A 56,061-nucleotide genomic window follows, 5' to 3' on the forward strand; every position below is an offset into this window, starting at 1 on the left:
AAGCTCGACGGAGTGATTCGTCAGCGATCGCACGATTTGTGGGGAATCCTGAACGGTATCGACACGGATGTTTACGATCCGATGAATGATCCGAATCTGGCGGTGCCGTACCGGAATTCCCCCGCTAAGAAGAGCATGAACAAATTAGCTCTTCAGCAAGAGCTGGGACTGCCGATAGACGCCTCTGTGCCGATGTTCGGCGTCGTCTCGCGATTAACTGGACAGAAGGGCTTCGACTTGATTGGAGCGGCATTGCCGGAAATGATGAAAGAAAATATTCAGCTGGTCGTTCTTGGATCAGGCGAGCCCGACATCGAGCAAATGCTCCGCGATGCGCTACACAAACACAAGGAGAAGATCGCACTTTGGTTTGGATTTAACGAAGGTTTGGCGCGGCGAGTGTATGCGGCATCCGACATGATCTTAATGCCATCCCGGTTCGAGCCGTGCGGCTTAAGCCAATTGATCGCTTTGAGATACCGAACCGTCCCGATCGTAAGAGAAACGGGAGGTTTACGTGACACTGTGGAATCGTATAACGAATATACCGGAACAGGGAACGGATTTACGTTCGGCCCTGCAACCGTGCACGATTTGCTATTTACGGTACGTCGAGCTTTGTCTTACTACGGCAAGGAAGAGCATTGGAATCGGATTGTGGCTAACGGTGCCAAGAAGGATTACGGCTGGGAATCTTCGGCACGATTATATTACAAACTATATCGCGAACTCGTCAGCTAAGAAGGAGAGGGATTGGCATGGCACGACATCTTGTCATTGGTAATGGGAAAATGCTAGTCAATTTGGACAGCAACTGTTTTGTTCGCGACGTTTATTTTCCGTTCGTAGGCCAGTTGAATCATGTGGGGGGTCACGCTTGCCGCTTCGGAGTATGGTGCAACGGAGCGTTCGCTTGGCTGGATGATCCGGAGTGGATGATCGAGCTCGGTTATATCGAAGACTCGCTGGTCACGAACGTGACCGCCCGGCATGAACGATTAGGACTGGAGCTACAGCTTAACGACGGCATTCATCAACGGGAGTGTATTTTCTTAAAACGCGTTGTGGTGCGGAATTTAGGCGATACCGATAAGGATGTCCGGGTGTTTTTCCATAATGACCTGATGATCGACGGCAATGAGGTCGGGGATACGGCGGCCTTCTATCCGGGAAATCGGACTTTGTTTCATTACAAGCGCTCATCCTACTTTATGTTCAACGGCAGATCCGAGCAGGGCGGCATCTACCAGTTCTCGACGGGCGTCAAACGTTTCCAATCCGCCGAAGGCACTTGGAGGGACGCGGAGGATGGCGAGCTAATGGGCAATGCGATTTCTCAAGGTTCCGTGGACAGTACGATCAGCTTCCGAACGAACGTTCAGCCGGGCAACGAGAAAACGATCTATTACTGGATGTCCGTCGGATCCGATATGGAGGAAGTGAAGCGGCTTGACCAATATGTGCAGGAGAGCCATCCGGAGAAACTGCTCAGCCGCATCGTCATCTACTGGAATCACTGGCTGGAGAAGGTGAACGACCGCTTCGGCGATTTGCCGGCTCACGTTAGCCGCCAATTCAAGCATAGCTTGCTTATCGTAAGGACGCAGATCGACGAACGAGGGGCTATATTGGCCGCGAACGATACGGATATTCTGCAATACAACCGGGACCATTACAGTTACATGTGGCCGCGGGATGGAGCGCTGATCGCCGACGCGATGTCGCTTGCCGGTTATCACGGAACGATTTCTCCTTTTTTCCATTTTTGCGGGCGCAACCTGTCTCCGGAAGGATATTTGCATCACAAGTATAATCCGGATGGGACGGTAGGCTCTAGCTGGCATCCCTATGTCGTTCAGGGAGTTCCTCGCCTGCCGATTCAAGAAGACGAGACGGCGCTCGTGCTGTACGCGCTTTGGAAGGATTATGCGAGGCACGGGGAGATCGAGCTGTCGCAATCGTTGCACAGCACATTGATCAGGAAAGCATCCGCGTTTCTATGCGAATATATGGAGCCCGACTTGGGCCTTCCTAAGCCTAGCTACGATCTATGGGAAGAACGGTACGGCATCTGGACGTATACGGTCGCTTCCGTATATGGCGGGTTGATGGCGGCGGCCTACTTCGCCGACTTATTCGGGGATTACGATCGCAGCGATCAATATCGCGTCGTGGCCGATCAGATCAAGCAAGGGATCGTAACGCATCTCTGGGACGAGGAGGCCGGCAGATATGCTCGCGGCTTGATCTTCCAAGATGGACAATGGGTAAAGGATATGACGGTCGAGAGCAGTTTGTTCGGATTGTTCGAGTTCGAGGTGTTCCCGGCGGAAGACGACAAAGTATCCCGCACGATGCACGCCATCTCGGAGAAGCTTCGCATCCAGACGGACGTGGGCGGAATCGCGAGGTATACGAACGATTATTACTTCCGTCAATCCGATGACATCGACAAAATACCGGGCAACCCGTGGATTATTTGTACGCTGTGGGTAGCCAACTTCCAGATCGAAACCGCCAAATCGGTTGAAGACTTGGAAGAGCCGCGCAGGACGCTCGAGAAAGTGACGACGTTCGCCCTTCCGGGAGGGAATTTGCCTGAGCAAGTCCATCCGGAAACGGGATCGCCGATCTCGGTTGCGCCATTGACTTGGTCGCATGCCACATATGTTTCTACGGTATGTAAGTACGTGCGGAAGTTGGAGCAGTTGAAGTCGTCTTCTTGAGTGGAATAAAGCCAAACAGCTGGAGTAAATGTGCTGTTTGGCTTTTCTTTTGGCATTCTGAATTGGTAGAATAGAGAAGTGCATATGAACACGCGTTCATAATCAACTTCATGTCAAAGGAGCAATCGGCCAATGAAATATCGTCCGCTTGGAAATACGGGTATGAACGTCAGCGAAATAAGCTTCGGAACATGGGCGATCGGAGGATCGTGGGGTCAGACGGACGAGAAGGAATCGTTGCGTTCGCTGGACAAAGCGATGGACGAAGGCGTCAACTTTTTCGATACCGCCGATGTCTATGGCGATGGCAGAAGCGAACGCTTACTATCGCAAGCGACGAAAGGGAAAGAAGAACGGATTCACATCGCGACTAAGTTTTGCAGAGCCGGGGATATTCACGACCGTGCGACATACTCGGAAGATCGGGTTCGTCAATGGTGCGAAGGCAGCTTGAAACGATTGAACCGCGAAACGATCGATCTCTATCAAATTCATTGCCCGCCGCTTGAAATTCTGAAAGAAGGATCCGTATTCGAAGTGTTGGACAAGCTGAAATCCGAGGGGAAAATCCGTTCATACGGCGTCAGCGTAGAGAGCGTGGAGGAAGGTCTGTTTTGCCTGAATCAGCCGGGAGTGCAAGCGTTGCAGATCATTTTCAATTTGCTGCGCCAGAAGCCTCTTGCACAATTGCTGCCTAAGGCGAAGCAAAGCGAAGTCGGATTGCTTGTCCGATTGCCGCTTGCGAGCGGTTTATTGACGGGCAAGTTCACGGAAGAGAGCCAATTCGAAGCCGAGGATCATAGAAACTTTAATCGGGATGGCCAGCAATTTAACGTAGGCGAGACTTTCGCGGGATTACCGTTCGCCAAAGGCGTAAGCCTGTCTCGAGAGCTAGCTTGGATTGCCGAAGATCGCCAAAGCATGAGCCGCGCGGCTCTTCGCTGGATTCTGGACCAACCGGAAATCTCTTGCGTCATACCCGGCTTCAAGAACGTTCAGCAAGTAGAGGATAATCTTGCCGCGCAAGCTGTTTCATCGTTTACGGAGTCGGAGTTGGAGCGGTTGAGTTCCTTTTACGTGGAACATGTCCATGAACATATTCGTGGTTCATACTAGGAACATTGCGGTTAAATAGTAGGAGTGCATACACTACCTCTAAGATGATACAACTTGGTAGATTGTTGAGATAATGATACAATATGTATAGCGAGGTGGAAAATCAATCGTTAAGGTAGGTGTTACAGGATATGGAGAAGTTTGACGTGCCGAAATTCTCGAAGCCGATTTTTGATCCCTTATTCTACGTTCTCATCGGGACGTCCATATTATGCGCTTTGCTCATTTTCGTCAGGGAACACCAGGAAGTCGATTACAATACGTATCGATTTTTGCTTTGGAATCTTTTCCTCGCCTGGCTTCCGTTACTCGTTTCGATAATGGCGCTGTTGCTAACCCGAGTTGCTAAAGGAATAGATCTATTGATCGGAATTCTATTACTAGGAGTAGGTTGGCTCCTGGTTTATCCTAATGCACCTTACTTGACGACTGATTTTATACATTTCGTATCTAACCCTAATTATGACAATCGTACATTGACCGATTTGCATTTGTGGTACGATTTGATTTTGTTTTTTCTGTTTTCGTGGTGCGGCTTGCTGTTAGGTTATCTCTCTATGCGTCATTTCCATTCCATCGTAAGTTATTATCTTAACGAATGGTTCGGGTGGATCTTTGTTCTGGCTGCATCGTTCTTGGGAGGATTCGGGATCTATCTGGGCCGTGTCATCCGATTGAATAGCTGGGACGTATTGTTTAATCCTTTCCGTTTAATCGAAGGGGTTTTGGAAGGGATAAGCAAAAATTCAGCTATTTTTACGATCTTGTTCGGCATGCTCAACGTAATCGTGTACGTTACGCTTTTCATTATACGAAACAAGCGGCTGCAACAATTCAAAGCTCTGGATTAGGTTGAATCAGGCTAAGGGCGAGGGGCCGTGAAGCCGTCGATATTTCTCCGGGGTCATGCCTTCCTTCTGGCGGAAAGTAGCGACGAAGTGGCTGGCATCCCTAAATCCGACAGCCTCTCCGATCTGGCGAACCGTCCAATCCGGGCGGGAGGGTAGCCATTCCTTCGCCTTGCGAAGCCGGAGTTGAATTAAATAAGCGTACGCGGTCTGGCCGAACAACTCCCTGAACCTCTCGTTCAATTGACGTTCGCCGATGCTTAATCGTTCCGCCATCTTTGCCAACCCCAGATCGGGGTTGGCATATTCGTTTTCCAGCCAGTCGAGCAATTGCTGGATACGTTCAAGTCGGCGCGATAAAGACGGGAGATGGTTTTTTCTTCCGTTTGTTTTCAGCAAGGTTAGGAAACGATACAATTCCGCGGAGCTTTTCCAGCCGGACGGATCCGTGCCGGATTCCGCTAATTGAAGAATTCGTTCCAGCTGCGGCGTAATCTCTTGATCGTCGCGGTCCCATTGTATTTTATCGGAAAATGCCCCATGCAAGTCGATCGCAAGGTTAGTCGCCATCGTACCGGTAAAGGTTACATAGTAAGTTTTCCAATTCGCGCTTCTGCCGAAATAGAAGTGCTGGATATGAGGGTGCAGCAGAACGCCGGAGCGTTCGGGAAGCTTGAAGACAGTTCCTTGAACGTTAATCTCCCCTTCGCCTTCGATCGTTTGCAGCCAGTGAAAGCAAGGGTATCCCTCGGGACGGTGAATATACTCTTGTTCGGGGTTAATGCCGATCGTTTCCATCTGTAAGGGCAACGACTCGGACGGAATAGGGTAGACGGCTCGGCGTAACATCGTTGAACCTCCATATTGTTATATGTGATTTCGCTTTTATTATATAGGATAGCGGATTAATTAAACTTATAATAGGGGTAGAAACGACATTTTACCACATTGTGAATATGAGGTGTCCGAATGATTAACGCTAAAAAACCGAAGATCTGGTACGGCGGAGATTACAATCCCGATCAATGGGAGAAGCCGGTCTGGGATGAAGATTTAAGAATGTTTAAGCTAGCGGGAATCGATGTAGCCACGTTAAACGTATTCGCATGGGCTAACAATCAACCCGATGAAAATACTTATGAATTCGGCTGGCTCGACGAAATGATGGACAAGCTGCATGCGGACGGAGTCGGCGTATGTTTGGCGACGAGCACGGCGGCTCACCCGGCTTGGATGGCGAAAAAATATCCGGACGTCCTTCGCGTCGATTTCGACGGCCGCAAGCGGAAATTCGGCGGTCGCCATAACTCTTGCCCGAACAGTCCGACCTATCGGAAGTATTCGGCGCGAATGGCGGAGAAGCTAGCGGAGCGTTATAAGGATCATCCCGCGCTGCTCATCTGGCATATTTCCAACGAGTATGGCGGCTATTGCTATTGCGAGAATTGCGCGGAAGCATTCCGCGTATGGCTGAAAGAGCGTTATGGCTCGATCGAGGCCGTTAATAAAGCTTGGAACGCCAGCTTCTGGGGACATACGTTCTATGATTGGGACGAGATCGTACCCCCGAATTCGCTGAGCGAGGAGTGGAGAAGCTGGAACGGACGCACGGCGACGAATTTCCAAGGCATCTCGCTCGATTACTGCCGTTTCCAATCCGACAGCCTGCTTGAAGCTTACAAGCTGGAATACGATGCGGTTAAGAAGATTACTCCTAACATTCCGGTGACGACGAATCTTATGGGCGCGTTCAAGGAACTGGACTACCATAAATGGGCGAAACACATGGACGTCGTATCGTGGGACAACTACCCGTCCTTGGATACACCTTACAGCTACACGGCCATGATGCACGATTTAATGCGCGGGCTTAAAGGCGGCCAACCCTTCATGCTGATGGAGCAGACCCCTAGCCAACAGAACTGGCAGCCCTATAACTCCTTGAAACGTCCGGGCGTCATGAGATTGTGGAGCTATCAGGCGGTTGCCCGCGGCGCGGATACGGTCATGTTCTTTCAATTGCGCCGTTCTATCGGTGCTTGCGAGAAGTACCACGGCGCGGTTATTGAGCATGTCGGCCACGAGAATACGCGAGTATTCCGGGAATGCGCGGAGCTAGGGTCGGAATTGGTTAAGCTGGGAGATTCGATTCTGGATGCTCGCGTCCAAGCGAAGGTCGCCATCTTATTCGATTGGGAAAACTGGTGGGCGGTGGAATTGTCCAGCGGCCCGACCATCGCATTGAAATACGTGGATGAGCTGCACAAATACTACGACGCGCTTTATCAGGCGAATATCGCCGTCGACGTTGTCGGCGTGGATGCGGATCTGAGCGGCTACGATCTCGTCATCGCGCCTGTGATGTACATGGTTAAGCCGGGCGTCGCCAACAAGCTTGAAGCTTACGTTCAAGGCGGCGGCACGTTCATTACGACTTATTTCAGCGGTATCGTTAACGAGAACGATATCGTTACGCTTGGCGGATATCCGGGAGAGCTTCGGAAATTGCTTGGCATCTGGTCGGAAGAAATCGATGCGTTGCTGCCTACGCAAAGCAATCGGTTTATTATGAAATCGCCTTCGCAAGGGCTGAAGGAATCTTACGGCTGCGGAATGCTCTGCGATCTGATTCATTCGGAAGGCGCTGCAGTAGTCGCCGAGTACGGGGAAGACTTCTACAAAGGGATGCCGGCGCTGACGGTGAATGCGTTCGGGGCAGGGGAAGCTTGGTACATGGCGACCAGCCCGGAAGCGGCATTCTTGCAAGATTGGCTGCCTAAGTTGTGCGCTTCTCGAGGTATAGAGCCGTTAGTTGCATCTTCTCCGGTGGGCATCGAAACATCGTTGCGAGAAAAGGGCGGCGTTAAGTATTTGTTCGTCTTGAACCATAACGCCGAAGCTTCCAAAGTTTCCTTGGGGCAACAAGCCGGAATCGATCTGCTCACCGAAATGCGCCTTACAGGCGATGTGGAGCTGGCGGGTCGGGACTTATGGATCATTAAATTAGACGCATAAGGTTAAGAAAGTCAATAACTCCTCCTGTTTGCCGATTCCGGCAGCGGAGGAGTTGTTTTCTGTCCGTCGTAATTTCAGACTTATGGAACCATGATTAATGGTGCGCCGTATGAGATAATAGGCAGTAGAGAGGAGTGATTAGGATGAGCTTTTTTAAGAAATTGACGGATACGGTTAGCAAAGGGGTATCGACGGCGACGGAGAAGGCGCAGCAAACGGTCGAGATCACCAGGTTAAACGCGCAAATATCCGGCAAACGCAAGGAAATCGATAAATTGTTCGCATCCATAGGCGAATCCGTATACGAAGGTTATCAAGCGCACGACTTGTCGTTGGCGCAATCGAAGGTCATTCCGAAGTGCGAGGAGATTACCGCGATCCATGTGGAAATCGCCGCGCTGAACGATCGGATCAAATCGATTCGCAACGAGAAGGATTGCGTATGCGGCAAACGGTTGCCCGAGGATACTCGTTTCTGTCCTGCATGCGGCAATCGGTTCCCCGATCCGATCCCAGTCGAGTTGGAGAAGACCCCCGTACAAGTCGATCCGTACGTACCAGACGAGCTGGATTCGGAGCAATCGGATGCGCCGAGCGTCGCGACCGACCAACGCCAAATATGCAACAGCTGCGGCACGCCTTTATACGCGGATAGTCACTTCTGCCCGGCATGCGGCGAACCGACTCGCTAAACCAACCAAGAAGAGCCCCGATGTTCAACGTTCGCATGAACGTAAACATCGGGGCTTTTATTATTCCTTGACCGCTCCAGCGGTAATTCCCGAAAAAACGTACCGTTGGAGGAACAAGTATAGCAGCAAAGTCGGAATCAATACGATAAGGATGGCTGCGGACAGTTGCTCGAAGCTAGAAGCTCTTTGCCCTACGAACGACATGAGGGAAGTCGATAACGTATGCAGCTCTTTGGAAGGCATGTACAAATACGGAATATACATATCGTTCATAATATCTACCGCTTTAATGATGCCAAGAGTTGCGGACGCCGGCAACAGCAATGGAAACAAGATGCGCGTGAAAATACTGATGTAGGACGCTCCGTCGATCATTGCGCTCTCATCCAGCTGCGAAGAAATTTTCTCGATGAATTGCAGGAAGATGAAAATTTGCAACAGATCGGTTCCGGCGTAAATGAGGAGCGGCGCGCCGAGCGAATCATACAAACCGAAGCTCTTGATGATCTGAAACCGCGCGACTTCCGTCGTGTAGAAGGGAACGACCATGGCGACGATGAACATGCCCATGATTACCTTCTTGAAGCGAAAATCGAAACGATTCAGAACATAGGCCGTCATCGCGCCGAGAATCGTGTTCAAGATGACGCTGACCAAGACGAGTATGCCCGTATTTTTGAATCCGATCAGCATGTTTCCTTTTTCGAACGCCGACTTCAAATTATCGAAGCTCCAAACTTTGGGCAAAGCGAGAGGGGAAGAGTTCATTAGATCCCCGGGCGACTTGAAAGCCGTGAAGACGTTGATCAGGATCGGAAAAAGAACGATCGCGGTGATGAATGCGAATAAGAGATACAGTAGAGGCAGGGAGCGGGTTTGATAGTTATGCTTCATGATTAGTCCCCTTTCCCTTTGAACAATTTGCCCTGGAAGTAACTGAACACGATGATCATCAACATAAGAATGATGGCGAGCGATGAAGCAAGTCCGTAGTTGTTGTATTTAAATGCCGTTTGGATGGTATATACCGTAAAGGTCGTACTCGCAAGCCCCGGACCGCCTTGGGTCATCAGGAACGGAATATCGAACACTTGCAAGGCGCCCCGGACGTTCAAGAACAGGACGATCTCCATCACCCGGGAAATGCCCGGAAGCGTGATGTGCACGAATTTTTTAAGCGGGCCGGCACCATCGATCGTAGCGGCTTCGTACAAGTCGTTCGGGATCGATTGCAGCCCGGCGAGAAACAAGATAACGTGCAAACCGCTGAATCTCCACAAGGAAACGACTATTAGCGAATAGTTCACGACACCTTTGTCGCTTAGCCAGTTTTGAATCCAGCTTTCTAATCCGATGGACTCGAGCAACGAGTTAATCGGGCCGTTGATCGGGTTGTAGAGGAAGCTGAACAAGTAGGCGACGGCAACGCCGTTCAAGATATAAGGCATAAAAACGATGGAGCGGAAGAAGTTGCTTGCCCGCATCTTGTTATTCAGGAATACGGCTATCATGACTTCTAGCGGAATGAAGATCGCATGGATCCCGAAATATAAGAAATTGTTCGTTAACGCCTTCCATACATCCGGATTTTTGAATGCGGCGATATAATTTTCTAGTCCAACGTAATGAAAGCTTTTGCTGATTCCGTTCCAATCCGTTAAGCTGAATTGCAGCAATCGAAGCGATGGATAGAGCAGGAATAGGAGAAGCAAGCTGACCGGTATGAACAGAAATGAGACGATAACCAGCTTCTTTTGCAAAGAATAACTCATTCCACATCCCCTTAATCATTGGGAGAAAGCCTCTTGCGAGACTTTCTCCCGTCGTAATGGTTTCTTATATGTGTATAGAGGCTAGCGGTTGAGCTTCATTATTTGGAAGCTTTGGCTTTCGCCCATTTAGCGTTCAGATCGGGCAGGATTACATCTACTTTTTTTCCTGCCATCATGTCTTGGCCGATCGCCTTAACGTCTAATTGAATGGCGTTCGTAATTCTTGTATACTCCGCGTCACCCGGAATGTAACTGAATGCTTCGTTCTTGTTGTTTGCGAAGAACGAGTTCAGGAACGGGACGTTAGATTCCACGCCTTCGAACGTGGATACGAGCTTCTGGGCGTCGATGTAAGTTTGATAAACGTCAGGGGAGAAGAACCAATTCAGGAACGCTTTAGCTTCTTCTTGTTTAGCCGAGCCGTTCGTAATGCCGTAGAAGTGATCGGTGAACATCATGAGCTTAAGCGGTTCGCTTTCCGAATCGCGGTAAGGCATCGGGAACGCGGCCAAGTCGTCGATATTGCCGACCTTGGACTCGTAAGTAGGCGCGAACCATGATCCGGCGGCAACGACTGCTGCCTGCTTGGAAGAGAATAAGTCGGTTGCTTGATCCCAACTGATGCCTAGCGGGTCTGGTCCCATGACGTTGATGGAGTACAGCTGCTCAATTTGTTTATAGGCTTTATGGAACGGCTTGCCTTCGGAGAAAGGTTGATCGTCTTTAGCGATATCGCTTAAATAGCTTTCGGAACCGGATACGATTTGCGGAAGAAATTCGTTGAACGGATAATCCGGCCAAGCGTCCTTGCCGCCCATTGCGTACGGGATATATTTGCTGTTTTCTTTGATCTTAGACAGAACGTCGAGGAACTGCGGCCAAGTCGTCGGCACTTGCAAATTCAACTCTTGGAAGATGCTCGGATGGTAATAGACGAGTTCGGGAAACGCCATCATCGGCACCGCGTATACTTTGCCGTCTATCGCGAATTTATCGGCGTATTTATTTTTGGCTAGATAAGCTTCTCCATCCAGCGGGAGCAACTGCTCTTGGAAATCGTGCAGCCAATTCGGCTTGAGTCCCATAATGTCGGGGAGCTCGTTACCCGTCGCGCGGACCTTCATCGCTTGAAGATAATCCCCGTCTGATTTGAAAGTTTCCAATTCCACTTTTACGTTCGGTGCGACCGCGCTGTATTCTTTGACTTTTTCATCGAGATAAGTAAGGAAATCATTGTTGACGTCCCAGATCGCCATCTTCAACGTTACTTTGTCTTTTTTGGCCGTTGTCGAAGCTGACGGCGATGCTACCGGAGATGAAGCGGATGATGCGCCTTGTTCATTGTTGCCGCCGCATGCCGTAAGGACGGTGAATGACGCCAGCATCGCCGTCAGCAACACTGTGATCTTTGACTTTCTTTTCATCTTTGTAAACCCTCCCATTTGGTGTATGTAATCGCTTTCGAAAGTGATTGTATCGAGAATGACGGCGCTTTCATATGAACATCCTTGTTCTTTTTTTCTCTCTTTTTATCCTCGATATTGGAGGGGGTTATTTGGATAATCGTTCTTCCCGATATTCCAGCGGCGTTTTTCCGGTTACTTTTTTGAAAATTTTGCTGAAATGACCCTGATTCGGATAACCGACCTTCTCGGCGATTTCATAGATTTTCATTCCGCTGCCCATGAACAGGATCGCCTGTTCTACTCTTTTTCGCGTCACGTATTCGACGAACGTTTCTCCGGTTTCCTTGGCGAAGATTTTACTGAGGTAGCTTTCGCTGATTCCAACCGCCTCGCTGGCGCTCAGTAAGGAAATCGGTTCCTGATAGTGGCGGTCGATCCACTTTTTAACCTTTTCCACTAACGGAGGCGAATTTTCCTGGATTCGTTTTTTGGGATCGATGTTGTCGAAGACGGATTGAATCAACGATCGGAATCCAATGTTCAACTGGCCAACATGCTCGTAATAAGCTAATCGTTCGACGGGTGATTCTTGCTCGCCTAGGCTATCCCAATTAAGTCCTTTGGAATAAAGCAAGGAGCTGATTTCCCACAACAGCGCTTGATAGACGTGTAACGTCTTCTCGACGGGAACGCCGCAAGCGTTGGCGAGAACGTCCATGCCATTATCCAGCTTCTTGCACCAATCCGGATTGCCGGTTTCCAAATCGCGCAAGAGCTCGGGTACGTTCCAGACTTTATTGGGCAAGGTATTGGGATAAACGGTAACGTCTTCTTCGAAATAAGCTCGTCCGGATCCGAGATAAAATTTGGCATCCGCCCACTGTCTGGCCAGCTTATGCTGTTCTCCCCAGGAGGAATAATGGGCGCAAACCCGAGAAATGCCTAGAGTAATCTCGACATTCATATAGTCGCGGATATGGCGAATGATTTTGTTCGCCATATCGGCCATCGTTTCCCGCGTTTGCAGTTGTCCGATTTGTCCGGGGATACGGAATAGCAGGGCGTACTCCCGCGCGTCGATGCGGGCGACTACGGAATCCAACCGGTAAACGTCCGCGACCTGGCGAATGGAGTGGGAAATCAGACGGCTTCGCTGCGTATCCAAATCTCTGTCCGTGGGAGGAGAGTGTCGATCGATAAGCAAGCAAAATAAGATGTGACGCGAACCCTCCAAGGACAGCAGCCATTCAGAAATCGCATTATCTTCCCGTGAAGGGGCGCTTGCGGATAGAATCAGGGAACGCAGCGTTTCTTTCTTCAGTTGGTCTATGCGTGCGAGGCTTTCTCTTTGCTGCCGTTCCTGAATGTCGTTAGCTTCGCTTATCTTTCGAACCGTCTTCAGAATGACTTCCCCTACATGCTCCGCGTTCAGATCCTCCTTGATGATGTAATCGTATGCTCCGTATACGAATGCCTGGCGAACGTACTCGTATTGGGAGTATGCGCTTAGTATAACTACGGCTACTTTCCGTCCTTCTTCCGAGTCCCTAAGTTTCTTTAGAAATTCGATGCCTGACAGTATGGGCATCTGAATATCGACGATGACCAAATCGATGCGCAGCGGTGCGATCATCCTTAACGCATCCTGCCCGTTGGAAGCCTCGCCGACGATTTCGCATTCGTAATCGTCCCAACGGATGAGTTCCCTTAAGGCGAGCCTGTATATCGGCTCGTCGTCTACGATCAATACTCTAAGCATGCCCGACATCCCCTCTAAGATTAGGCAACACGACCGTTACGGTCGTGCCCTCATTTTGTTCGCTTTCTATCGTGATCCCGTAAGCTGGCCCGTAGTTCAATCTCAACCTGTCATGGACGTTCTTCAATCCGATGCCGTTAAAGCTTTCCTGAACGTTGGATTCCTTGGAATCCAGCAGTTTTCGCATCAGCTCGGGGTTCATTCCTCTGCCGTTATCGCGAATGACGATTTGGCAATCCATTCGACGGGTTTCTCCCGACACTTGGATGAGGCCTCTCGTTTCTCTTTCGTGAAGCCCGTGAATAATGGCGTTTTCAACGATTGGCTGCAGCAACAGCTTCAGAATTCGGATCGAACTCGTCTCGGCATCGATATCGTATCGGATGTCGAACTGGTCGCCGTACCTAATTTTCATGATCTGCACGTAATAGTCGAGCAACTTGATTTCTTCCTCCAACGTTGTATACATCCCTCCGCGGTTAAAGGCGGAAGACAAAAGCTTGGTCAGAGCTTCGGTCATTTTCTGGATATTGACCGCGTTCGAAATGCTAGCCATCAGCTTAATCGTATTTAAAGTGTTCAGCAGGAAATGCGGGTTAATCTGCGATTGAAGGGAGGCGATTTCGGCTAATCTCTTCTGGGTTTCTTTGTCTTCGATTTCTTGGATCGACGACTTTAATTGCGATACCATCTCGTTAAACGTTACTCCAAGCACGTAGGTCTCGACGGGGCCGGATTCCTTGATCTTAGCCTTGAGGTTGCCGGCTTTAACGGAGGCCATTTGATTGACGAGCGATCCGATCGGTTTCACGATGCTTCGAACAAGTAAATAGGAGACAAGCAGGAACACGATCAGTCCGGCGGCGGACAATAATAAAATCCGTTTATACATGGTGTTGATCTGTTTAACCATATTGCTGTACGAGTACACCTGAATGTACTTAAAACCTTGGTCGGAGGATCGGTAGACGATGAACGATTGCTTGCCATCGATATTCTCTACGTAATTACCGCTCGTCCCTGTAAGCGCTTGCTTAAAATGCGGATTTTCGCTAATGCCATCTTTCATGGCTTCCTCATTCGTCGAAGCGACAATGGAGCCCGAAGCGTTCAGTACGAAGCTATCTCCGGCATCGGAAACTTCGGTTTTGAGGAGGTTGGTGATTTCGGCCGCGTTAAAAACGAAGTAGATCATTTCCACTTGGAAGAAAGCCATGCTGTAATTGGGTGCTACCGCGACGCTGATGTAGTTATCGTTATCGTTATCGTTGAACATGCCCGAATTCGTCTCGGCTCCCATGATATGTACTTTGTTTTTATTTTGAAGCACATCGCGATACCAGCTTTGAGCGCGCATCTTAGTCTCGTCGATCGATAAGTTTTGTTTGTAGCTCGCCGCTCCTTGTTCGTTAAAAGTGAACACGACGGAAAGAACGTCGGGAGTGTAGTGAAAGTAACTATGCAAATTGGATTCGAGTTTCCTGCTCAGTTCAAGCTGGTCCTGTTTAGATTCGGAGAAATGGGCGGAGGAAGCTGCAGTAATCATCCCGCGGTCGTTAGCGATCGTCGCGATCGTATTTTTCATGAGTCGCAGCTTATCGTCTACCGTATACGAGATTTGTTCCAGCGTCTGCATAGCTCGGGATGTCGCGTTATCCAATAAAATCGTATTGAACGATCTGACGGAATAGCTAGCAATCAACGTAATGGGAAGAGAAATCATGATGACGAAAGAGACGATTAAGAGTGTGGAAATTTTCCACCTTCTCCGATAAGGGGATGACGGCAATGGCAGCAACGGGATTCCTTCTTTCCGTTAGGTCAACTGTATTAATTGTTTACAATAGCACTCTCCCGTTGTTTTCGACAAGTGATAGGGAGCTGCTCGAAGGTTGACTTCGCGGAAAAGTAAGTTTTGTAACCCGTTATAATGTGTCATCTCAAGTCAAGTATTTCGAGTGATCCAACCATAGTAGGGAAAAACAACACAATTTACTCCATATTACTAGCGGAATACTATAAAGACTTTCACCTATTAATGTAATATTATATTACATAAGAATGCCAAATTACTGTTACCAATCAATCGCGTTATATAAAATGACTGATGGGCATAGAAGAAGGAGGCAGCCTTATGGCCATAATTCCGCGCACGGAAAAGCTCCAGGATAGCCATTCGGAAGACAGCGGGGGGGCCGTCCTAGGCATTCATAAGATCAGTCCTAAGGACGGAGTGCCGTCCGAGAATATTGCAGATGCGGAGAAGCAGGGTGTTCCCCTGTTGGAGATTCCGGGCGACACCTCGCTATCCTCAGCGGTAAAAATGGTCATGGAAAGGGTTCTGGCACAGGAAACGTCCCAGCTTGCGGACCTGCAAACCCGAATACAGAGCATGGCGCGTTTGCTCTTGGAGGGAAACGGGCTCTATGCTCTCTTGGATGCGATGGAGGATTTGCTGGACAATCCGGTAGCGGTCGTACGGGAGAACGAGAAGGCTTGGTTATCCAAAAGCTTAAGAAGCACGGAACCGACGGAGGTATGGCCGCTTCTTCAATCACTCACGTTCCGTCAAGTAGGGAGAGGCTCCAGTAACGGATTCATGCACTTGCAGAATGCTTATCGAACCTATGTGAATCAGATTCCGACAAGGAAGATGAAACAGGCTTGTTTGGTTCTGGTTGAGCGCAACCGGGATATCCAGCCGATCGATGCGCTCAGCGTGGATCGCCTTTCTTCGCTCGTGGGACTTGAACTCGCTAACGTGGAAGCGGTTCGAGAAGTAGAAGGCAAATACCTCGACCAATTTCTGCAGGATTGGCTCTCCGGCAAAATCGTCTCGCAGGCGGATTGGAAGCTGAGGGCGGACGTTTGCGGTTGCTTGATCGCGGAAGGAACTCCGATGTGCGCGATTCTAGTCGGCTGGCGGACACCCGAGACGCCCGAGAAGCTGAGAGAAGTCGCGCGGCGACTTCGGTCGGAGAGGCTTCGGTCCGTGGACGGCTTACTGGCTGCGCAGATCGGCGATGATCTTGCGCTGGTTGTTCCGATCGTCCCGACCCTGCCTGCGGGAGCCGAGAGGGACGAAGTAGCGTCGCAATTCATTCATAGATTGTTAATGGAGCTTCGTATATTGCTGGGAGATCGCGAACTGATCCTTTTTGCGGGCAGGGTTACCGAGCGTACGGACGGATTACAAGGAAGCTGGGCTCAGGCGAAGAGGTCACGACAGGTAGCGGAGGTGTGCAGGCTTCCTGGTGAAGTCGTCGCTTATGATCGGCTCGGAGTGTACTCCTTGCTCTATTTAATTCCGTCCGGAGAAGAGAGAGAGCAATTTCTAAGCCGTTTCGCCATTCCGCTTCAGCAAGCGGACCGTAAGGGGGGCGGACGGCTAGTGGAGACATTAGAGATGTTCTTCCAGTGCAACGGCAACATTAAGCTCACTTCGGAAAAATTGTACGCCCATTATAATACGATCGTGTACCGTCTGGAGAAAGTCCAATCGATTCTAGGCGTCACGTTGGACGATCCTGAAGACAGGCTTCAATTGCATTTAGCGTTGAAGCTCGGCCAGATTACGCCGGGGACATCCGGTTAGCTCCACATAAAAACACCTTGCCAGTTGGCAAGGTGTTTTTATGTGGAAAGATTAGTCGATTAGTAGCCAGCCCGAAGAATGATGACCAAGAGGACGAAGAGAACTAAAGCGAAAGCAGCTACACCCATGCCTCCGACGTGTGTAGGTCCGCATCCACAACCTGTTGCTGCACCTGCAACCGGATAACCCATTGTTGAAAACCTCCCGTGTTCTTATGTGATGTGATGGCGAATCACAATGTCAGCATATGGCGGGGGACACTCGGAATCCTGTACGTTTGTACCGGGAGGACAAATATTCCGTATTTTTCAGCCACTCGATAGTTTATTGAAGTTGCGTATGTGCTTGATTCTAGAAACGCCTTGCAGAGGACCGCCATTTCCTACTTGCAACAAGGAGGAGGCGGATACGCCAAGCGCTCTGACCGACCCGACGCGAATAGAAGGAAACGAAGACCAGCTTTGGAAATCCACTGTTCCGCACGGCAGCAACGTTAGCTTAGGGAGACCGAAAATCCGGTACGAGGCGAAGCGAAATTCGTCTTCTATGTTATTTGGAACCGCGCGCTGGATCGCCAACGCCTTGGAAGTGAGGTTGTTATTTTTGCCGTCTCCCAGATGCACGATGCCGGAAGAACTAACCGTATTTACGAAAAGCCAGCCTAATGTTGTGCTTCTGTATTCGATGCTCATTCGAGATCCTCCTCCGGTGGGGCAGGGAGAGGCGCTAGCGGACCGACGATGACGGACTCTGGCGGTGTATCGAAAAACGAATAGAGCGTGATCGATTCGGTGTCGCCGAGAAGGAGTGCCGATGAGCTCGAAACGCCCACTAGGCATATCGAACCTACGTTCACAGGTCCATTGTTAACGGTTAAGCGATAAGGGAGCGGCGCTTGCATGTTGGTGGGATTACCCATTCTGATCATCCTTTTTCAGTTGTTTGCCCAAATAAGCCGAGAATGCAGCTTGAATATCCCGGCGGGTTTTATCCTTGACCGACTCGTTCCAATTTTTCCGTTCTTCATCCGTCCCTTTGTCCGGATAGTCAATCGTCTTCGCATAGTAGCGCACCCGATCGTTCAACTGTTTGTTCACGTCATCCAGTATCGTTCGGCGATGCTCTTCATCCAGCGTAATCCCGAATTGCCGCTCCATTCCTATAAGAATCGCAGGAGCTTCTTTGATCATATATTCATTCATATCTTTCTGCAGCGCACGAATCGGGAGATTAGCCTCCTCGGTCTGCTCCGTATTTACGTTCCAGCAAACGGGATTAGGCGTTTCGAATGATTCGATCCCCTGGACGCCTTGCGGCGATATTCCAACGTTCAGCGTACCCTCCAGGCGATTCACTTTTAATTGGTCAAAGTGGTATTCGACGTGCAAGGGCTGTTTGTTTCTGACTTCATCTAGTTGCTTCTGCACGTTAGCTAGTTGTTCGGTCAGCTGTTGAAGCTTTACCTCGGTTTGATAAAGCCGCTGGCACCACTCCGTCCAGTTCAGTGCAACAGGAGCTTGCGGCTGCTGTTGATATACGCTGTTCCATAGATAGGGCTGTTGCATCGGCATCTGCATCGGAGACCCCTCTTTCAGGTTGGATTCGGAAGCGGCACGAGCGATAAAGCGCTGCTTACTTCGCCCAGCTCATTCAGCGAGGGGGCAGGTCCCGTGAAACCGCCAGTATTGTATAGCTGGGATAACGCTTGGATGCTGCCTGCGCTTCCGATTTGGAGCACCGAGGAATTGGTCACGCCGTCTACCCGAAGCTGACCGATCGTTATGGTCTGATTTATATTCCAATTCATTAGATGACCCCCGAGTTTCCAACGGTGTTTTCCGAGGAATCTTGAACATCCGGATCGTTCGTAATCGTCGCGCTAACCGCATTGTTGCTTCTAGATAGATCCCCCGTAATGAAGGAACCGGAGCCTGCATAGGTTTTGGAGGTGCTGGACGGAGAAATTTGGATCGTATCCCCGAATTGAACGACGCCGCTGCCGCCAACGCTAAGGATTTTGACATTGCCGATGATGCATGGCATGGGCATAACGACTCCTTCGCTTTAGGCTCTCTGAACAGTGTATGAAGGCGATAGCCCAGAGGTTCATCCGAAGCTCCCTAAAACCCAACCCTGCCGCGCACAGGAGGGATGGTCCAATCATATGCTGGTGAATAGAGTCTGGGCGATGGTACTCGAATCTGCTTGCATGACGCGTGCCATTTTGCCGTTGGAGGGAATAGGATCATGAGCTCGTTTTTCGACAGCGGACCGCTTCCGGATTGGAAGGACATTCGGAAGTGGCTGGGCAAAGACATTCCATGGAAACTAGCGGAAAATTGGGATCAAGATAACGATTCGAATTGGTTGAATCAATATATTAAAGAGATTATGCAAAACTCCAGATCGACTGCGCGGGTTCAAACCAAAACCACGATTCAGATGGAAACGAAGCAGAATGCCAAAGTCGTCGCCGTCACCTTGCGGATTTCCCCCGAGATCGATCTCAAGCAGGTCCAGATTTTCGCGACCTCCGATCGGCTTAAGCTTACGGGATTGCCAGGCGATAAAACCCGCGCGTTTCGGTTGCCTTGCTCAGTGTACGCTCGTTCCGGCAAAGCGGTCATGAAAAAAGATCGGGAGCTCGTTATCCGCTTTAAACGCAGACCCCCAGAAAAGTCGGAATATGAATTGTTTATCCAGTCGTAAATCGGTATAATGCTATTGGAAGCAAGAGTCGGCTTGATTAATTGTAGATGGTGCTCGTAGGGGGTATGGAAAATGGGTGAGGTCGATGTAACGGAGGTATCTCCCGAATTGTTCATTACGGGAATTATCTTCATTATGCTGATCGGTTCATTCTTAAGCTTGGGTGTGTTACGTTTCTTTCAGTTGAGAAAAAAACAAGGCGGCATGTTCATGGGACTGTCCGCGCTATCGTTCATCATGCTGATCGTCGTTACGAACGCTTGGTTCTAATGAAAAGTTAGCGCAAGGCTAAAAGCTGATCTTTGCGGTCGTCTGCGACCGAAGGGACAGCTTTTTTTGTCATGCGTGATATGTGATTGCCGAAGGTATTCCTTCTGTGTTACAACGAATGTAGAAAACGTTTTACAGATCAGAGGAGGATGACGCCTTTGCCGCATTTTAATAAGGGACCTCGTTATATCGCGGTATCGATCGGAATTTTACTTATCGCTATTATTGCCATGTTAATCTGGAGAGCTAGCGCGAACGTAAACGAGCAATCCGGACCGGAAACGGAAAGCCGAATAGTGGCAGCGTCTTCAGCGACTGTGCAATCGACGCAGGCACCTGATTCTCCGACGTCAACAGGACAGTCGACAATCGACTTCGGTTATCGCGATGCGACGTTACCGACGGAGCAAAGGGTAGAGCTTCTGATTCGCCAAATGACACTGCCGGAGAAGCTTGCTCAGATGGTACAGGCGGAACGGAAAACGATCACGCCGGAGGAAATGACGGAATACGGCGTTGGTTCGATTCTTAGCGCGGGAGGCTCCGCGCCTTCTCCGAACGATCCGTCCGCATGGCTGGAGATGATCGACGGTTTCCAGCGAGCGGCGTTGCAAAGCCGATTAGGGATTCCGATGTTATATGCGATCGATGCCGTACACGGCAATAACAACGTATACGGGGCGACGTTGTTTCCTCATAACATTGGCCTGGGTGCAACCAGAGACGCGGATTTGGTCAGAAGGATCGGGGAAGCGACGGCTCTCGAGCTTAGAGCAACAGGAATCCCTTGGAATTTCGCGCCTTGCCTATGCGTGCCCGAGGATGAAAGATGGGGGCGTACCTATGAAGGCTATGGTGAAACACCGGAGCTCGTCGCCAAGTTAGGCGCGGCATATGTGACGGGGCTGCAAGGAGCGCCAAATTCGAACGATTGGCTAGGGGATCATCGGGCGATCGCGACGCTTAAACATTGGATAGGCGACGGGGCGACGCAAGGCGGAATCGATAGGGGAGATGCGGAATTGTCGGAGGATGAGCTGCGGCAGCTTATCGCGCCTTACGCCGCAAGTATCGAAGCGGGGGCGCAGTCCGTCATGGTTTCGTTCAGCAGCATTAACGGGGTGAAGATGCATGGCCATACTACCCTGATTAATGGCGTTCTTAAGGGTCAGTTAAGCTTCAAGGGAATCGTTGTTTCCGATTATAACGGGATAGAGGAAATGGAGCCTGATTTCACTCAAGCCGTCAAGAGGGGAGTGCTTGCGGGCATCGACGTATTCATGCAACCGGACAATTGGAAGGGATTCATAAACACTCTACAGCAGCTTGTAGAGAAAGGCGAGGTGCCCGAGGAACGGATTGACGATGCGGTTCGCAGAATATTAAGGGTGAAGTTCGAGTCCCGTTTATTCGACAATCCGATGGGCGATTTTTCATTAGCGAAAGAAGTAGGTTCCCAGGCTCATCGTGAATTGGCGCGCGAAGCCGCGGCCAAATCGCTCGTGCTTCTGAAGAACGACAAGGGTACATTGCCGCTGGATAAGAAGCTTAACAAAATCGCGGTCGTCGGCTCCATGGCTGACGATATCGGAGGACAAAGCGGAGGTTGGAGCATTCAATGGCAAGGTCAGCTTGGAGAGATTACGCCGGGAACGACGATCTTGCAAGCGATCGAACAAGCGGTTTCGCCCGAGACGATCGTGGCATACGACCCTGCCGGAACCGACGTTAAAGGGGCGGATTCCATCGTCGCCGTGCTCGGTGAATCTCCTTATGCCGAAGGTGCTGGAGATAGTCAAGAACTTCGACTCAGCAAGGATGACATTGAGCTGCTAAACCGGATAAGTAAATTCGACGTTCCGATTACGGTTATCCTGCTATCCGGTCGCCCGCTCATTCTGACGGATGAACTAAAGAAGATGGACGCTCTCGTTGCCGCTTGGCTGCCGGGAACGGAAGGGAGCGGTATCGGCGATGTTCTGTTCGGTGATCGTCCATTCACGGGGAAGCTACCGATCACATGGCCGCGTTCGATTGACCAAATCCCGATAGCAACGAAAAAAGGTACGGGAACGGAGCAAAAGCCGTTATTCGAATACGGTTATGGACTAACGACGACAACGAATTGAAAACTGCCCCGGTCGCACATGGAGGATGCGACCGAGGCAATTTAGGAAGTGGAACGGTTTTACTAGCGTTTTCTCATGTTTGAAGTGCGAACTCCGCCATGGCCTTCCTCGAAATCGCCGCAGTACACATCTTTGACGGAAACGGTCGTCACATGATTATAAACCGGAACACAATGGTGGCGTCTAACGACTTCGATCTGATGGATAACGTCGACCTGTTGAGGATGGAAGTAATCTTCATACACCGTTTGCGGGGGATCGAAAACCGCTTTCCCTTTGCACTTAGGACAATCTGACATTCTTATCATGCTCCTTCCTCGGGATGTTGTACATTATACGAGTAATTTATCCATATGAACTGTTCTAAAGCCTAAAGGGCTCGCCCACTTCAAGGCGGGTTTGACGGAAACTCTCATTTCCTGCATAGTTAAAGCATATGGACAAACGGGGGGTTTTGTTTTGGGAACGACTGAGGATATCATGCAGCGAATGTCCCGCAAAGGTCTACGGGTTACGGAACAGCGGAAGACGATGGTAAGGCTATTCGACGGCGCCTCAGGCTATTTGACGCCTAAAGAAGTCTACGAACAAATGCAAAGGGAGTATCCCGGGTTAAGCTTCGATACGGTGTACCGTAATCTGCGACTGCTTCTGGACATGGACGTCGTTGAGCAAATCGTGTTCGAGGACGGAGTCAAATTCAAGCTGAGCTGCGAAGAGCAGCATCACCATCATCATATGATCTGCCTGCAATGCGAGAAAACGTTGCCGATCCGCTTCTGCCCGATGTCGGAAACCGATGTTCCGGGAGATTTCGAGGTCGTTAAGCATAAGTTCGAAGTGTTCGGCTATTGCGGAGACTGCAAGGATGCCGCGGCTACGGGCACGGCGTCTTCGAAGGCAACGTAATGAAGATCGTACGACGAACGCTGCAAGCGCCAATTCGGTTCTATAGGACATTCATTTCACCGCTAACGCCTCCTTCATGCCGCTTCCTGCCTACATGCTCTGCATACGCGCTTGAAGCGATCGAGGTTCACGGGGCAGCGAAAGGCTCCTACCTGGCGGCCAAGAGAATTTGCAAATGCCATCCGTTTCACCGGGGAGGTTACGATCCCGTCCCTCCCCCGAAAGCTAAGAAATGACGGGAACTCGCTTCCATACTTGACAGGGGCGAAGCAAGTCGGTTATATTTTGGCGAATAGATCATATTAAGTGTTCCATCGAAGGGATAAGTACGAAGATACGCGCCTATTGCAGAGAGCCGGGGGGAGCTGTGAACCGGTATAGGGCAGCTTTGGAAAATGGTCCTGGAGGATTCTACTTCGAGCTCAGCGGATATCGGCTACGGTAACCGCGACGTGAGGGGAAGACGCGTGTCCGGCGTTATCGGGACGGTTCTTAATGAGCCTTCGCACGATTCATGAAGCGGAGGAAAATTGGGTGGTACCGCGTGAGTAACAACTCTCGTCCCATACGGACGGGAGTTTTATTGTCTTTAAATGAGTTAAGGAGCTGGCAAAGATGACGGAAGAGAACAAATCATTTTACATCACGACGCCTATTTATTATCCGAGTGACAAGCTACATATCGGTCACGCGTACACGACGGTAGCGGGAGACGCAATGGCGCGCTATAAGCGCTTGCGCGGATACAGCGTGCGCTATTTGACTGGGACGGATGAGCACGGGCAGAAGATCGAACGCAAAGCCCAAGAAGCCGGCAAAACACCGCAACAATTCGTAGACGATATCGTCGTTGGCATTAAAGAACTATGGCGGAAGCTGGAAATTACGAACGACGATTTCATTCGTACGACGGAGCCGCGCCATACCCAAGTCGTTCAGGGCATTTTCTCGAAGATGCTCGAGCAAGGGGACATCTACAAAGGCGAGTATGAGGGTTGGTATAGCATTTCCGACGAAACCTATTACACGGAAACGCAACTGACGGATGTCGTCCGGAACGAGAAAGGCGAAGTCGTCGGAGGGAAGAGTCCGGATAGCGGTCACCCCGTCGAGTTGGTTAAGGAAGAGTCGTATTTCTTCCGGATGAGCAAATACGCGGACAGATTGCTCGCCTATTACGAGGAGCATCCCGACTTCATTCAGCCGGAATCCCGCAAGACGGAAATGATCAACAATTTCATCAAACCGGGCCTAGAGGATCTGGCGGTATCCCGCACGACGTTTAACTGGGGAATTCCGGTACCCGGCGATCCTAAGCATGTTATTTATGTTTGGATCGATGCTCTATCCAATTACATTACAGCACTCGGCTACGGGACGGACTCGGATGAGCTGTTCCGTCAATACTGGCCGGCAAGCGTGCATCTGATGAGCAAGGAAATCGTCCGGTTCCATACGATCTATTGGCCAATCATGATGATGGCGCTCGATCTCCCGTTACCGGAGAAGGTGTTCGCGCACGGATGGCTGCTCATGAAAGACGGAAAGATGTCGAAGTCCAAAGGCAACGTTGTCGATCCGGTCAAGCTGATCGAGCATTTCGGGCTGGATGCCGTGCGTTACTACTTGTTGCGCGAAGTTCCGTTCGGCGCGGACGGCGCGTTCACTCCTGAAGGGTTCGTAGAACGGATCAACTACGACCTGGCGAACGATCTTGGCAACCTGTTGAACAGAACGATCGCGATGATCGACAAATACTTCGACGGCGTCTTGCCTGTGTTCCCTCTTGGCTCGACGGAGTTCGATACGGATTTGGAACAGTTCGCGCTTGCTACGGTAGAGAAGGTGGAAACGGCGCTCGAGAACATGGAGTTCTCTGTCGCGCTAGGTGCTATCTGGGCTCTCGTCGGCCGTACGAACAAGTACATTGACGAAACGAAGCCATGGACGCTTGCCAAAGAGGAAGCCAATAAAGAGGCGTTGGCATCCGTCATGGGCCATCTGGCAGAGAGCCTTCGGATCGTATCTATTCTCATTCAACCGTTCTTGACGCAAACCCCGCACCGGATATGGTCGCAGCTAGGAATCGATGCTGGACCGTTAACCGCTTGGGATAGCCTGGGGGAATTTAGCAATCTGATCGCTGGAACGAAGACGAGCAAGGGCGATCCGATCTTCCCGCGTCTGGAGTTAGCTGATGAAGTCGCTTGGATCGCCGGGATGATGACCGGTGGAGCTGGCACCGTAGCTTCAGAGGCTGCATCTGCTGCGCCGGCAACGGTGAAGCAGGAACAATCGACGGAAGGTTCCGCTCCCGAGCTGGCACCAGAAATCAATATCGATGATTTCATGAAGGTTGAACTGCGAGTGGCGCAAGTCGTCGCTTGCGAATCGATTCCGAAAGCCGACAAACTGCTTAAGTTGCAACTCGATCTTGGTTTCGAAGTGCGGCAGGTCGTGTCCGGTATCGCCAAGTTCTACAAACCGGAGGAATTGGTCGGACGCAAAGTCATCTGCGTAACGAATCTGAAGCCGGTTAAGCTGCGCGGAGAGTTGTCTCAAGGGATGGTTCTCGCGGCATCGCAAGGCGATCAATTGACGCTTGCGACCGTTCCGGACGGCATGCCTAACGGCGCAATCGTGAAATAAGCGATGAATACACAAGAAAAGCGTTGGCACGGGGAAGTTAATCCTCCCTGTTCCAACGCTTTTTTTGTAATCATTTTATCGATCCCGCATAACTTTTCAATCCCCGCGTACTCTCTTCTTGTTGACAGCACAAGGTCATGGGACTATAATCGGGTTTGTTAATAAAAATGTTTACGATTAAGGAGATTCATGATGAAGAAACTAAAGCGAAATAAGAAAGTATCAAAGCTGCTATTCATAGCTATTACGATAATGGCATTGGCTATCGTGTCTGCATGCGGCAAAAGCGGAAGCGACAACGGGTTAGTCGAAGGCAAAGTTAATGTGGTGACGAGTTTCTACCCCCTTTATTTCTTCGCGAAGGAGATTGGCGGGGAAAGGGCTCATGTCGTGAACTTGATTGCCGCGGGAGTAGAGCCTCATGATTGGACGCCGAAGAGCCGCGATTTGATCTCCGCATCCAAAGCGCAATTGTTCTTGTACAACGGCGCTGGATTAGAAGGCTGGGTAAGCAATTTCCTGAACGGATTGGGCTCCGACAGCCAAGTGATGACCGTGGAAGCAAGCAAAGGCATTCCGCTCATTCAAGGAAATCCCGAGCATGACGAGGACCACGATGGCGAAGAAGGCCACGCACACTCCGATCTGGATGTCGATCCGCACACTTGGGTAAGCCCGCGTTCCGGGCTTACCATGGCTGCCAATATCCGAGATGCGTTCGTGACAGCTGATCCCGAACATCAAGCGGAATACGAGGCGAATTACGCGGAACTGGAGAAACGCCTTAAGCAGCTCGACGATAAATATACGCAACAATTGTCCGTATTCAAGCGTCGGGACATCGTCGTATCTCATCAAGCTTTTGGGTACTTAGCCCGCGATTATAACTTGAATCAAATCGCGATTATGGGCTTATCTCCGGAAGCGGAGCCGAAGGCGCAGGACTTGCTTGAAATCGCCCGATACGTGAAGAAGAACAATATTCCGTATATTTTCTTCGAGGAGCTCGTATCCGAGCAATTAGCGCAAACGTTGGCTAGCGAAGCCCATGTGGACACGTTAGTGCTCAATCCTCTTGAAGGTTTGACGCCGGAACAGGAAAAATCCGGAGAAGATTACTTCACGCTTAGCGAGCGGAACCTGCAAAACTTGCAGAAGGCACTGCAGTGATCTAACATAGAAGGAATGAGACTTAAAGCAGATAGCATAACGATAAGGAGGAACCTCCATGAACACGACTGCGAGCATACAACAGGCAGGATGCCACCAAGAGATCATCCGGCTGGACGGAGTGTCTTTCTCCTTCGATTCCCAGGTAGTCCTATCCGATGTATCTTTTAAGATCATGGAGCGGGATTTCGTAGGCTTAATCGGGTCCAACGGCGCTGGCAAAACAACGTTATTGCGGATGATCGTAGGGTTAACCCAACCTCAGAAAGGCTCCATTACTTTGTTCGGAACGCCCTCGAGCAAGTTCAAGGATTGGGACAAGATCGGATATGTCCCGCAGAGAAACCATTTCAATCCGCTGTTCCCCGCTACGGTTAAAGAAGTTGTCCTGTCCGGATTGTACGGCCGTAAGAGGTTGTACCGTAGAATATCCAAGGAAGATGCCAGTCGTTGCGAGGATGCGCTTGGAGCCTTGCAAATCCAGGATCTCGGCGACAAAAGAATAGGAGCGTTGTCCGGCGGACAGCAACAACGCGTATTTTTGGCCCGCGCGCTGATCAATAATCCGAAGTTGCTTATCTTGGACGAGCCCTTGTCGGGTATCGACATCGAGACCCAGCAAAGCTTCTTCCATATGATCAAGCACATGCACCAAAGACATAACATTACGTTCCTGATGGTATCCCATGATATGGACATGGTACGCTCCTATTTGGGACAGGAACCCAAAGAAAAATGCGGCAAGCTTTCGTTCTACGTCCGACACTCACACGATTTGGAAAATTGCGAAGGCACGGATTTGCTGCACTCCCTGCGGAAAGAAGGTTAATCGAGCTTGGATATTTTGACGGCTGAATTTTTTCAACGGGCTCTCATCGGAGGGGCGCTGATTGCGGTGACGGCTCCGCTTATGGGGCTGTTTCTCGTGCTTAGGAGATTGGCGATGATCGGCGATACTCTTGCGCACGTCAGCATTGCCGGGGTTGCTCTTGGTTTTCTTATTCATGCATACCCGGTAGCGGTCGGGTTATTGTTCGCGATATTGGCTTCTTTCGCTATCGAGTGGTTGCGTCGAAAGTATCGAACTTATGCTGAATTATCGCTCGCAATCATTATGTCCGGCGGAATCGCACTTGCCTCACTGTTGTTCACGATGGGCAAAGGATTCAACGCGAACGTAACCTCTTATTTTGTCGGCGGCAGCATCTATACGCTGAATAGCACCGATTTAATGGTGATCGCCGGGGTAACGGTTATCGTGCTGACGATGGTGCTTATACATAAGAAAGAACTTTTCCTGCTGACTTTCGACGAAGAAGCGGCGGCGGTAAGCGGCCTGCCCGTGAAATACTTTAATATTATGATGAGCATTCTGACCGCGCTGGTCATCAGCGCTTCCATCAAGATCGTTGGGGCGCTGCTCGTCTCCGCGTTGCTGGTCATTCCGGCCGCCTGCGGACTTGTCCTATCTCGCAGTTTCAAACAGGCGGTCATCCTGGTCGTCATTATCGGCGAAGTGGCGGTGTTGGCCGGCTTGTGGATCGCGGGAGTTGCGAACTTAGCGCCAGGTGGAACGATCGTGCTCCTTTTGATCGGCATCTTGGCGGTATCGATCACGACGACACGGATCATGCGGGCATAGCCCTAAGGAGGTAATTGATTATGGCAGACGTTAATGTAGGAATCGCTTTCGCGGCAGGGTTCGCATCCTTTATTTCTCCCTGTTGCTTGCCTTTGTACCCTGCATATTTATCTTATATAACAGGCGTTTCCGTTAATCAGATTAAGACCGACACGAGTCGGACGATGCGTTTCAAGACGATGAGCCATACTTTTTTCTTTATCCTTGGTTTCTCCGCCGTCTTCTTCGCGCTTGCTTACGGAACTAACGTGTTTACCGATTTTTTCAAAGATTATCAAGATACGATCCGCAAAATATCGGCGATCTTCATCGTTCTCATGGGCTTGTTCTTAATGGGCATTTTCCAGCCGCAGCTCTTGATGAAGGAACGCAAGCTGAACATGAAGTGGAAACCGGCCGGCTACTTGGGATCGTTCGTCTTCGGCGTCGGTTTCTCGGCAGGTTGGTCTCCTTGCGTAGGCCCGATCCTAGGATCTATCTTATTGCTGGCAGCCAGTAATCCCGGAACTTGGGCGGGGTTGACGACGGCATACTCGCTTGGGTTCGCGGTTCCGTTTTTCGTGCTTGCTTTCTTCTTGGGATCGACGAGATGGATTCTGAAATATTCGAATTTGCTAATGAAAATCGGCGGAGCGATCATGATCCTGATGGGCGTGCTTTTGTTTACGGACAAAATGACCTCGATCACGATCTATTTGCAAAGCATTACGCCGAAATGGCTTGGCTAAACATAAGGCTCGTCAAGTGAAGTATTCCAGCTTCGCCTCGGGAAAATGTTCAAAGATGCGCTCCGTGATAAATTCGCGGAGCGCTTCTGCTTGTTCATCGGGGTAAACGTATTTGTGCTGGCCCCAGCGTCCCCATTTTTTCTTCCGCTTCTCTTCGTCCATCTCCAGCTTCGTTTTCGGATATCGTTTCTCGATGATCGTCTTAGCCGTCTTGGTGAATCTATGCTGAATCAGTTCGAAGGTCAAATCCCGAGTCGCTTCCGCAGGCAGTGTTTCCGCAAGCTTCTCCAGAAGCTCGGCGTATCCTTGCTGCCAGCCATCGTACCAGATGATGGGCGCGATAATGAAACCCAAAGGATATCCGGCCCGGCCGATTTTGCCGGCAGCTTCGATTCTTTCGTGGAAGCGGGACGTTGCTGGTTCGAAATGACGGATGACGTAATCCGCGTTGACGCTGAATCTTATACGCGTATTCCCGTTATGGTTAAGGGGGAGAAGGGAATCGACGTGATGAAATTTCGTCACGAAGCGAAGGCGGCCTAGCGGTTGATCCGCCATGAAAGTGATCGCATCGGCCAGCGAACCGGTCAGATGCTCCAGTCCGATCGGGTCCGACGTGCAAGCGGCTTCGAATCTTGTGATCTCGGGCGCGCGTTCATCGATGTATTTCTTGGTCGCATCGAGAATGTCGTTCATGTTGACATACACGCGAATATAAGGCTTGGCGCCAAGAGTTGTTTGCAGGTAACAATAATGGCAGTGACCCATGCAACCTGTTGCAAGCGGAATTGCGTATTCCGCCGAAGGTTTCGAGGTGTCGAATTTTAACGTTTTGCGGATTCCGACGACAAGCGTTCTTTTGGATATTTTATACTGCTCAAGCTCCGTCTCTCCTGGAAGATTCGTTATCCGATTGTGCGAGGTCGTCATCTGATACGGTAATCCTCGTTCCTTAACCCACTCAAGAATTCGCTGTCCTTTCGGATATTCCAGAGATGCGGGTTCGAAATAGACCAGCTCCGGTACGAATAACGCGGTTTCTTTGGCCGCATGGCGCTGCGGTTCGATTCTAGTCGTGCTCATCATGCCGATCCTCCCTCGGGCGAATAGCTGTTGCCGTCCATTATGGTACAGGTATTATGCGATAGTAGGACATTTACGATTCTTTTCGACAGCTCGGGACTTGCCCAGCCCCCTAGGCATAATGTATGATAATCAATGGAAAGGGGGGCTTGCGTTGCCGACCCCAAGTATGGAAGATTACCTGGAACGGATCTATAGGTTGATTGACGAGAAGGGATACGCACGGGTATCCGATATCGCCGAGGGACTGGAAGTGCATCCCTCATCGGTCACCAAGATGATCCAGAAGCTAGATAAGGACAGTTATCTCATTTATGAAAAATACAGAGGACTTGTCTTAACGAACAAAGGGAAGAAAATGGGCAAAAGGCTCGTCGACCGTCATCTCCTGCTTGAGAATTTCTTAACCATCATCGGAGTTCAAGAGGATAAGATCTATGGAGACGTGGAAGGCATTGAGCATCATCTGAGCTGGGATTCCATTACTTGCATCGAGACTTTGGTCGAATATTTTAACCGGGATCCTTCCCGCGGGGCAGAACTTAGCAAGTTACGCGCGGAATTGGAAAATGATTAATCGATTACGATAACGAAAACGGAAATCCAACAAAGCCGCTATCCCTGGATTAACTGGGGTTAGCGGCTTTTTATATGTGTTAGAGTTCGCTATCCCAGCATAAGGATGGTAGCGATAGCGAATGGGAGCGATTTGTCCGACGGAAGGGGAAATCCCATGGAGACGACACTCGTAAATGCCGTATTCGAGGGTGGAGGCGTGAAAGGAATTTCGCTCGCTGGCGCGGTGCGTGCGGCAGAAGCATGCGGAGTCGTCTTCAACCGGGTCGCGGGTACCTCGTCAGGAAGCATCGTTGCCGCTTTAATCGCCGCAGGTTATAAAGCCGAAGAGATGAAGGAAGTTATCGAGAAGACGCCTTTCCGCTCGTTATTGAAGCGGAATCCTCTGTTTAACCTTAAATTCGTCGGACCCGCCCTGCGGATCTTGTTACGTAAAGGGTTATACTCCGGCGATGCTTTGGAACAGTGGATCGAGGGGCTGCTGAGTGCGAAAGGAATTAGAACGTTCGGAGACTTGCCGAACGACAAATTGCGGATTATCGCTTCCGACATTACGAACGGAAGGCTGCTTGTTCTACCAGACGATATTTCCTATTATGGAATCGTTCCCGAACAACTTTCGATCGCTAAGGCGATTCGCATGAGCACGAGCATTCCCTACTTTTTCGAGCCGGTTATTTTGCGGCAGCCTTGGAAGGAACGCAAACAGCAAGCGGTAAAGACAAAGTTCTCTTATGTCGTGGATGGCGGCCTATTGAGCAATTTCCCATTATGGCTGTTCGAGGACGACGTGCATGCGGGAGCGCGTATTCCCGTTCTCGGATTTCAGGTGGTCGGCCGATCGGAAGCGCAGCCCCATCACATCATAGGGCCGATCTCGATGTTCCAAGCGATGTTCGAAACGATGCTGAGCGCACATGATGAGCGTTATATCGAGACGAATAATCGGATTCGTACAATTAAAATTCCGACGCTTGGCGTGAGCACAACCCAATTTAATCTTTCACCGCAGTTAAGCTCGCAATTGTACCAATCTGGATTTGCCGCGGGAGAGAAATTTTTTCGAGGCTGGGATCGTAAATTAGGCACATTGAAGATATCGATCTCTCCAAAAAACAACTAAAAAACCGCTTCCGCAAGCAGTAACGCAATACCTGCAGCGGAAGCGGTTTTATTAGTGGTAACGCGGCGGTTCGTCGTCTTTGTTCTTGCGTCCCTCGATCACGGTGAACGGGGATGCTCTGCGCCGATCCGACTTGACGCCGGCACGGCGTATATCCGGACGCGGTCCGCGTCCAGGCGGACGACCGCGGCTAGACAAGTTTCTCCACCGAGACGGCGGGAACTTATACAACAGAAAAACGATGGCCACAAGCGACAGGGGGATGAGCCACGATTCGACGGAGCCTTGAAACAATTGAACGGCCAATCCGATGGCCATAAACACGAGCACGACGGCAAACCAAGGTTGGATTCGGTTTCTCATCCATTTCCGCCTCCTAATGTCGGCTAAATTACGCTTGCTTCGACAGCGATACTGCCGGTGTGATCTGTTGGTCCAATTCTCTCATCCGGTTGAAGGACGCGATGGACACAGCGACTTGTTCGTCGTTCGGTTCTTTGGTCGTGAGAAGCTGTAACCACAACCCGGGTGCTCCCAACCACTTTAATACCGGAATATCCCGCAACGCGTTCGTCCATCTCAGTACTTCGTAAGAGACGCCTAGAACTACGGGCAATAGGATAATCCGCTGAACGATTCTTTCACCCATGGAATCCCAAGAGAAGAAGGAATAGATGATTACGCCTACTATGACCGTGAAAATAATAAAGCTGCTTCCGCATCTGTAATGCAAACGGCTGAATTTCTGTACGGCGGATACGGTCAGCTCGGAGCCTGCCTCGTAAGCGCTTATGACTTTATGTTCGGCTCCGTGGTATTGAAACAACCGTTTAATCAGCGGAGTTTGGGAGATGAACCAGAGATAAAGGAGCAGGAAGACGATTTTGATAGCGCCTTCTAACAGGTTGTGCAATATCTTATTCTCGAAGGCTTGGCCAAAGATCAAACTTTCCACAAAAGCCGGCACTAATGTGAAGATTAGTTTGCCAACTACGAAGGAAAGTATACCCACTAGGGCAACGCCTAGGATCATAGTGAGATTCCAACGTTCCTTTTCTTTCGGTTTGTTCGCATCCTCAGGTCCGGACTCATCCTCTGCGTAAGCTTCGGCGGAGTAAGTCAGATGTTGGGAGCCTTTGGCGGCGGATTCGACGATTCCGACGATCCCTCGAATAAAAGGGATTTTCTTGATTGCGGAAAGGAAAGGAGTCGGTTTCTTAGGAACTTCGAGAAAAGTAATCTGCTGGTTCTTGCGACGAACCGCAGTCACGTGGACACTCTTACCGGCGAACATGACACCTTCTATTACAGCCTGTCCGCCATAAATTGAGGTTGATTGATCAGACATAGTTAGCCACCTGCTTTACAGAAACTCTGGGTAATGACATTGAACGCCCAAGTACATCTATTTTACTAGATTGAAGGGGAGAAAGCCACAAGGAATGGAAGCTGCTTCTATAGCGCGATTAGAATGGCGACATCAGGAAATACTAAATCGCAGTTTTTCCAATAGTGGCTAAGGATGGTTGATGTAATGGCTTCGAAAGAGACTGCGAATGCAGAGTCCGATAAGAACAATTCTCCCCCTCCGACTAAATCACTTGTTTTCAGCGTGAAAATCGGTTTTTTCGCAGGTTTGATCTGGGGGGTAGTCCGATGGTTGGCAACGGGATTGAACTTTACGAACGTGACTCAAGCATTCTTGCTTGATCCATTCGTTCCAAGAAAGATGTTGGGCGGTTTCTATTGGCAAGCCGCAGGTCTTGGCATGTTCATCTTGATGTCTATGCTTGCCGGGCTCGTTTATTTAGCCGTCTTTGGGCGGTTGAGGGGGCCTTGGCCGGGTATCTTTTTCGGTGCAGCGTGGTGGGGGCTTTTTTACGCGTGGTTAGGACCGTTGATCGGTGCCATGCCTCCTCTTCGCCAGATCGGCTGGAACAGCATAGTGACGGATTTTTGCCTTTTCCTGGTGTGGGGAGTGTTTATTGGTTTCAGCATCGCTTTCGAGCTTCATAATGAAGCGGCTCGCGAGCCCTCGAATTCGCCCAGCCGCGGCTCTCCGCAAACTTCATCATAAAAGGAACGGAGGGCTAATGGCTACGCTGTCGCGGCATTCAACCTTTTTTTGGGTATCCGCATATGGTACAATGTCTGATGAACTTTATTCGGCGATAGGATATCGACGCAATTAGGATCGTCAAACGGCTGTATGCGGAAGGAGTCATTGGGACATGCTAAGTATTTTGGTACTTAACGGACCGAATCTGAATATGTTGGGAGTTCGCGAACCGGGCGTATATGGCGTCTCGACGCTAGCGGACATCGAATCGAAGCTGGTCGAGCTTGGCAAGGAGTTGGATGCGGAGCTGCATTTCTTCCAATCCAATCACGAAGGCGCTTTATTGGACGAGATCCATGCGGCTTACGGCAAGCACGACGGAATCCTTATTAACCCGGGCGCATTGACTCACACGAGCTATGCCCTGCGTGACGGATTGTCGGCCGTGGGAATTCCCGCTGTCGAAGTTCATCTTTCCAATATTCATAAAAGGGAAGCATTCCGGCACACATCGGTAACAGCGGCGGTAACACTAGGGCAGATTGCCGGATTCGGTCCGGTAAGCTACGAGCTAGGATTGCAAGCTTTATGTCGGCACATTCGGAATTAACATCATGAGACAGACTATCATCTAAGAACGGTAACCCCGTCTATGCGAAAGCGAGGGAATCTGAATGCCTAATCATCGCGTTACTCGATTGCGCGAGTTGATTGCGAAATCCGAGGGAGATGCGCTGCTTGTCACCCATCCTATTAATCGACGGTATTTGACCGGCTTTACCGGATCATCTGGTGTTGTTCTTATAACGGCGAACCATGCTGCGCTTGTCACGGATTTCCGCTATAAGGAGCAGGCGCCAAAGGAAGCGCAAGGCTTCCAGATCGTTGAACACGGTTCGAGCCTTTATGCGACAGTCTCCGATCTTCTGAAGCAATGGAACGTCGGCGAACTGCTGATCGAAGAGCAAGATGTCACTTATGCTAATTATAGGATCATCGAGAAAGCATTAAGCCCGGTTAAGCTCATCACTTCGGATGGCATTGTAGAGAAGTTGCGGATGCTCAAGGACGAAGATGAGCTAGCGATTATGCAAGAAGCCGCGGATCTGGCCGATCGGGCATTCGAGCATATTCTGGGGTACATTAAACCTGGAGTCACGGAGAAGTCCATCGCGCTGGAGCTTGAAGTGTTCATGCGTTCGCAGGGTGCAACAAGCTCGTCGTTCGATACGATCGTAGCTTCCGGAGAACGGTCGGCACTGCCGCATGGCGTTGCTAGCGACCGGGTTATCGGAAGAGACGAATTCGTTAAGCTCGATTATGGCGCTTACTATAACGGTTATTGTTCCGATATTACGCGTACCGTTGTTGTAGGTAAACCGAGCGATAAGCACCGCGAAATCTATGAAATTGTCAAGGAAGCCCAGCAATTTGCCTTGGACCATCTTGTTCCCGGAATGACCGGGAAAGAGGGTGACGCCTTGACGAGAGATATCATCACAAGGTATGGTTATGGTGAATATTTCGGTCATGGAACGGGACACGGACTCGGCATGGAAATTCATGAGTCGCCTCGTCTTTCGTTGACAGGCGATGTCGTTCTAGCCCCGGGAATGACCGTTACGGTGGAGCCCGGAATTTATCTCCCCGGTTTCGGAGGGGTAAGAATTGAGGATGATATCGTCATTACCGAGAACGGGATCCGTATCTTGACGAAGTCGCCCAAACATCTAATCGTATTGGACTAATCATGGAGCAATGTCTCTACAGGAGGAGTAATTAAGTGATTTCCGTAAACGAATTTAAGACAGGCTTGACGATCGAAGTGGAAGGCGGGCTCTACTCAGTGCTCGATTTCCAGCATGTTAAACCGGGCAAAGGCGCTGCGTTCGTACGCTCCAAGCTCAAAAACCTGAAAAACGGTAACGTAGTCGAGAAAACGTTCCGTGCGGGCGAGAACGTCGTTCGCGCTCACGTCGAGAACCGCGCGGTTCAATACTTGTACAATTCGGGCAACGAATATACGTTCATGGATAATGAAACGTATGATCAGTTCGAATTGACGAAAGCCCAATTGGAATGGGAAGTTAACTTCCTTACCGAGAACATGACCGTTAACATTGCCAGCTACCAAGGCGACATAATCGGGATTACGCTTCCGAACAGCGTTGATCTTAAAGTCGTTGAAGCTGAACCGGGAATTAAAGGCAGCACGGCTACAGGTGCTACTAAATCCGCTAAGTTGGAAACCGGCTTCTCCGTTCAAGTGCCGCTATTCATCAACGAGGGCGACGTGCTGACGATCGATACCCGCGAAGGAAAATACGTTTCCCGCGCATAATGAGATCGAAGTTCCCTGTTTTCGCAAAATGTTGCGAAAACAGGGGATTTTTATATTTTTGGGCCCAATTACTTGTGCTATAATATAATGCTGTATACAGGTGTTCTCATAAGAGGTTGTTCAATAAGTGGGCATTTACGACTTTTTTGAATTTCCGTTTATACGTTTAGAAAGATTGACTTAGGGAGTGACTACCGGTGTCATTGATCGTTATGAAATTCGGCGGAAGTTCCGTCGGCACAACGGAGCGTATGGCTCGCGTGGCGCAGCGGATTATCGACAAAAAGCTGCAAGGTGACCGCGTTGTCGTCGTAGTGTCGGCGATGGGAGATACAACGGATGATCTAATCGACAAAGCGAACGAGATTAACGCTAATCCGCCATCCCGCGAGATGGATATGCTGTTATCGACAGGTGAGCAAATTTCCGTCGCCTTGTTGTCGATGGCTATTCATAAGCTTGGGCATGAAGCAAAGTCTTATACGGGCTGGCAAGCTGGCATCGTCACCGAGGACGTTCATGCCAAAGCGAAAATCAGCGACATTTCTCCGGATCGGATATTTGCTTCGCTGGACGAAGGGAATATCGTTATCGTAGCCGGCTTCCAAGGAATGACGGCGAGCGGAGAGATTACGACGTTAGGGCGCGGAGGCTCCGATACGACAGCGGTTGCGTTAGCGGCCGCGATTAAAGCCGACGTGTGCGAGATTTACACGGACGTGGACGGAATCTACTCTACTGACCCGCGGGTCGTAAAATGCGCAAGAAAGTTAAACGAAATCTCATACGACGAAATGCTTGAGCTGGCACACTTGGGAGCTGCCGTACTTCACCCGCGTGCGGTTGAATACGCGAAGCATAACAATGTGAACTTGGTTGTACGTTCAAGCTTTACGAATAATGAAGGCACGTTGGTGCGGGAGGTCGCGGAAATGGAACAGGGCATTGTCGTAAGGGGAATCGCTTCGGATAAAAATGTAGCCCGCATCAGCGTGCTTGGCGTGGAGGATTTGCCAGGCGTTCTTGCTAAGATGTTCGGCGCATTGGCTACACATGGCATCGATGTGGATATTATCGTTCAAAGCGGAGTCCAAGACGGGAAGGCGGACTTCTCTTTCACGGTCTCGCTCGCCGATCGCGGACGTGCGTTGGAAGTGTTGTCGAGCATTAAATCGGAGGTTCCATATCGCGAGGCGACCTTCGAGGAAGGCTTAGTGAAGGTGTCGATCGTAGGCGCTGGAATGGTGTCCAGCCCGGGAGTCGCAGCGAAAATGTTTGAAGCGATCTCCAGTGTGGGCGTCAGCATCAAAATGGTGAGCACATCGGAAATCAAAGTATCCTGCGTTATCGCAGCCGAGCCCGTACAAGAAGTCGTACGCGCGCTTCACACTGCATATGGCTTGGATACAGCGGAAACCGCGTTCGTTGGCGGCCCGCAAGATCGCCGCTAATATTGGCAATAGATGAACCTGCCCCGGGAGTCGGTTACGACTTCTCAGGGCAGGTTTTTTTGCGTCCGCTACCCTCGCGTTATTGCGGAAAGTGCCGAGTAATCAGGAAAAACCCAACTACAGCCTCGCAATAACACATAATGCGCCTTGTAATTCGGTTTATCCTGATTGCGGGGCCAATAACGTGATAGCCTACACTCTCCTAGATTTCCTAATTTTCTCCGGCTAAAACTCAAGTCGCGAACTTACTTTCCTATCATCAACTGAACCAGTTTGATAATAATCGCCGACAAGCCCGCCGCCATTAGCGGGCCGACCGGAATGCCGCGCAGCAAAATAACGCCGGCGATCGAACCGATGACAATGCCGACGATGAGCTGAGGGTCCATTTTCAACGTCTCTAAGCCGCGGCTGTTCAAATACGCTCCGATTGCCCCGCCCGCAAGCGCTACCCAACCTGTCCAGCCCGTAAAGGCGACGTAGATATCTTTAGGTTGGATTCGGCCGGAAGCGAAGGGAACCAAGACGGCTAAAGTGAGAAACAGCAAACCAAGCTCGATTCCCCTGCGCTCAATGGAAGGGAGATATCGTTCCAGATGAGTCAGCTTGATAATCAGGAGAATACAAGCCGCAGTCGTAATAATTGACGATCTCCCAATTAAACCGATAACGATTAGCGCGACCAATACCAACTCTCCGTACATAACGGCGACACACTCCCGAATGGATGGTTGGTACACGATATGGAACAAGCCTTGCGTTTAGAACGCAAGGCTTGCCTAATACAATAATCAGATCATATAGTCGAAATAAGGTACCTGTTGCAGCTCGAAAGTGTCGGAGCGGAGTCCGCGGCGCAAAGTTTCTAATGTAATGGCATCATGGAAAGGGATATTCCCTAGATGAACGTTCGCTCCCAACGATTTGATCAGTGAAACTTGCTGTTCCTTAAGAGGAGCTTCCCATAACACCCGGTCCAAGTTTGGGACTACGCTTAAGATGTGAGACAGATCCCCGTCTCTGCAGTCTCCTTGCTCGTCGAATAACCCTACGCCTTTCCCGGATTCCCTTGCTTCAACGGTAACAAGCTCTGCTCCGCAAGCCCAATCCTGCTCCGCCGTCGCGGCGAAATCGAGCACATCGATTCGCGAGCCGAATTGTTTTTTACCGTATTCGGTGAATACGGTAAGCCCTAAACTCTTGGCATCCCTTATCAGCTCGCTGCGTAGAGAACGGCTGAGTTCGATCGTGCCGTCCGACACTTCAACGCCGGTGAAACCCAACGCTAGAATTTGGCTGAAGAAACCAGGTACCAAATCCAGCCTGACCGCTGCTTCGAGAAGCGTTCCTCCCGGTATAACCATAATCCCTTGTTTGGCCGCGAGCTCTATTTTGCTGCGAATAACAGGGATTGGGTACAAGGGGGAAGTACCGAACCCGAACTTGATAATGTCGATATACTCTCCGGAAGTCGCGAGCATATCAGAGAATGCGTTCAGCCCGATGCCTTTGTCTATCACCATCGTTAGGCCTTTCGTACGTGGTTTAGCCTGCCTATGCCCGCTTGGATCGGCTAAGGTTGCGGGCCAAGTGGTTTTCGGGGTTGTCGTTTGCATTTTCAACTCTCCTCGTTGGAATACAAGGTGGATTTTTACAAGTCAATATATGCAATCGCCCATTATTAGGTGTTCTCTCGCCATGCCGCTCCGGATAAAGTTCTCCGACCTAATAGACAAGTTGGTGGCTGGACGTGCATACAGATAGTATCGAGGTTCAATTCAGTCAATGACACAAAACCTCTATAAGGAGGGGAAGTTATGGATAAAGCCGCCTTCAGCATGGCCATGCTCCGGATATTATCCGGCAGCATAGAAGTAACCGCAGCGATCGTGATGCTTCGCTTGAATGACGTTCAGAAAGCGCTGGCCGTCAATTCCATGTTGGCGTTGGTCGGTCCGTTAGTGCTGATCTCGACGACGACGATCGGACTAGTCGGCATAGCGGACAAGCTATCGCCTTCCAAATTGATATGGATTCTTGCAGGAGTGAGCTGTCTATTAATAGGCATTCTCAGAAAGTGAATATCGCTAGATCAGATTGGCCAAGCAGGCATAATCCGGCTGTCCAAGCATACATATGAAACAGCAATGATCCACTTCAAGTGAGAGTCCAATCAGCCTGCACAAACTTAATAAGGCTTATTGAACAACCTCTTCTGGCGGAAAGGGGGAGCCAAGTTGCCTCAACGACTGATGGAGCTGTTCCCGACTTCCTTACGTCAAGTGTTGGAACGAATGCCAACCGAGGCTAGGGAAGTGTTGGAGGAGATCCGCATACGGGAAAATCGCCCGTTAGAAATCAGCTTTGGAAGCCGTTATGCGTTCGTCCGAGAGGACGGAACATTGACGAGCAGTTACAGAGAAGCTTTCTTGCCAGGCAAAGAACAATGCCGCGCGTTACTAGAAAGATTGACCAACCATTCGATTTACGCGGTAGAAGAGGAGCTGCGAAGAGGTTTCATCACGGTATCCGGAGGACATCGAATCGGACTTGCTGGCCGAACGGTATTGGACAAAGGCGTCGTGTCGCACCTGCGGGATATCGCAGGTTTTAACGTGCGTATCGCGCGAGCTCGTGCGGGATTCGGAGCGCAGATCCTTCCGGATCTGCTAGATTTCACAGCTAGAACGATACGGCATACGTTGATCGTCTCCCCCCCGCAGCAAGGGAAAACAACACTTATAAGAGATTTAGTCCGCTGTATAAGCTCGGGAGAATGGCATCACCCCGCAGCCCGCGATTGGGGAAGCCGGAAAGTCGGAGTCGTGGACGAACGTTCCGAGATCGCGGCCAGCGAGAAAGGAGTTCCGACCTTTGATCTGGGTCCCCGCTGCGACGTTCTCGATGCTTGCCCGAAGGCAGAAGGGATTACGATGATGATAAGATCGCTGTCGCCGGAAATTATCGCCGTGGACGAGATTGGTCGTCCAGAAGACGCGGAAGCCATACATGAAGCCATTCATGCAGGCGTGCAGGTGCTGGCAACCGCGCACGCCCTTGATATCGGCGACGTATTCGCGAGGCCTGTTCTTGCCAAGCTCGCGCGGGACGGAGTGTTCGGCACCTACGTATTTCTGTCCCGAACCGGAGACAAGGTGAAACATCGGGTGATTTCCGCCGAGGAGGCATTAGAAGCGACGTCGCGCCGATTCAGCCGCACGATCGGGGCTATGCCTAGAGATGCGCCGTTTGATCCAATAATCGCGAAAGCCCATGCGACATCTACATCTCCCACGCAGGTTACGGTCAAGGCGCGACAGATGCCGGTCATCCGATCGCCTGCGCTTCAAGAACCCCAGGGGATCGACCATGCTTAAATTCGCCGGCATCTTGCTTGTCTTGTTCGCCGGGACCATGATCGGCTTTCTGCAGGCTGCGAAGTTCGCTGCCCGTCCCCGTCAAATTCGCGAGCTCCTTCATGCCCTGCAACGGTTGGAAACGGAGATCAGCTACGGCCAAACTTATTTGCCGGAAGCGCTTATGCGCATCTCTAGATTGGTACAGCAGCCGTTATCGGCCTTATTTGCAAACATTGCGGAGGCGCTTATGGCGGATGCGGCGGAATCAGGTGAAACCGTCAGGGAGTGCTGGCAACGGGCGATTAACGCTTATTGGCCTTCAACGGCAATGAAGACTGCGGAGAAGGAAGCGTTGCTCAGGTTAGGGTCTACGCTCGGGGGCAGCGGACGGGAGGATCAACTGAAGCACATTCGGCTTACGGCCATCCAATTACAAGCGGAAGAATCCTCGGCCCGTGACGACCAGTACCGATACGAGAAACTTAGCCGAAGCTTAGGAATGCTCGGAGCCGCTTTGGTCGTGATACTGATGATCTAGTTTGTTTAGGAGGCCATAGCGATGAACATCGACATCAGCACCATATTTCAAATCGCCGGCATCGGTATCATCGTGGCGATGATTCATACGGTGTTGAAACAGATGGGCAAAGAAGATATGGCACATTGGGTGACTTTGATCGGCTTCGTGGTCGTACTGTTCATGGTCGTTCGAATGCTTAACGATTTATTCCAGGAAATCAAGACGATATTCCTGTTCCAGTAGGTGAAGCGGGTGGACATTCTCCAGATCGTCGGAATCGGGTTTCTAGCGACCGTGCTCATTCTTGTCATCCGTGAACAAAAGCCGATGTTCGCCTATCTGCTGGCCGCCTTCGTCGGAGTGGCCATTTTCCTGGCATTCGTAGGGAAGATCGATGATGTAATCTCCGTGTTAGAGGAGCTTGCGGATCGTTCGGGCATTCCGACCGTGTACCTGAAGACGATGCTAAAAATCATCGGAATAGCCTATATCGCGGAATTCGGTGCGCAAATCGTAAGGGACGCGGGGCTAGAGAGTATCGCTACGAAAATCGAATTCGCCGGTAAAATGTTAATTTTGGTCATGGCGGTGCCCATCATCAGCGTCATCGTCGAAACGGTGCTGAATTTGCTGCCGGCTTGACGGATACGGGGACGGGAGGGTGAACATGCTTCGGCAGACGGGAATAGAGAAAAAGCTTATCATCCTGCTGTTCATGCTCATGTTCGTTGTTCTCATGGGTAACTCTACCGTTTTCGCGGAACGGGCATCATCTATCGCGGCAGTGGCGGAACCTGGGGCAAATGAGCCAGGTAAGCTATCCGGAGATTTGGCCAAGCAGCAGAGCGAGGATGTTCAACTCGGGGAAATTCAGAAGTATTGGAACGATCTGAAGGGGCAATATGGCGGCTATTTCCCAGAGGGCAAGCTGCCCGAGCTGCGTCAGCTTATGTTTCCGCAAGGCAATCACTGGAGCGCGAGCCAGGCCATGACGGGCTTGGCGAAATTTTTCCTTCACGAGGTACTCTATAGCGGTAAACTGCTGGTAACGATCGTTCTGCTCACGGTTTTCACGATGCTGCTCGAGACGATGCAAGGCGCATTCGAACGGAATGCGGTTAGCAAAGTCGCTTACGGAATCGCCTACCTTGTTCTGATTATACTAGCGGTGAACAGCTTCCGGACAGCGACCTCGTACGCCGGAGACGCGATCGAGCAAATGGTGCAGTTCATGCTTGCGATGGTGCCGCTGCTCCTGACTCTTCTAGCGGGTACGGGCGGAGTTACTTCAGTGGCCGTATTGCATCCGCTAATCGTCTTCATGATCCATACAGTAGGAACGTTCGTGCACTTGGTCGTATTTCCGCTCCTTTTCTTCTCTGCCGTCCTGCACTTGGTTAGTTCGATCACCGAGCGGTACAAAGTGACCCAATTGGCCAATTTACTGCGAAATATCGGTATCGGCGTGCTCGGTATCCTGCTTACCGTATTTCTGGGCGTGCTCTCGGTTCAGGGGGCAACCGGCGCTGTCACGGACGGAGTCGCGCTTAGAACGGCCAAATTCGTCACCGGTAATTTCGTTCCCGTCGTCGGGAAAATGTTCTCGGACGCAACAGATACGGTTTTATCCGCGAGCTTGCTCGTCAAGAACGCCGTCGGGTTAACCGGAGTAATCGTCTTGTTGTTCCTGTGTGCTTTTCCCGCTTTGAAAATATTGACGCTTGCCTTGATCTACAATCTCGCCGGTGCGGTTATGCAACCGCTCGGAGACACTCCGATCGTGCATTGCCTCCAAACGATCGGCAAGACGCTGATCTACGTGTTCGCGGCTTTGGCATCGGTTGGGCTGATGTTCTTCCTGGCGGTAACGATTATTTTGACGGCGGGTAACGCCGCTCTCATGATCCGCTGATAGGGGAGGTGATCGCTGAATGGGGTTAATGGATGGGCTATCCCATTGGCTTCGCCAGATCATCGCCGTCGTCTTGCTAGCGGCGCTTATCGATCTGTTGCTGCCCAACCGCACGATGCAGAGGTATGTGAGGCTAGTTGCCGGCCTGTTTATCCTCATGACATTAGCAACCCCGATCATGAACTGGATGAAGGGTGACTTCACCGGCAAGTTGGCCGCGGGCCTTGATGCGGTAGAACAGTCTCCGCAAGGCGCGGATAGCCAGTTGGCAATGATCGAAAAAGCCGGAGCCGAGCTACGTGATAAGCACCAGATTCAAGCGACTAAGCTGGTAACTTCCAAGTTGGAAACCTCGATTCGGAATGAAGTGGAGCAAACCGAACAGCGCGAAGTACGAAAAGTAGACGTCGTGCTTGGTCAAGAAGCGGATGGGACGTTAACGGTTGCCAAGGTGGTCGTCTTGATGGAGCCTGAAACGGCTGCGGGAGACCGGAAGCCCGAATCCTTATCTAATCGTGATGTGAAGCCGGTTGAAGCTGTCGATATCCAGATCGATGACATAGAAGGCTGGCCTGATGGCGAGCAGGCATTGCCTTCTGCGGTAAATCAGGAGGACAGGGCAGTCATCGCGGAGCCGGCAACGGGATCGGAGAAGCAGGGGCAAGCCGAAGAGCAGCTTGACCGTGAAACTAGCTTGCGAATATCCGCCATGATCGCAAGCCGTTTCGGACTCGCGGTCAACATCGTCGAGGTTAAGCTGCCCGCGGGAAAAGCGGCCAGCGGAAACCGTTCATAACATCGGTATAAGACTAGGGAGGTGCGAAATGGCAAAGTGGCTACAGCAACTGGAATCATTCATCGGCGGCGGTTCGGGAGGACCGCGCAGGGTCAAGGCGTTCCGTTGGCTAGTACTGATCGGATTGATCGGGGCCGCCTTGCTGCTCGCGGCTTCTATGTTAAACGTCAAACCGTTGGATCCCGCGAAGGATCCCGACTTGTCTCCTCCGCGCGATGAGGATATTCCCCAGCAGCAAGCCTTCTTGGGCAGCGAGGACAAAAAATCCTCTGCCTTCGCGGATATCGAAGCGGAGTATGAGGGCCGATTGAAGGATTTGCTGGAACGGATTGTCGGCGTCGGCACGGTGGACGTGATGGTGACGGTTGACTCAACCGAGGAAACCGTCGTTCAGCTGAATGAGAAAATGATGTCGACCATCACGGAAGAAACCGATCGCAACGGTGCTAAGCGGCATATCACCGATATTTCGAAAGATGGTCAAGTCGTGCTGTACGAGGTGTCGGGCAGTCAATCGCCGATTGTCGTCAAGAAGCTGAAGTCCCGCATTCGCGGAGTGCTGATCGTGGCGAAGGGAGCCGAGAACGCAACCGTTCATAAACTTATTGCCGAAGCGGTTTCCCGAGGGTTGGACGTGCCGATTCATCGTATTTCCGTCGTACCGCGCAAAACATAGCGAATAATCAAATGATATGAAAATGGGAGGAATGGAAAAATGAATAACAAACGCCAAACCATATGGTTGGTCTCGATGCTTAGCTTGATGGTGATTTTATCCGCTTATTACTTGTTTACGGAAGATGCTCCCTCCACTCCAAGCGGAACGCAAGCGTCCCAGTCGCTAAACAATGCCGGCAAAGTTTCGTCCTCGTCCAATTCTGCGGGAATTAGCGTGACCGAAGAAGAGCCGGTGACCGACGAGCTGACAGGAGTGAAGCCGGACGGAACGACCGGGGGAATTCCTTCCGGGGAAGCGCAAGGAGACGCGACGAACTCGCAAGGCCTTTCGCCAGAGGACGAAGCCGTGATCAAGGGCATCAACAACGCCAGCGGAAACGAATTGCTCGATAAGATCCAGCTTGAAGAACAAACCAAAATAAGCAAACGGGCCGAGGAATTGTACGCGATCACGGTGAACAATACCAAGGTGAGCCAAGAAGAGGCGACTAGCGCCGCGGAAGAGTTGGCCCGATTGGAGGATAAGGATTCTCGAATTACGAGTCTCCAGGAAAAGCTGCTTCAAGAATACGAGAACGCGGTCGTATCCGAGGTAGACTTGAATAATTTCAAAGTCATCGTTCTGAGCGAGAAAATGGAGAAGAAACAAGCGATCGGAATCATCGACCTGGCGACGAAAGAGCTCAATGTGACGCCGGATCACGTGACGGTGCAGTACGTGCAGTAAACAATGCCCAATCGAATATGCGCGATTAACCTTAGCGAGGGGACTGTCCCGACAAGTAGATTCGTTTTCTACTTTCCGGGCGTCCCCTCGTTTAGGTTTTCTCCCCCCGCTTATGCGGAAGACGGCATAACTCTTTCCATTTCGGACGATTATGGTATAATAGTTCCGTTGTGGGATCGAACATGCTTTCTTTAGACGGGGAATCCCGAATCAAGGAGTGACCGAGATGTTTAAGCTAAGCGAAATTAAAGAATTGATCAAATTGGTAGACCAAACCACCGTACATGAATTGGAAATTGAGAACGAAGGAATGCGGTTGTCGATTCGCAAACCAGGTCGCACGGAAGTCGTAAACGTGCAAACTCCCCAGCTTTCTCATACATACCTGCCGACAGTACAGACAGCTGTGCAAGCACCTGCAGTTGCCGCAGCTCCTGCTCCCGAAGCTAAAGCTCCGGCAGCAGATAATTCCCACCTTCACCGCATCGTATCTCCGATGGTAGGCACGTTCTATCGTTCCCCGTCGCCGGATGCTTCTTCGTTCGTTAACATCGGAGACAAAGTTTCCGACAAGACGGTCGTTTGTATTTTGGAAGCGATGAAGTTGATGAATCCTTTGGAAGCTGAAGTAAAGGGCGAGATCGTAGATATTCTAGTGGAGAACGGACAGCTCGTCGAATTCGGCCAACCGCTATTCCTAGTGAAGCCGGAATAATCCCGAGGAGGATGTCATCTTGAAATTTAATAAGATTTTGGTCGCCAACCGCGGCGAAATCGCGGTTAGAATTATCCGTGCATGCCGGGAGCTAGGAATCGCCACTGTGGCGGTCTACTCCGAAGCTGACCGGGAATCGTTGCACGTACGTCTGGCTGATGAAGCTTATTGCATTGGACCGACAGCGTCCAAGGACAGTTATTTGAACCTGACTAATATTATGAGCGTTGCGACATTAACGGATTGCGATGCTATCCATCCGGGATACGGATTCCTTTCTGAAAATGCTGATTTCGCGGATATCTGCGAAACTTGCAATATTACGTTTATCGGACCGTCTTCGGTCGCGATTAGTCGCATGGGAGACAAAGCGGTTGCCAAGCAAACGATGAAAGACGCAGACGTGCCTGTCATCCCGGGTTCGGACGGCTTGCTTGAAGATCTCGACGATGCGATACGCGTAGCCCGCGAGATCGGATATCCCGTTATCATCAAGGCGACTGCGGGCGGCGGCGGCCGAGGAATCCGCATCGCGGAGAACGAAGAGATGCTCGTTCGCGAGATTACGACAGCGCAACAGGAAGCGGAAAAAGCTTTCGGCAACGCGGGCGTATATCTCGAGAAGTTTTTAACGGGAATGAAGCATGTTGAAATTCAGATCATTGCGGACAAACATGGCAACGTAGCGCATCTTGGCGAGCGGGACTGCTCCGTGCAGCGTCGCCGGCAGAAGCTGGTCGAGGAAGCTCCATGCTCCATTATGTCGCCAGAGTTACGGAATCGGATGGGTCAAGCCTCCGTCAGGGCTGCGAAAGCGGTCAATTATTCCGGCGCCGGAACGATCGAATATTTGCTTAGTCCAGATGGTCAATTCTACTTCATGGAAATGAACACCCGGATTCAAGTGGAACATCCCGTGACGGAAATGATTACGGGAATCGATTTAATCAAAGAAATGATCGCAGTCGCCGAAGGCGCGCCTCTTTCCTTTAAGCAGGAAGACGTGAAGTTCGATGGCTGGGCTATCGAGTGTCGGATTAACGCGGAGGATTCGGAACGCAATTTCATGCCTTCCGCAGGACGCATCGGCTTCTATTTGCCGCCGGGTGGCCCTGGGGTTCGGGTGGATAGCGCAGCCTATCCGCAGTACGTGATTTCTCCGCACTATGATTCCATGATCGCCAAGTTGATCGTATGGGCGCCTACTCGCGATGAAGCTATTGCAAGAACTCGGAGAGCGTTAAGCGAATTTATGGTGGAAGGCGTCAAGACGACGATTCCGTTCCATATGAAGCTGATGAACCATCCGATCTTCAACAAAGGGACATTCGATATCAAATTTCTTGAAGAGCACGATATTAACAACGACAGCGAAGCTTCGCCGGACAATGAATTTTCGATTTAATTTCTGGCCAAGCGTTTGTCATAATAATCCGGGAATGCTATATTTATAAGTAGTGAAGGCGAATGCTCGGACTTACTTAGATTTGTTCCGGGTATGTGGAGGTGGAACTACGCAAATGGAAACGATAGCTCCGGATTACGAACGGACGGACATGGGCACCATTGAGATCGCGCCGGAAGTCATTGAAGTGATTGCCGGTCTAGCGACTGTGGAAGTCGATGGCGTTGCAGGCATGAGCGGTGGACTTTCTTCTGGAATCGCCGAATTGTTAGGACGCAAAAATTTGTCCAAGGGCGTTAAAGTGGAAGTCGGTCAACGCGAAGCGGCTGTCGACGTATCGATTATTGTTCAATATGGACGCCGGATACCGGAAATTTCAACCGAAATTCAACGTAACGTCAAACGCTCGATTGAGACAATGACCGGACTTAATGTTGTAGAAGTTAACGTTCATATACATGACGTTCACTTCAAAGCGGGCGACAAGCCCGATGAAGATGAATCGAATGTACGTGTCCGATAATGATGTGACCGCAACCTGATTTCCGCGGTAACGGCATAACCTCCGGTATGCGGATGACGGCCCTCTGACGAGATCTTCCTTCAGGGAACTCTCGCAGAGGCCTTTTTCGCAATCATGGAGGACTACCTCAATGAGGAAACAGGAGGACGCTAACGTTGGTTAAAGTGATGGACAGGCTGCTTCTATTTTTGTACAGCGTGGCAATCGGGATCGCATCCATTGTGGCAATCGTTGCTGCTTGCGGCGGATTTTCAGAGAAATGGCTGAATGAAGTCGTATCCGACTTTACTGGCGATGTGCGGGCCGTTCAGGGCTCGGTAATTATTGTCGGTATTATTCTATTCCTCTTAAGCGTAAGATTCTTTGTTGTATCCGTTCGCCGCGACAGCCATTCTGCCCCGTCCATTAATCAACGGACTGAGCATGGCGATATTCGAATCTCCGTTGAGACAGTTGAGAATCTCGCGCTCAAAGCGGCTTCCCGAACGCGCGGAGTGAAAGACCTGCGTGCTCGAGTAAGGGTATCCGAAGCGGGACTTGGCATTCTGATTAAGGCTTTCGTTGAAGGAGAAGGCTCGATTCCTACCTTATCCGAGGAAATGCAACGTACTGTCTCGCAGCAAGTCGAAGAAGCGACGGGAATCCCGGTTGCGGAAGTGTCCGTATTCATCGCGAACGTTACGCAGGCGCCAACTACTTTTAAGAGCCGAGTAGAATAGGAGGCAACCGCCAATGTGGAAAGTCTGGTGGGAAACCTTCGGAGGGAGAATCGCCGGTGTAGCGGCAGGGCTCCTGTTCGGTATTATTTATTTGATTAGCGGATTTTGGGATATGCTATTCTGCGCTTTGCTCATTGGCATCGGATATTGGATTGGAAAACATAAGGATGAACGGCGCGGGCCTTTATTTCCGTTGGATAAACTGACGGAATGGGTGACGGACCGTTGGCCTTGGTCACGATAATCCCTGTGAATGTTCTTGCCCAGGCAGGGACGGTGGAGCTTATGCGAGCTCCGCAGTTTCCGATGGAATAGATGCTCATGGGTTTTTTTTGTTTTTTATAGTCATACTTGAATTACCGCTAAACGCATTAACAATCAGGATCGTTCGGGAGGATACATGAAGCGCAGACTCGCAAGGGAAATCGTGGTACAAAGCTTGTACCAGATAGAGATGAATGGCGTGACCGGAGATGAAGCCGTCGATATCGTGATGGAGGAAGCTCGTCAGGACAATGAGATCGGTACGGATGTTGCAGAATTAGCTAGCATTAACACCTTTACTCGCGAATTGGTGCAAGGCGTGAAGGAAAAGCAAGAGGTTATCGATCAAAGCCTTGTCATTTATTTGACGGGTTGGCAAGTGGATCGCTTATCGCGGGTAGATAGGCAAATATTGCGGTTGGCCGTTTATGAATTGATGTTCCGCAAGGAAGTTCCTGCTAAGGTCGTTATTAACGAAGCGATCGAGCTTGCTAAGCATTTCGGCCTGGAGGAGAACGGAAAGTTCGTTAACGGAGTACTTGGACGGATGTTAAGGGAAAGAGAAGAAAACCAGACGCAGGGGGAAGACAAGCTGTGAGCGCACAAATCATTTACGGTAAACAAATATCGGATACGATTCGCGAGGAACTTCTTCATGAAGTCGAGCAGTTAAAGCAACAGGGAGTTACGCCAGGCTTAGTCGTCATTCTCGTCGGCGAAGACCCTGCATCCCAAGTCTACGTAAGAAACAAAGCGAAGGCGTGCGAACAGCTCGGCTATCACTCGGAAGTGATTAGGGTGCCTGCGGAGACGACTCAAGACGAATTGCTTGCCTTAATTACGAAATATAATGAACAGCAGAATATTCACGGCATTCTTGTTCAGTTGCCTCTTCCGAAGCATATCGAAGAGAAAGCGATCATTGACGCGATTTCCGTCGAGAAAGACGTGGACGGATTCCACCCGGAAAGCGTCGGGAATCTGATGATCGGGGACGACGCGCTGCTTCCTTGTACGCCATCCGGCGTTATTGAACTGCTTAAGAGAACGGGGAATTCTCCTGCCGGCAAACATGCGGTAGTGATCGGCCGCAGCAATATCGTAGGTAAGCCGGTAGCGATGTTGCTGCTTCGCGAGAACGCTACCGTTACGATATGCCACTCCCGTACGCCGAACATCTCCGAGATCGCGCGCCAAGCGGATATTCTGGTCGTTGGCGTTGGCGTACCGAAGCTCGTAAAGAAAGATTGGGTCAAACCGGGTGCTGTCGTGATCGACGTAGGCGTAAACCGTTTGCTGGATGGCAAGCTATGCGGCGACGTCGACTATGACGATGTATTAGACGTAGCTGGCTGGATCACGCCGGTTCCTGGGGGCGTCGGACCGATGACCATTACGATGCTAATGGCGAACACGTTGAAGTCCGCGAAGAAAGCAAGAGGATAGGAAGGAGCCAAACGATGGAACCGGCGCGCGCTTTAAGCATTCGCGATATCAATCGCCTCATTAAGATGAAGCTTGAAGGCGATTCCGGACTCCAAGACATCTGGCTGAGAGGCGAAATATCCAACTTCACTTTCCATTCCAGCGGGCATATGTATTTTACGTTGAAAGATGAAGGCGCAAGATTGAAATGCATTATGTTCGCCTCCTATAACGCTAGGCTTCCATTCGCGCCGAAAGACGGAATGAAGGTGCTGGCTCGCGGAGGCATTTCCGTATACGAGAGAGACGGGCAATATCAGTTCTACGCAACGGCAATGCAGCCGGATGGGATTGGGAGCCTCTACTTGGCGTTCGAGCAGCTCAAGAAAAAGCTCGAATCGGAAGGGCTTTTCCTTGATCATCATAAGCGTGCATTACCTCTTTATCCTCGCACGGTGGGCGTCATTACGTCACCGACCGGAGCTGCGGTAAGGGATATCATGATTACACTGGAGCGTCGTAATCCGGGCGTACATGTGCTGTTATATCCTGTAGCCGTTCAAGGAACAAGCGCCGCGCCTTCGATCGTTAAAGCGATTAAGGCGATGAATGCGCTTGGCGAAGCAGACGTGCTTATCGTTGGGCGGGGCGGAGGATCCTTAGAGGAGCTATGGGCCTTCAACGAAGAGGCGGTAGCAAGGGCGATCAGGGCATCGGCAATTCCGGTAATCTCGGCAGTCGGTCATGAAACGGATTTTACGATTTCCGATTTCGCCGCAGATTTAAGAGCGGCTACCCCTACGGCTGCGGCCGAGCTTGCGGTCAGACATTCCGGGGAATTAAGGCAAGGACTCGTTCATCTAGAACAGAGAATGGCAAAGTCTTTAAGCGGATTGCTCGGGAAAGCCAGGGAACGATGGCAACATGCGGCCAGGTCGCCGTATTTCACGCAACCAAGGCGAAGCCTGCTCGTTCAAGCGGAACGTCTCGACCGATTAAAGGATCGCTTGCAATTTCGAATTCGCACGGATCAAGCGAGAGCCCAAGAGCGCTTGACTCGCCTGAGCGGCAGATTATCCGCCGTTAATCCGAATCAGCAAGCCGAATTCGCCCGCAAACGGATAACATCCGCAACACGGGGGCTGGAGCTCGCCATGAACGGGATTTTGCGACAGCGGCAAAGCCAATTCGGTTCACTCGTTCGCCATTTGGACGCGCTTAGCCCTCTTAAAGTCATGGCTCGAGGCTATAGCTTGGTATACGACGAACAGGAGAAGTCATTGGTTCGTACGATTAACGAAGTGCAGCCGGGCGACTTGATCCGGGTTAAATTGCAGGATGGCAAGCTGGATTGCCAAGTATGGGGAATTCACGGGGAGGAGAAGTCGAATGGCTAAGAACGGCACTGCGGGCAATGCGGGCAATGCGGATAAAAATATCGAGGCTCCTGCTCTGACATTCGAGCAAGCGATGGAAACGCTCGAAACGATCGTCGCTAAGCTGGAGAGCGGGGATGTTCCGCTTGAAACCGCCATTGAGCTTTTTCAGGAAGGGATGTCCCTCTCCAAGTTGTGCGGTCAGAAACTAGATCAGGTAGAGCGTCGCATTGAAATGTTAGTGGAAGGCGATACCGGATTGCAGCGTAAGCCTTTCGCTGCGGCGAAAGAAGAGGCGTAAGCTTCGGGAGACAAGGGGTATTGACGTGACGACTTCGGTGGCAATACATACATATTTGGAACAACAGCGCGAGATCGTGGAGAAGGCGCTGCAAACGGTTTTCCCGACGGAATGGACCATGCCGGGCAAGTTGCTTGAAGCAATGGATTATTCATTGCTGGCAGGGGGCAAGCGTTTACGCCCGATTCTCGTTCTGGCTGCCGCTCAGGCCGTGGAGGGCAACGATGACGCGAGCAAGCGGGCACTTCCCTTCGCTTGCGCTGTAGAGATGATCCATACGTACTCGCTTATCCATGATGATCTGCCGGCAATGGACAATGACGATTATCGTCGCGGCAGGCTCACGAATCACAAAGTGTTCGGGGACGCGATGGCGATCTTAGCCGGCGATGGTCTGTTAACGCATGCTTTCCACGTCGTTACGCAGGCGGCTAAGCTGGGCGTGCCCCCGGAGCGCGTGCTTGCCGTCGTGCAGGAGCTTGCGAAATATGCAGGCCTTTCGGGTATGGTCGGAGGTCAAGTCGACGATATGCTGGGAGAACAAGGCGTAACCTCGTTGCAGCAGCTCGAAAACATTCATTTGCATAAAACGAGCGATCTGATCGCTTTTTCGTTGCGGTCCGGCGGTCATGCCGGTCTGGCGGACGAAAAGCAATTGGAGGCTTATGGGCTGTTCGGACGCAATGTGGGATTAGCCTTTCAGATCCAAGACGACATTCTGGATTTGACGGGAACCGCGGACAAGCTAGGTAAGCCTGTGAAGAGCGACGAGCGTCAGGAGAAGGTGACTTATCCGTTCCTGATGGGCTTGGACGAAAGCCGCAAACGGGTCGTCGATCTGACGAAAGAAGCGAACGAAACGTTGCTTCAAGCCGGACTCGCCAAGCCGGACAAATTGATCGCAATCGCGGATTATTTGCTTAACAGGGACCATTAACCACATAACATTTACTCCGTTAAGTCATATTATTATTCGATAAGCCAATGGCGTTCTGCGAGAAATTATTCTTGCGGCGGCCATTGGCTTTTTTTCTGCCCGAGATCCTAAATTTCGGCGGCGAACTTCGCTGAAACTTGGGCATTGTTTGGGGATATGGTATAATAGCGGTAATATCCATTAGGGGAAAGCGGGGAACATCACTTGCTGCTCGAGCATATCGACAGTCCGACCGACTTAAAGAAATTGACGCTACCCGAACTTCCTAAGTTGGCTGAAGAGATTCGGCAATTTCTAATTCAAAAATTATCTGCGACCGGTGGTCACCTCGCGCCTAATCTAGGCGTGGTTGAGCTTACGCTAGCGTTGCATTATTTGTATAACAGCCCGGAAGACAAGTTTATTTTCGATGTGGGACACCAAGCCTACGTTCATAAGATGCTGACTGGACGCCAGCATCGTTTCGATACGCTTCGCCAGAAAGACGGATTATGCGGATTCGTGAAACGCAACGAAAGCGAGCACGACGTTTGGGAAGCCGGCCATAGCAGCACCTCTTTGTCCGCAGCGATGGGGATGGCTTTAGCACGCGATCACAAAGGCGCGTCCAATAAAGTTATTGCCGTTATCGGCGATGGAGCTCTAACTGGCGGAATGGCACTCGAAGCGTTGAACCATATCGGCCATGAGAAACGCAAGCTAATGGTCGTGCTTAACGATAACGAGATGTCCATCGCGCCTAACGTGGGGGCTATTCATAATTATTTGGGCAAAGTCAGATCAGAGAAAATATACCGCAAAGCGAAAGACGAGCTCGATTGGCTGTTGCGCAAAGTGCCGGCAATCGGCGGTAAACTCGCGCGTACCGCGGATCGGGTCAAAGATAGCTTAAGGTATTTGATTGCGCCCGATGGAATGTTATTCGAAGAATTCGGACTTAAATATTTCGGGCCGGTTGACGGCCATGATATTAATAAGCTGATGGAAGCATTCAACCAAGCGGACAACGTTGACGGACCCGTATTGGTTCATGTATTAACGGTCAAAGGCAAGGGGTATACCCCTGCAGAACAAGATTCGCATAAGTGGCACGGAATAACTGGCGCGTACAAGATCGAATCCGGTCAAGTCGTTAAGCCGGTAGGACCGCCTATGTATACGGAAGTATTCGGGAATACCTTGATCGAGCTAGCCGATCAAGACAAACGGATTATCGCCGTCACGCCTGCAATGCCGGGCGGCTCCGGCCTGCTGAAATTCGCCGAGAAATATCCGGACAGAATGATCGACGTCGGAATCGCCGAGCAGCATGCCGCCACGATGTCCGCGGCGCTTGCTATGGAAGGGATGAAACCCGTGTTCGCGGTGTATTCCACATTCTTGCAACGGGCGTACGACCAAGTGGTTCATGACATTTGCAGGCAAAACCTTAACGTCATCTTCGCTATCGACCGGGCAGGTTTCGTCGGCGCCGACGGGGAGACGCATCAAGGAGTTTACGATATTGCATTTCTAAGACACATTCCGAACATGGTGCTTATGATGCCTAAGGACGAGAATGAGCTTAGGAATATGCTGAAGACGGCAGTCGACTATGAAGCAGGGCCGATAGCCGTTCGTTATCCGCGCATAGCCGGAACTGGCGTTACCATAGACGACGAGATGAAGCCGATCGAGATCGGAACGTGGGAAACGGTGCGAGAGGGCGATTACGCGGCGGTATTAGCGATAGGGCCGATGGTTCAAGTGGCGGAAGAAGCTTCCGAATTGCTTAAACGAGACGGAATCAACATTCGTATTATCAATGCCCGGTTCATCAAACCGCTGGACGAGAAGATGCTGCTGGCAATGGCCAAAGAACGTATCCCTCTCTTGGTCGTCGAAGAAGGCGCGGTTCAAGGCGGCTTAGGCAGCGCGATCCTCGAGTTCTACGCCCTGCATGGCATTCAACCGCCATCGATCCAATTGGCTGGGGTGCCGGACTTGTTCATCGAGCACGCATCGATCAAGGAACAACGCGCGGAAACCGGCTTGACGGCCGAAGCGATCGCCAAGCAATTGGCTTCACTCGCTGTACGCAAAAGGCAAAGGGCGACTTAATGGAAAAAACGACTGTCACGAAGGAGCGGCTAGATGTATTGCTGCTCGAACTAGGCTATTACGAAAGCCGCGAAAAGGCTAAGGCAGCCATCATGGCCGGTCTGGTTTTCATCGGTACGGAACGCGTGGACAAAGCCGGGACGAAGGTTCCGAGAGACGCGGCGATATCCGTGAAAGGCGCTCTACACCCGTACGTTAGTAGAGGCGGCTTGAAGCTGGAGAAGGCAATCAAGCATTTCGGATTGGATTTGCAGGATGCCGTAATGATCGACATCGGCGCATCCACTGGCGGATTTACGGACTGCGCGCTGCAGAACGGCGCTTCGCGCGTCTACGCGGTTGACGTCGGCTACAATCAATTGGACTATTCTTTGCGCCAGGACAATCGGGTTCAAGTTCTGGAACGTACGAATTTCAGACATATGACCTTGGAGCAATTGGATGGTCCGAAACCCGGTTTCGCAAGCATCGATGTTTCGTTCATCTCGCTTAAGCTTATTTTGCCGGTGTTGGCGGGGTTACTTGAATTAGGCGGC

62 protein-coding genes (2 of these 62 running past the window's edge) are annotated in these 56,061 nt (G+C 50.8%); 45 read left to right on the plus strand and 17 right to left on the minus strand.

The genetic code is table 11. The annotated features are described in order from the left end of the window. The 4 genes from glgA to L3D05_RS00930 all read left to right on the plus strand — a co-directional run. Positions 1-741: the 3' portion of a glycogen synthase GlgA gene (glgA, locus tag L3D05_RS00915; RefSeq protein WP_239613773.1), read on the plus strand. The gene continues 687 nt to the left of window position 1, outside the view; only the last 741 of its 1,428 coding nucleotides appear in the window; its start codon lies beyond the left edge, outside the window; it ends in the stop codon at positions 739-741. 17 nt (positions 742-758) lie between these two features. Beyond that, complete coding sequence (locus tag L3D05_RS00920; RefSeq protein WP_239613775.1) at positions 759-2,726, plus strand: glycoside hydrolase family 15 protein; 1,968 nt, start codon at positions 759-761, stop codon at positions 2,724-2,726. Positions 2,727-2,858: 132 nt separating this feature from the next. Next, positions 2,859-3,842 (plus strand): aldo/keto reductase, encoded by a 984-nt coding sequence (locus tag L3D05_RS00925; protein WP_239613777.1) that lies wholly within the window; start codon positions 2,859-2,861, stop codon positions 3,840-3,842. A 131-nt stretch (positions 3,843-3,973) separates the two neighbouring features. Beyond that, positions 3,974-4,693: a DUF1361 domain-containing protein gene (locus L3D05_RS00930; RefSeq protein WP_239613778.1), complete on the plus strand. Its 720-nt coding sequence runs from the start codon at positions 3,974-3,976 to the stop codon at positions 4,691-4,693. A 6-nt stretch (positions 4,694-4,699) separates the two neighbouring features. On the opposite strand, the gene L3D05_RS00935 is transcribed toward L3D05_RS00930, so the two are convergent. Next, positions 4,700-5,539: a helix-turn-helix domain-containing protein gene (locus tag L3D05_RS00935; RefSeq protein WP_239613780.1), complete on the minus strand. Its 840-nt coding sequence runs from the start codon at positions 5,537-5,539 to the stop codon at positions 4,700-4,702. Positions 5,540-5,659: 120 nt separating this feature from the next. Between L3D05_RS00935 and L3D05_RS00940 the strand changes: the two genes are divergently transcribed. Next, a complete protein-coding gene (locus L3D05_RS00940; RefSeq protein ID WP_239613781.1) occupies positions 5,660-7,705 on the plus strand; it encodes a beta-galactosidase in 2,046 nt (681 codons plus the stop codon). A 143-nt stretch (positions 7,706-7,848) separates the two neighbouring features. Continuing rightward, complete coding sequence (locus L3D05_RS00945; protein WP_239613783.1) at positions 7,849-8,397, plus strand: zinc-ribbon domain-containing protein; 549 nt, start codon at positions 7,849-7,851, stop codon at positions 8,395-8,397. Positions 8,398-8,457: 60 nt separating this feature from the next. On the opposite strand, the gene L3D05_RS00950 is transcribed toward L3D05_RS00945, so the two are convergent. The 5 genes from L3D05_RS00950 to L3D05_RS00970 form a co-directional block, all read right to left on the minus strand. Next, positions 8,458-9,291 carry a carbohydrate ABC transporter permease gene (locus tag L3D05_RS00950; protein WP_239613785.1) on the minus strand — a complete coding sequence of 278 codons (834 nt, stop codon included), beginning with the start codon at positions 9,289-9,291 and terminating at the stop codon, positions 8,458-8,460. 2 nt (positions 9,292-9,293) lie between these two features. Beyond that, positions 9,294-10,169 carry a carbohydrate ABC transporter permease gene (locus L3D05_RS00955; RefSeq protein ID WP_239613787.1) on the minus strand — a complete coding sequence of 292 codons (876 nt, stop codon included), beginning with the start codon at positions 10,167-10,169 and terminating at the stop codon, positions 9,294-9,296. 98 nt (positions 10,170-10,267) lie between these two features. Beyond that, a complete protein-coding gene (locus tag L3D05_RS00960; RefSeq protein ID WP_239613789.1) occupies positions 10,268-11,593 on the minus strand; it encodes an ABC transporter substrate-binding protein in 1,326 nt (441 codons plus the stop codon). A 127-nt stretch (positions 11,594-11,720) separates the two neighbouring features. Then, entirely contained in the window at positions 11,721-13,334 is a 1,614-nt protein-coding gene (locus L3D05_RS00965; protein ID WP_239613790.1) for a response regulator transcription factor, read from the minus strand. After that, a complete protein-coding gene (locus L3D05_RS00970) occupies positions 13,327-15,132 on the minus strand; it encodes a cache domain-containing sensor histidine kinase (RefSeq protein ID WP_239613792.1) in 1,806 nt (601 codons plus the stop codon). The genes L3D05_RS00965 and L3D05_RS00970 overlap by 8 nt, the downstream gene beginning before the upstream one ends. Positions 15,133-15,468: 336 nt before the next feature. Here L3D05_RS00970 and L3D05_RS00975 point away from each other — a divergent pair, with 336 nt between their 5' ends. Further along, positions 15,469-16,929 carry a helix-turn-helix domain-containing protein gene (locus tag L3D05_RS00975; RefSeq protein WP_239613794.1) on the plus strand — a complete coding sequence of 487 codons (1,461 nt, stop codon included), beginning with the start codon at positions 15,469-15,471 and terminating at the stop codon, positions 16,927-16,929. A 308-nt stretch (positions 16,930-17,237) separates the two neighbouring features. On the opposite strand, the gene L3D05_RS00980 is transcribed toward L3D05_RS00975, so the two are convergent. From L3D05_RS00980 to L3D05_RS01000, 5 genes are read right to left on the minus strand one after another with little or no spacing between them, the layout of a single operon-like run. Beyond that, positions 17,238-17,621, minus strand: a complete 384-nt coding sequence (locus tag L3D05_RS00980) for a spore germination protein GerPE (protein ID WP_239613795.1) — start codon at positions 17,619-17,621, stop codon at positions 17,238-17,240. Beyond that, complete coding sequence (locus L3D05_RS00985; RefSeq protein WP_305037391.1) at positions 17,618-17,848, minus strand: spore germination protein GerPD; 231 nt, start codon at positions 17,846-17,848, stop codon at positions 17,618-17,620. Before L3D05_RS00985 ends, L3D05_RS00980 begins: the two co-directional genes overlap by 4 nt. Next, entirely contained in the window at positions 17,841-18,506 is a 666-nt protein-coding gene (gene gerPC / locus L3D05_RS00990) for a spore germination protein GerPC (RefSeq protein WP_239613797.1), read from the minus strand. The genes L3D05_RS00985 and gerPC overlap by 8 nt, the downstream gene beginning before the upstream one ends. Positions 18,507-18,520: 14 nt before the next feature. Further along, positions 18,521-18,736 carry a spore germination protein GerPB gene (locus tag L3D05_RS00995; RefSeq protein WP_239613799.1) on the minus strand — a complete coding sequence of 72 codons (216 nt, stop codon included), beginning with the start codon at positions 18,734-18,736 and terminating at the stop codon, positions 18,521-18,523. Next, positions 18,736-18,972, minus strand: a complete 237-nt coding sequence (locus tag L3D05_RS01000) for a spore germination protein (protein ID WP_239613801.1) — start codon at positions 18,970-18,972, stop codon at positions 18,736-18,738. The genes L3D05_RS00995 and L3D05_RS01000 overlap by 1 nt, the downstream gene beginning before the upstream one ends. A 204-nt stretch (positions 18,973-19,176) precedes the next feature. Between L3D05_RS01000 and L3D05_RS01005 the strand changes: the two genes are divergently transcribed. The 3 genes from L3D05_RS01005 to L3D05_RS01015 all read left to right on the plus strand — a co-directional run bounded on the left by L3D05_RS01005 (position 19,177) and on the right by L3D05_RS01015 (position 22,037). Continuing rightward, entirely contained in the window at positions 19,177-19,638 is a 462-nt protein-coding gene (locus L3D05_RS01005; RefSeq protein WP_239613803.1) for a hypothetical protein, read from the plus strand. A gap of 72 nt (positions 19,639-19,710) precedes the next feature. Next, entirely contained in the window at positions 19,711-19,908 is a 198-nt protein-coding gene (locus tag L3D05_RS01010) for a hypothetical protein (RefSeq protein ID WP_239613805.1), read from the plus strand. Positions 19,909-20,066: 158 nt separating this feature from the next. Further along, a complete protein-coding gene (locus L3D05_RS01015; protein ID WP_239613807.1) occupies positions 20,067-22,037 on the plus strand; it encodes a glycoside hydrolase family 3 protein in 1,971 nt (656 codons plus the stop codon). Between the two features lie 62 nt (positions 22,038-22,099). Here L3D05_RS01015 and L3D05_RS01020 read toward each other — a convergent pair whose 3' ends face one another. Next, positions 22,100-22,336 (minus strand): hypothetical protein, encoded by a 237-nt coding sequence (locus L3D05_RS01020; RefSeq protein WP_239613809.1) that lies wholly within the window; start codon positions 22,334-22,336, stop codon positions 22,100-22,102. 160 nt (positions 22,337-22,496) lie between these two features. On the opposite strand from L3D05_RS01020, the gene L3D05_RS01025 reads away from it, so the two are divergent. The 7 genes from L3D05_RS01025 to L3D05_RS01055 all read left to right on the plus strand — a co-directional run bounded on the left by L3D05_RS01025 (position 22,497) and on the right by L3D05_RS01055 (position 29,135). After that, positions 22,497-22,946 (plus strand): Fur family transcriptional regulator, encoded by a 450-nt coding sequence (locus L3D05_RS01025; RefSeq protein WP_239613810.1) that lies wholly within the window; start codon positions 22,497-22,499, stop codon positions 22,944-22,946. Then, positions 22,946-23,182, plus strand: a complete 237-nt coding sequence (yidD, locus tag L3D05_RS01030; RefSeq protein WP_239613812.1) for a membrane protein insertion efficiency factor YidD — start codon at positions 22,946-22,948, stop codon at positions 23,180-23,182. Before L3D05_RS01025 ends, yidD begins: the two co-directional genes overlap by 1 nt. A gap of 379 nt (positions 23,183-23,561) precedes the next feature. Continuing rightward, on the plus strand, positions 23,562-25,595 hold the full coding sequence (gene metG, locus L3D05_RS01035) for a methionine--tRNA ligase (RefSeq protein ID WP_239613814.1): 2,034 nt from the start codon (positions 23,562-23,564) through the stop codon (positions 25,593-25,595). Between the two features lie 192 nt (positions 25,596-25,787). Then, on the plus strand, positions 25,788-26,765 hold the full coding sequence (locus L3D05_RS01040; protein ID WP_239613815.1) for a metal ABC transporter substrate-binding protein: 978 nt from the start codon (positions 25,788-25,790) through the stop codon (positions 26,763-26,765). Between the two features lie 58 nt (positions 26,766-26,823). Continuing rightward, on the plus strand, positions 26,824-27,594 hold the full coding sequence (locus L3D05_RS01045; protein ID WP_239613817.1) for a metal ABC transporter ATP-binding protein: 771 nt from the start codon (positions 26,824-26,826) through the stop codon (positions 27,592-27,594). Between the two features lie 6 nt (positions 27,595-27,600). Continuing rightward, entirely contained in the window at positions 27,601-28,407 is an 807-nt protein-coding gene (locus L3D05_RS01050) for a metal ABC transporter permease (protein WP_239613819.1), read from the plus strand. Positions 28,408-28,427: 20 nt separating this feature from the next. Beyond that, positions 28,428-29,135: a cytochrome c biogenesis CcdA family protein gene (locus L3D05_RS01055; protein ID WP_239613821.1), complete on the plus strand. Its 708-nt coding sequence runs from the start codon at positions 28,428-28,430 to the stop codon at positions 29,133-29,135. Positions 29,136-29,147: 12 nt separating this feature from the next. Here L3D05_RS01055 and splB read toward each other — a convergent pair whose 3' ends face one another. After that, entirely contained in the window at positions 29,148-30,218 is a 1,071-nt protein-coding gene (gene splB, locus L3D05_RS01060) for a spore photoproduct lyase (RefSeq protein ID WP_239614727.1), read from the minus strand. Positions 30,219-30,372: 154 nt separating this feature from the next. Here splB and mntR point away from each other — a divergent pair, with 154 nt between their 5' ends. After that, positions 30,373-30,795: a transcriptional regulator MntR gene (mntR, locus tag L3D05_RS01065; RefSeq protein WP_239613823.1), complete on the plus strand. Its 423-nt coding sequence runs from the start codon at positions 30,373-30,375 to the stop codon at positions 30,793-30,795. 156 nt (positions 30,796-30,951) lie between these two features. After that, a complete protein-coding gene (locus tag L3D05_RS01070; RefSeq protein ID WP_239613824.1) occupies positions 30,952-31,917 on the plus strand; it encodes a patatin-like phospholipase family protein in 966 nt (321 codons plus the stop codon). Positions 31,918-31,968: 51 nt separating this feature from the next. On the opposite strand, the gene L3D05_RS01075 is transcribed toward L3D05_RS01070, so the two are convergent. Continuing rightward, positions 31,969-32,280: a hypothetical protein gene (locus tag L3D05_RS01075; RefSeq protein ID WP_239613826.1), complete on the minus strand. Its 312-nt coding sequence runs from the start codon at positions 32,278-32,280 to the stop codon at positions 31,969-31,971. Positions 32,281-32,308: 28 nt separating this feature from the next. Next, complete coding sequence (locus tag L3D05_RS01080) at positions 32,309-33,265, minus strand: DUF1385 domain-containing protein (protein WP_239613828.1); 957 nt, start codon at positions 33,263-33,265, stop codon at positions 32,309-32,311. 186 nt (positions 33,266-33,451) lie between these two features. Here L3D05_RS01080 and L3D05_RS01085 point away from each other — a divergent pair, with 186 nt between their 5' ends. The 5 genes from L3D05_RS01085 to L3D05_RS01105 all read left to right on the plus strand — a co-directional run bounded on the left by L3D05_RS01085 (position 33,452) and on the right by L3D05_RS01105 (position 37,768). After that, entirely contained in the window at positions 33,452-33,994 is a 543-nt protein-coding gene (locus L3D05_RS01085) for a YqhR family membrane protein (protein WP_239613830.1), read from the plus strand. Between the two features lie 154 nt (positions 33,995-34,148). Beyond that, positions 34,149-34,586, plus strand: coding sequence for a type II 3-dehydroquinate dehydratase (gene aroQ, locus L3D05_RS01090; protein WP_239613832.1), 438 nt, complete (start codon positions 34,149-34,151; stop codon positions 34,584-34,586). Between the two features lie 64 nt (positions 34,587-34,650). Further along, entirely contained in the window at positions 34,651-35,724 is a 1,074-nt protein-coding gene (locus L3D05_RS01095; RefSeq protein ID WP_239613834.1) for a M24 family metallopeptidase, read from the plus strand. A 35-nt stretch (positions 35,725-35,759) separates the two neighbouring features. Continuing rightward, a complete protein-coding gene (efp, locus tag L3D05_RS01100) occupies positions 35,760-36,317 on the plus strand; it encodes an elongation factor P (RefSeq protein WP_239613836.1) in 558 nt (185 codons plus the stop codon). 197 nt (positions 36,318-36,514) lie between these two features. Then, complete coding sequence (locus L3D05_RS01105; protein ID WP_239613838.1) at positions 36,515-37,768, plus strand: aspartate kinase; 1,254 nt, start codon at positions 36,515-36,517, stop codon at positions 37,766-37,768. A 245-nt stretch (positions 37,769-38,013) separates the two neighbouring features. Here the strand turns inward: L3D05_RS01105 and L3D05_RS01110 are convergent, their stop codons facing one another. Both L3D05_RS01110 and comA read right to left on the minus strand, forming a co-directional pair. Next, positions 38,014-38,472: a DUF441 domain-containing protein gene (locus L3D05_RS01110; protein WP_239613840.1), complete on the minus strand. Its 459-nt coding sequence runs from the start codon at positions 38,470-38,472 to the stop codon at positions 38,014-38,016. A gap of 87 nt (positions 38,473-38,559) precedes the next feature. Next, on the minus strand, positions 38,560-39,384 hold the full coding sequence (gene comA, locus L3D05_RS01115) for a phosphosulfolactate synthase (protein ID WP_239613842.1): 825 nt from the start codon (positions 39,382-39,384) through the stop codon (positions 38,560-38,562). A 201-nt stretch (positions 39,385-39,585) separates the two neighbouring features. On the opposite strand from comA, the gene L3D05_RS01120 reads away from it, so the two are divergent. The 21 genes from L3D05_RS01120 to L3D05_RS01220 form a co-directional block, all read left to right on the plus strand. Continuing rightward, positions 39,586-39,849, plus strand: a complete 264-nt coding sequence (locus L3D05_RS01120; RefSeq protein WP_239613843.1) for a YqhV family protein — start codon at positions 39,586-39,588, stop codon at positions 39,847-39,849. A gap of 156 nt (positions 39,850-40,005) precedes the next feature. After that, complete coding sequence (gene spoIIIAA, locus L3D05_RS01125) at positions 40,006-41,145, plus strand: stage III sporulation protein AA (RefSeq protein ID WP_239613845.1); 1,140 nt, start codon at positions 40,006-40,008, stop codon at positions 41,143-41,145. Then, complete coding sequence (gene spoIIIAB / locus L3D05_RS01130; protein ID WP_239613847.1) at positions 41,138-41,665, plus strand: stage III sporulation protein SpoIIIAB; 528 nt, start codon at positions 41,138-41,140, stop codon at positions 41,663-41,665. Before spoIIIAA ends, spoIIIAB begins: the two co-directional genes overlap by 8 nt. Before the next feature lie 21 nt (positions 41,666-41,686). Beyond that, on the plus strand, positions 41,687-41,890 hold the full coding sequence (gene spoIIIAC / locus L3D05_RS01135) for a stage III sporulation protein AC (protein WP_094050916.1): 204 nt from the start codon (positions 41,687-41,689) through the stop codon (positions 41,888-41,890). 9 nt (positions 41,891-41,899) lie between these two features. Beyond that, positions 41,900-42,289 (plus strand): stage III sporulation protein AD, encoded by a 390-nt coding sequence (gene spoIIIAD, locus L3D05_RS01140; protein ID WP_239613849.1) that lies wholly within the window; start codon positions 41,900-41,902, stop codon positions 42,287-42,289. A 25-nt stretch (positions 42,290-42,314) separates the two neighbouring features. Beyond that, positions 42,315-43,559, plus strand: a complete 1,245-nt coding sequence (gene spoIIIAE / locus L3D05_RS01145; protein ID WP_239613851.1) for a stage III sporulation protein AE — start codon at positions 42,315-42,317, stop codon at positions 43,557-43,559. A gap of 19 nt (positions 43,560-43,578) precedes the next feature. Beyond that, positions 43,579-44,355 (plus strand): stage III sporulation protein AF, encoded by a 777-nt coding sequence (locus L3D05_RS01150; protein ID WP_239613853.1) that lies wholly within the window; start codon positions 43,579-43,581, stop codon positions 44,353-44,355. Positions 44,356-44,383: 28 nt separating this feature from the next. Then, positions 44,384-45,031, plus strand: a complete 648-nt coding sequence (gene spoIIIAG, locus L3D05_RS01155) for a stage III sporulation protein AG (RefSeq protein WP_239613855.1) — start codon at positions 44,384-44,386, stop codon at positions 45,029-45,031. A gap of 39 nt (positions 45,032-45,070) precedes the next feature. Continuing rightward, complete coding sequence (locus L3D05_RS01160) at positions 45,071-45,760, plus strand: SpoIIIAH-like family protein (RefSeq protein ID WP_239613856.1); 690 nt, start codon at positions 45,071-45,073, stop codon at positions 45,758-45,760. A gap of 226 nt (positions 45,761-45,986) precedes the next feature. Continuing rightward, a complete protein-coding gene (accB, locus tag L3D05_RS01165; RefSeq protein ID WP_239613858.1) occupies positions 45,987-46,475 on the plus strand; it encodes an acetyl-CoA carboxylase biotin carboxyl carrier protein in 489 nt (162 codons plus the stop codon). Positions 46,476-46,494: 19 nt separating this feature from the next. Further along, positions 46,495-47,880: an acetyl-CoA carboxylase biotin carboxylase subunit gene (accC, locus tag L3D05_RS01170; protein ID WP_239613860.1), complete on the plus strand. Its 1,386-nt coding sequence runs from the start codon at positions 46,495-46,497 to the stop codon at positions 47,878-47,880. A 115-nt stretch (positions 47,881-47,995) separates the two neighbouring features. Further along, the gene (locus L3D05_RS01175; protein WP_239613861.1) at positions 47,996-48,403 is read left to right on the plus strand and encodes an Asp23/Gls24 family envelope stress response protein; all 408 of its coding nucleotides are present in this window, start codon (positions 47,996-47,998) and stop codon (positions 48,401-48,403) included. 155 nt (positions 48,404-48,558) lie between these two features. Next, the gene (gene amaP, locus L3D05_RS01180) at positions 48,559-49,122 is read left to right on the plus strand and encodes an alkaline shock response membrane anchor protein AmaP (RefSeq protein ID WP_239613863.1); all 564 of its coding nucleotides are present in this window, start codon (positions 48,559-48,561) and stop codon (positions 49,120-49,122) included. 13 nt (positions 49,123-49,135) lie between these two features. Beyond that, positions 49,136-49,366, plus strand: a complete 231-nt coding sequence (locus tag L3D05_RS01185; protein ID WP_239613865.1) for a DUF2273 domain-containing protein — start codon at positions 49,136-49,138, stop codon at positions 49,364-49,366. Positions 49,367-49,522: 156 nt separating this feature from the next. Continuing rightward, positions 49,523-49,984, plus strand: coding sequence for a transcription antitermination factor NusB (gene nusB / locus L3D05_RS01190; RefSeq protein WP_239613867.1), 462 nt, complete (start codon positions 49,523-49,525; stop codon positions 49,982-49,984). Next, entirely contained in the window at positions 49,981-50,832 is an 852-nt protein-coding gene (gene folD / locus L3D05_RS01195) for a bifunctional methylenetetrahydrofolate dehydrogenase/methenyltetrahydrofolate cyclohydrolase FolD (protein WP_239613869.1), read from the plus strand. Before nusB ends, folD begins: the two co-directional genes overlap by 4 nt. Before the next feature lie 14 nt (positions 50,833-50,846). Beyond that, the gene (gene xseA / locus L3D05_RS01200; RefSeq protein ID WP_239613870.1) at positions 50,847-52,208 is read left to right on the plus strand and encodes an exodeoxyribonuclease VII large subunit; all 1,362 of its coding nucleotides are present in this window, start codon (positions 50,847-50,849) and stop codon (positions 52,206-52,208) included. After that, a complete protein-coding gene (xseB, locus tag L3D05_RS01205) occupies positions 52,201-52,488 on the plus strand; it encodes an exodeoxyribonuclease VII small subunit (RefSeq protein WP_255807140.1) in 288 nt (95 codons plus the stop codon). The genes xseA and xseB overlap by 8 nt, the downstream gene beginning before the upstream one ends. Before the next feature lie 25 nt (positions 52,489-52,513). Then, positions 52,514-53,425, plus strand: coding sequence for a polyprenyl synthetase family protein (locus tag L3D05_RS01210; RefSeq protein WP_239613872.1), 912 nt, complete (start codon positions 52,514-52,516; stop codon positions 53,423-53,425). A gap of 204 nt (positions 53,426-53,629) precedes the next feature. After that, a complete protein-coding gene (gene dxs, locus L3D05_RS01215) occupies positions 53,630-55,525 on the plus strand; it encodes a 1-deoxy-D-xylulose-5-phosphate synthase (RefSeq protein WP_239613874.1) in 1,896 nt (631 codons plus the stop codon). Further along, positions 55,525-56,061, plus strand: the 5' portion of a protein-coding gene (locus L3D05_RS01220) for a TlyA family RNA methyltransferase (protein ID WP_239613875.1). Its footprint extends 321 nt past the window's final position; 537 of the gene's 858 nt are visible here — the first part of the coding sequence; it begins with the start codon at positions 55,525-55,527; the stop codon falls past the right edge of the window. Before dxs ends, L3D05_RS01220 begins: the two co-directional genes overlap by 1 nt.

This window comes from Cohnella mopanensis (assembly GCF_022352055.1).
Taxonomy (GTDB): domain Bacteria; phylum Bacillota; class Bacilli; order Paenibacillales; family Paenibacillaceae; genus Cohnella; species Cohnella mopanensis.

Excerpts from the sequence above, each read along its gene's own strand:
- L3D05_RS01010 (WP_239613805.1), top strand. The coding sequence starts at position 19,711 with ATGGGTGAGGTCGATGTAACGGAGGTATCTCCCGAATTGTTCATTACG.
- L3D05_RS00965 (WP_239613790.1), bottom strand. The coding sequence starts at position 13,334 with ATGCTTAGAGTATTGATCGTAGACGACGAGCCGATATACAGGCTCGCC.
- L3D05_RS01185 (WP_239613865.1), top strand. The coding sequence starts at position 49,136 with ATGTGGAAAGTCTGGTGGGAAACCTTCGGAGGGAGAATCGCCGGTGTA.
- aroQ (WP_239613832.1), top strand. The coding sequence starts at position 34,149 with ATGCTAAGTATTTTGGTACTTAACGGACCGAATCTGAATATGTTGGGA.
- comA (WP_239613842.1), bottom strand. The coding sequence starts at position 39,384 with ATGCAAACGACAACCCCGAAAACCACTTGGCCCGCAACCTTAGCCGAT.
- xseA (WP_239613870.1), top strand. The coding sequence starts at position 50,847 with ATGGAACCGGCGCGCGCTTTAAGCATTCGCGATATCAATCGCCTCATT.
- L3D05_RS01005 (WP_239613803.1), top strand. The coding sequence starts at position 19,177 with ATGAGCTCGTTTTTCGACAGCGGACCGCTTCCGGATTGGAAGGACATT.
- L3D05_RS00935 (WP_239613780.1), bottom strand. The coding sequence starts at position 5,539 with ATGTTACGCCGAGCCGTCTACCCTATTCCGTCCGAGTCGTTGCCCTTA.
- L3D05_RS01070 (WP_239613824.1), top strand. The coding sequence starts at position 30,952 with ATGGAGACGACACTCGTAAATGCCGTATTCGAGGGTGGAGGCGTGAAA.
- L3D05_RS01160 (WP_239613856.1), top strand. The coding sequence starts at position 45,071 with ATGAATAACAAACGCCAAACCATATGGTTGGTCTCGATGCTTAGCTTG.
- L3D05_RS00945 (WP_239613783.1), top strand. The coding sequence starts at position 7,849 with ATGAGCTTTTTTAAGAAATTGACGGATACGGTTAGCAAAGGGGTATCG.
- L3D05_RS00950 (WP_239613785.1), bottom strand. The coding sequence starts at position 9,291 with ATGAAGCATAACTATCAAACCCGCTCCCTGCCTCTACTGTATCTCTTA.
- L3D05_RS01175 (WP_239613861.1), top strand. The coding sequence starts at position 47,996 with ATGGAAACGATAGCTCCGGATTACGAACGGACGGACATGGGCACCATT.
- yidD (WP_239613812.1), top strand. The coding sequence starts at position 22,946 with ATGAAGATCGTACGACGAACGCTGCAAGCGCCAATTCGGTTCTATAGG.
- L3D05_RS01085 (WP_239613830.1), top strand. The coding sequence starts at position 33,452 with ATGGCTTCGAAAGAGACTGCGAATGCAGAGTCCGATAAGAACAATTCT.
- L3D05_RS01040 (WP_239613815.1), top strand. The coding sequence starts at position 25,788 with ATGAAGAAACTAAAGCGAAATAAGAAAGTATCAAAGCTGCTATTCATA.
- L3D05_RS01080 (WP_239613828.1), bottom strand. The coding sequence starts at position 33,265 with ATGTCTGATCAATCAACCTCAATTTATGGCGGACAGGCTGTAATAGAA.
- L3D05_RS00930 (WP_239613778.1), top strand. The coding sequence starts at position 3,974 with ATGGAGAAGTTTGACGTGCCGAAATTCTCGAAGCCGATTTTTGATCCC.
- L3D05_RS01045 (WP_239613817.1), top strand. The coding sequence starts at position 26,824 with ATGAACACGACTGCGAGCATACAACAGGCAGGATGCCACCAAGAGATC.
- L3D05_RS00955 (WP_239613787.1), bottom strand. The coding sequence starts at position 10,169 with ATGAGTTATTCTTTGCAAAAGAAGCTGGTTATCGTCTCATTTCTGTTC.
- xseB (WP_255807140.1), top strand. The coding sequence starts at position 52,201 with ATGGCTAAGAACGGCACTGCGGGCAATGCGGGCAATGCGGATAAAAAT.
- nusB (WP_239613867.1), top strand. The coding sequence starts at position 49,523 with ATGAAGCGCAGACTCGCAAGGGAAATCGTGGTACAAAGCTTGTACCAG.
- L3D05_RS00995 (WP_239613799.1), bottom strand. The coding sequence starts at position 18,736 with ATGAATTGGAATATAAATCAGACCATAACGATCGGTCAGCTTCGGGTA.
- L3D05_RS00980 (WP_239613795.1), bottom strand. The coding sequence starts at position 17,621 with ATGAGCATCGAATACAGAAGCACAACATTAGGCTGGCTTTTCGTAAAT.
- metG (WP_239613814.1), top strand. The coding sequence starts at position 23,562 with ATGACGGAAGAGAACAAATCATTTTACATCACGACGCCTATTTATTAT.
- L3D05_RS00940 (WP_239613781.1), top strand. The coding sequence starts at position 5,660 with ATGATTAACGCTAAAAAACCGAAGATCTGGTACGGCGGAGATTACAAT.
- L3D05_RS01150 (WP_239613853.1), top strand. The coding sequence starts at position 43,579 with ATGGGGTTAATGGATGGGCTATCCCATTGGCTTCGCCAGATCATCGCC.
- L3D05_RS01075 (WP_239613826.1), bottom strand. The coding sequence starts at position 32,280 with ATGAGAAACCGAATCCAACCTTGGTTTGCCGTCGTGCTCGTGTTTATG.
- spoIIIAC (WP_094050916.1), top strand. The coding sequence starts at position 41,687 with ATGAACATCGACATCAGCACCATATTTCAAATCGCCGGCATCGGTATC.
- spoIIIAG (WP_239613855.1), top strand. The coding sequence starts at position 44,384 with ATGGCAAAGTGGCTACAGCAACTGGAATCATTCATCGGCGGCGGTTCG.
- L3D05_RS01120 (WP_239613843.1), top strand. The coding sequence starts at position 39,586 with ATGGATAAAGCCGCCTTCAGCATGGCCATGCTCCGGATATTATCCGGC.
- L3D05_RS01055 (WP_239613821.1), top strand. The coding sequence starts at position 28,428 with ATGGCAGACGTTAATGTAGGAATCGCTTTCGCGGCAGGGTTCGCATCC.
- L3D05_RS00920 (WP_239613775.1), top strand. The coding sequence starts at position 759 with ATGGCACGACATCTTGTCATTGGTAATGGGAAAATGCTAGTCAATTTG.
- L3D05_RS01110 (WP_239613840.1), bottom strand. The coding sequence starts at position 38,472 with ATGTACGGAGAGTTGGTATTGGTCGCGCTAATCGTTATCGGTTTAATT.
- spoIIIAB (WP_239613847.1), top strand. The coding sequence starts at position 41,138 with ATGCTTAAATTCGCCGGCATCTTGCTTGTCTTGTTCGCCGGGACCATG.
- L3D05_RS00985 (WP_305037391.1), bottom strand. The coding sequence starts at position 17,848 with ATGGGTAATCCCACCAACATGCAAGCGCCGCTCCCTTATCGCTTAACC.
- L3D05_RS01095 (WP_239613834.1), top strand. The coding sequence starts at position 34,651 with ATGCCTAATCATCGCGTTACTCGATTGCGCGAGTTGATTGCGAAATCC.
- L3D05_RS00975 (WP_239613794.1), top strand. The coding sequence starts at position 15,469 with ATGGCCATAATTCCGCGCACGGAAAAGCTCCAGGATAGCCATTCGGAA.
- L3D05_RS00960 (WP_239613789.1), bottom strand. The coding sequence starts at position 11,593 with ATGAAAAGAAAGTCAAAGATCACAGTGTTGCTGACGGCGATGCTGGCG.
- L3D05_RS00925 (WP_239613777.1), top strand. The coding sequence starts at position 2,859 with ATGAAATATCGTCCGCTTGGAAATACGGGTATGAACGTCAGCGAAATA.
- gerPC (WP_239613797.1), bottom strand. The coding sequence starts at position 18,506 with ATGCAGATGCCGATGCAACAGCCCTATCTATGGAACAGCGTATATCAA.
- spoIIIAE (WP_239613851.1), top strand. The coding sequence starts at position 42,315 with ATGCTTCGGCAGACGGGAATAGAGAAAAAGCTTATCATCCTGCTGTTC.
- L3D05_RS01000 (WP_239613801.1), bottom strand. The coding sequence starts at position 18,972 with ATGCCATGCATCATCGGCAATGTCAAAATCCTTAGCGTTGGCGGCAGC.
- splB (WP_239614727.1), bottom strand. The coding sequence starts at position 30,218 with ATGAGCACGACTAGAATCGAACCGCAGCGCCATGCGGCCAAAGAAACC.
- L3D05_RS01020 (WP_239613809.1), bottom strand. The coding sequence starts at position 22,336 with ATGTCAGATTGTCCTAAGTGCAAAGGGAAAGCGGTTTTCGATCCCCCG.
- accB (WP_239613858.1), top strand. The coding sequence starts at position 45,987 with ATGTTTAAGCTAAGCGAAATTAAAGAATTGATCAAATTGGTAGACCAA.